Source organism: Bacillus sp. AL-1R, assembly GCF_052180195.1.
Lineage (GTDB): Bacteria > Bacillota > Bacilli > Bacillales > Bacillaceae_G > Gottfriedia.
In genome coordinates, this window is the sequence record NZ_CP197469.1 from 576,714 (window position 1) to 634,384 (window position 57,671).

Sequence of the window (57,671 nt, forward strand, 5' to 3'; positions counted from 1 at the left end):
GATGATGTAGGTGGACGTTATTCTGTATTAACTGCAGTAGGTTTATTACCGATTGCTGCAGCGGGTATTGATATTGAACAAATGATGAAGGGTGCACAAGATGCGTATAAAGAATACAACTCTTCAGAATTAGAAGATAATCAAGCGTACCAATATGCAGTTGTTCGAAATGTTCTATATAACAAAGGTAAAACGATAGAGATGCTTGTTAACTACGAACCATCATTACAATATTTTGGAGAATGGTGGAAACAATTATTTGGTGAGAGTGAAGGGAAAGATCAAAAAGGTATCTATCCTTCTTCAGCAAACTTCTCAACGGATTTACATTCACTTGGACAATATGTTCAAGAAGGACGACGTGATTTATTTGAAACAGTTTTATCTGTTGAAAATCCTCGTCATGAATTAACAATCGAACTTGAGGATAATGATTCTGATGGATTAAATTATCTTGCTGGAAAAACTGTCGATTTTGTTAATAAAAAAGCTTTCGAAGGTACGATATTAGCTCATGCTGACGGTGGAGTACCAAATCTAATTGTTTCATTACCTAAATTAGATGAGTATACTTTCGGTTATACAGTATACTTCTTTGAATTAGCTTGTGCGATGAGTGGATATTTACTAGGAGTAAATCCTTTTGATCAACCAGGTGTTGAAGCATACAAGAAAAACATGTTTGCATTATTAGGAAAACCAGGATTTGAAGAACTAAAAATGCAATTAGAAGAACGTTTAAAATAATAGTAAGGCAAAAGGACCGTTGTTAAATTTACTTTAACAACGGTTTTTTTATTGAAATTAAAATTATAATTCATGTTTTTACTTAATAAGAAAATACTATTGAAAAAGGAGGAGGTAAGTATGTATCCTTTAAAATCAAAATTAGAGAATGCAATATTTCCGCTTAATGAAATTGAGGGGAAATTAAAAAATCATGGATTTGTAATTGGAGCTAACTGGGAATATGATCATGGAAGTTTTGATTTATTAATGAGAGATGATGACGGGTATCAATATTTAAGATTACCTTTTAATGTTACTTCAGGTTCTTTAGATATGGATGGGGCTGTTATACAATTTGAGACACCCTTTTTATTAACTCATATTTATAATGAGGGGCTAGATGATAATGTTGGGATAGAGGGAAATTTAACTGGATCATTAAACCAGTTCCAAGAACCAATTGAGAAAGATGCAAAAGTTCCTAGAAAATATCAAATAAAAGGGTTTGAAATTCTGAAGATAATTGAAGATGAACTTTTGTAAAATAAAAGGAGCCAAATCTTTTGAATTGGCTCTTTTTTGATATCAATTATTAAGTCAGTAAAATAAGAAAATCATCTATTGTAATCTTAATATTTTTATCGGGTCTGATGATTGTTTGGTTATCACGAATGATTCCAATAATCATTTTATCGTTGTTTAATTCTTCAACTACAAGATTGAAATAAAATTTTCCAACCATTTTTTGTTCGACTTCCAATATTTTTACTGTAAAGTTTTCTAATTGATTTGTTAACTTAAGCACAACATCTGAGTATCCTCTATGCATAACCGAACCTGACATTACAAAGGATGTTAATAAATTTGCTTCAATTACTTCATTGGCACCGGCTCTTTTTGCGTTAATTACTTGATTTTTCGTTAAGATTTCTGCGATACAGTTAATTGATTGGTTAAGACCTTTTGTAGCGATGATTGTTAAGATTGTTTGCATATCTGCATCTTGCTCATTTTTATTTTGATCAGCTGTAATTAAGATTGTATTCGCAAATTTTATATTCGCTTTTTCTAAAACTGAGTCACTGGATGCAGAGCCTTTTATAAAGTGTACCTTTTCTAAATCGGGAGGTAATAATTTTAAGGTTTCATCAATTAATACAATATAGACTTGATTAGAAGATGCACGTAGTTGTTTAATAACATTTTTAACTCGTTCATTCCACCCTACTATTATAATATGGTTCTTTTTCGTAAATGTTAGTATTCCTCTGTAATCTGCGTCTTGGTTTCTAAAAGTTTGTGCCGCGAATGAAATCATATAATAAGAACCAAATCCAGTACCAAGTAAAATTAATATAACGGCAAAAAAACGTCCAACTGGAGATAGAGGCACGTAATCACCATAACCTACTGTAAATGTAGTTACAATTGACCACCACATACCATCCCAAACTGTAGGAAAAGTAAATGGCTCTGCGAAGTGGATGATTGTTCCGAAAATAGCTATTAACGATAATAATATTAAAGTAATTTTTAAAAGTGTATAGGATTTAAAATACATAGGTTGGTTACGAAATATTTTCAAGTCTATACCTCCATTACAATTTCGTAACACTTATTTTTACCAATAAGTAATAACTTATCACTACTATATACTTTCTATTTCAACTCCACGGATGTTTTCTATTTGTTCGATATCATAATAAATTTCAGTTGTTCTTCGTTTATTAAACACTAATAATTTCATTTGGACATAATGTTCATCATTAATTAGTCCTTTTATTTTTATATTCTTAACTGTAATATCTTGAGCGGTTATTTGGTCAATGACTATATTTATATTTTCTCTTCCTATTACTGTTAGCTTCAAACTTATATCTCTTTCTTTTAATCTTTTAGGGCCAAGTTTGTTAATTAAGTAAGGAATTAATTCAACACTTATAATTAATAAGCCTACTCCCGCCAGAGCCTCGACGTAAAAGCCAGCCCCAACAATTATTCCGATACCCGATGCGCCCCAAATCATCGCAGCCGTTGTTAATCCTGCTATTGTATCATTACCTCTTCGGAGAATAACACCAGCCCCAACGAATCCGATTCCTGATACTATTTGGGCCGGTAATCGTAAAGGATCCATTGTTATATTTAAATAATCACTTCCACGAAATGAATAAGCTGAACTAATCGAAACAATTGTTAATAGGCAACTCATAATTGAAATAACAAGGCAAGTCTTTAATCCAAGAGGTTTTCTTTTTAACTCTCTTTCTAGACCGATAACGGAACCTAACATTGCTGATACTAGTAATTTTATGAGGATATCTGGTTGAAGATCCATTTTCTAAACCCCTTTTCTATGTAGTTTATGGCTAATTCGACATTGCATATTACACTTCCTCCGTACTATAAATAATTTTTTTAAGATTTTATAAAAAAAAATGAAAAAAGGGCTTGTCATAAACTAAATCGAGTGTTATATTTATATACGTCGCCAAGATGGTTCGACAAAAAACGAAATAACGTTTTAAAAAAATAAAAAAAATGTTGACTCGCTTTTAAAGAGATGTTAATATGAAAAAGTCGCAAATGACGCGACGATGTGAACTTTGAAAACTAAACAAAACATGAAGTAAACGTCAATTATTAGTTTTTTGAGCAATACAAGATTTAAACTTAACTTTTATGGAGAGTTTGATCCTGGCTCAGGACGAACGCTGGCGGCGTGCCTAATACATGCAAGTCGAGCGGACTAATGGGAGCTTGCTCCCGTTAGTTAGCGGCGGACGGGTGAGTAACACGTGGGCAACCTACCTGTAAGACTGGGATAACTTCGGGAAACCGGAGCTAATACCGGATGACATTAAGGAACTCCTGTTCCTTAATTGAAAGATGGCTTTTAGCTATCACTTACAGATGGGCCCGCGGCGCATTAGCTAGTTGGTGAGGTAACGGCTCACCAAGGCGACGATGCGTAGCCGACCTGAGAGGGTGATCGGCCACACTGGGACTGAGACACGGCCCAGACTCCTACGGGAGGCAGCAGTAGGGAATCTTCCGCAATGGACGAAAGTCTGACGGAGCAACGCCGCGTGAGCGATGAAGGCCTTCGGGTCGTAAAGCTCTGTTGTTAGGGAAGAACAAGTGCTAGTTGAATAAGCTGGCACCTTGACGGTACCTAACCAGAAAGCCACGGCTAACTACGTGCCAGCAGCCGCGGTAATACGTAGGTGGCAAGCGTTGTCCGGAATTATTGGGCGTAAAGCGCGCGCAGGCGGTTTCTTAAGTCTGATGTGAAAGCCCCCGGCTCAACCGGGGAGGGTCATTGGAAACTGGGAAACTTGAGTGCAGAAGAGGAAAGTGGAATTCCAAGTGTAGCGGTGAAATGCGTAGAGATTTGGAGGAACACCAGTGGCGAAGGCGACTTTCTGGTCTGTAACTGACGCTGAGGCGCGAAAGCGTGGGGAGCAAACAGGATTAGATACCCTGGTAGTCCACGCCGTAAACGATGAGTGCTAAGTGTTAGAGGGTTTCCGCCCTTTAGTGCTGAAGTTAACGCATTAAGCACTCCGCCTGGGGAGTACGGTCGCAAGACTGAAACTCAAAGGAATTGACGGGGGCCCGCACAAGTGGTGGAGCATGTGGTTTAATTCGAAGCAACGCGAAGAACCTTACCAGGTCTTGACATCCTCTGACAACCCTAGAGATAGGGCTTTCCCTTCGGGGACAGAGTGACAGGTGGTGCATGGTTGTCGTCAGCTCGTGTCGTGAGATGTTGGGTTAAGTCCCGCAACGAGCGCAACCCTTGATCTTAGTTGCCAGCATTTAGTTGGGCACTCTAAGGTGACTGCCGGTGACAAACCGGAGGAAGGTGGGGATGACGTCAAATCATCATGCCCCTTATGACCTGGGCTACACACGTGCTACAATGGATAGTACAAAGGGTTGCAAGACCGCGAGGTGGAGCTAATCCCATAAAACTATTCTCAGTTCGGATTGTAGGCTGCAACTCGCCTACATGAAGCCGGAATCACTAGTAATCGCGGATCAGCATGCCGCGGTGAATACGTTCCCGGGCCTTGTACACACCGCCCGTCACACCACGAGAGTTTGTAACACCCGAAGTCGGTGGGGTAACCTTTTAGGGGCCAGCCGCCTAAGGTGGGACAGATGATTGGGGTGAAGTCGTAACAAGGTAGCCGTATCGGAAGGTGCGGCTGGATCACCTCCTTTCTATGGAGACATCATGAACCGATGGTTCATGTATGAAATGTTTCTTCATTGTTTTGTTTAGTTTTGAGAGTTCACTCTCAACATTTGTACCTTGAAAACTAGATAATGTCATTCATTAAACTGCGTAAGTTTAATTCAATTAGTTTTAAAATTAGTTAAGTTAGAAAGGGCGCACGGTGGATGCCTTGGCACTAGGAGTCGATGAAGGACGGGACTAACACCGATATGCTTCGGGGAGCTGTAAGTAAGCTTTGATCCGGAGATTTCCGAATGGGGGAACCTACTACTCGTAATGGAGTAGTATCTTTACCTGAATACATAGGGTACTGAGGACAGACCCAGGGAACTGAAACATCTAAGTACCTGGAGGAATAGAAAGCAATAGCGATTTCCCAAGTAGCGGCGAGCGAAAAGGAAGATAGCCCAAACCAAGAGGCTTGCCTCTTGGGGTTGTAGGACACTCTATACGGAGTTACAAAGGAACGGGGTAAATGAAGCGACCTGGAAAGGTCCGTCGAAGAAGGTAAAAACCCTGTAGTTGAAACCTCGTTCCCTCTTGAGTGGATCCTGAGTACGGCGGAACACGTGAAATTCCGTCGGAATCTGGGAGGACCATCTCCCAAGGCTAAATACTACCTAGTGACCGATAGTGAACCAGTACCGTGAGGGAAAGGTGAAAAGCACCCCGGAAGGGGAGTGAAAGAGAACCTGAAACCGTGTGCTTACAAATAGTCAGAGCTCGTTAACGAGTGATGGCGTGCCTTTTGTAGAATGAACCGGCGAGTTACGATCCCGTGCAAGGTTAAGTTGAAGAGACGGAGCCGCAGCGAAAGCGAGTCTGAATAGGGCGATTTAGTACGTGGTCGTAGACCCGAAACCGAGTGATCTACCCATGTCCAGGATGAAGTTCAGGTAACACTGAATGGAGGTCCGAACCCACGCACGTTGAAAAGTGCGGGGATGAGGTGTGGGTAGCGGAGAAATTCCAATCGAACTCGGAGATAGCTGGTTCTCCCCGAAATAGCTTTAGGGCTAGCCTTATGTGTTAGAGTCTTGGAGGTAGAGCACTGATTGGACTAGGGGCCCCCAACGGGTTACCGAATTCAGTCAAACTCCGAATGCCAATGACTTATCCATAGGAGTCAGACTACGAGTGATAAGATCCGTGGTCAAGAGGGAAACAGCCCAGACCGCCAGCTAAGGTCCCAAAGTATACGTTAAGTGGAAAAGGATGTGGAGTTGCTTAGACAACCAGGATGTTGGCTTAGAAGCAGCCACCATTTAAAGAGTGCGTAATAGCTCACTGGTCGAGTGACTCTGCGCCGAAAATGTAACGGGGCTAAACGTATCACCGAAGCTGCGGATTGATACCATATGGTATCAGTGGTAGGGGAGCGTTCTAAGGGCGTTGAAGCTAGATCGTAAGGACTGGTGGAGCGCTTAGAAGTGAGAATGCCGGTATGAGTAGCGAAAGACGGGTGAGAATCCCGTCCACCGTATGCCTAAGGTTTCCTGGGGAAGGCTCGTCCTCCCAGGGTTAGTCAGGACCTAAGCCGAGGCCGACAGGCGTAGGCGATGGACAACAGGTTGATATTCCTGTACCACCTCATTTCCGTTTGAGCGATGGAGGGACGCAGAAAGATAGGGTAAGCGCGCTGCTGGATATGCGCGTCCAAGCAATTAGGCTGATGTGTAGGCAAATCCGCACATCATAAGGCTGAGTTGTGATGGCGAGGGAAATATAGTACCGAAGTTCCTGATTCTACGCTGCCAAGAAAAGCTTCTAGCGAGGAAATAGGTGCCTGTACCGCAAACCGACACAGGTAGGCGAGGAGAGAATCCTAAGGTGAGCGAGAGAACTATGGTTAAGGAACTCGGCAAAATGACCCCGTAACTTCGGGAGAAGGGGTGCTCTTTTGGGTGTATGCCCGGGAGAGCCGCAGTGAAAAGGCCCAAGCGACTGTTTAGCAAAAACACAGGTCTCTGCGAAGCCGCAAGGCGAAGTATAGGGGCTGACGCCTGCCCGGTGCTGGAAGGTTAAGAGGAGGGGTTATCCCTTACGGGAGAAGCTCTGAATTGAAGCCCCAGTAAACGGCGGCCGTAACTATAACGGTCCTAAGGTAGCGAAATTCCTTGTCGGGTAAGTTCCGACCCGCACGAAAGGCGTAACGATTTGGGCACTGTCTCAACCATAGACTCGGTGAAATTATAGTACCTGTGAAGATGCAGGTTACCCGCGACAGGACGGAAAGACCCCGTGGAGCTTTACTGCAGCTTGATATTGAATTTTGGTACAGCTTGTACAGGATAGGTAGGAGCCTGAGAAGCCGGAGCGCTAGCTTCGGTGGAGGCGTCGGTGGGATACTACCCTGGCTGTATTGAAATTCTAACCTAGAGCCGTGATCCGGCTCGGAGACAGTGTCAGGTGGGCAGTTTGACTGGGGCGGTCGCCTCCTAAAGAGTAACGGAGGCGCCCAAAGGTTCCCTCAGAATGGTTGGAAATCATTCGAAGAGTGTAAAGGCATAAGGGAGCTTGACTGCGAGACCTACAAGTCGAGCAGGGACGAAAGTCGGGCTTAGTGATCCGGTGGTTCCGCATGGAAGGGCCATCGCTCAACGGATAAAAGCTACCCCGGGGATAACAGGCTTATCTCCCCCAAGAGTCCACATCGACGGGGAGGTTTGGCACCTCGATGTCGGCTCATCGCATCCTGGGGCTGTAGTCGGTCCCAAGGGTTGGGCTGTTCGCCCATTAAAGCGGTACGCGAGCTGGGTTCAGAACGTCGTGAGACAGTTCGGTCCCTATCCGTCGTGGGCGCAGGAAATTTGAGAGGAGCTGTCCTTAGTACGAGAGGACCGGGATGGACACACCGCTGGTGTACCAGTTGTTCTGCCAAGAGCATGGCTGGGTAGCTATGTGTGGAAGGGATAAGTGCTGAAAGCATCTAAGCATGAAGCCCCCCTCAAGATGAGATTTCCCATAGCGTTAAGCTAGTAAGACCCCTGAGAGACGATCAGGTTGATAGGTCAGAGGTGGAAGCGTGGTGACACGTGGAGCTGACTGATACTAATCGGTCGAGGACTTAACTAACAAGTTTGATGATGACATTATCTAGTTTTGAAGGTGCAAAAAACATTATAAAAAACTTCAAAAAAGTCATTGACTTTTAAGTGAAATTTGATATAATAGTTATTGTCCTTAAGAAATTGAATCAAGTGATGATAGCGAAGAGGTCACACCCGTTCCCATACCGAACACGGCAGTTAAGCTCTTCAGCGTCGATGGTAGTTGGGGGTTTCCCCCTGTGAGAGTAGAACGTCGCTTGGTTTATCATTATTCCGCAGTAGCTCAGTGGTAGAGCACTCGGCTGTTAACCGAGTGGTCGTAGGTTCGAATCCTACCTGCGGAGCCATTTTGGAGAGCTGTCCGAGTGGCCGAAGGAGCACGATTGGAAATCGTGTAGGCGGGTAACCCTGTCTCAAGGGTTCAAATCCCTTGCTCTCCGCCACATATTTACAGCACTATTGTACTGGCCCGTTGGTCAAGCGGTTAAGACACCGCCCTTTCACGGCGGTAACACGGGTTCGAGTCCCGTACGGGTCACCATTTTATTACGGAGGATTAGCTCAGCTGGGAGAGCACCTGCCTTACAAGCAGGGGGTCGGCGGTTCGAGCCCGTCATCCTCCACCATTTAATTAACAAAATAACTTTCATGGAACTATATTAAATAGTATCCACATTATCGCGGGGTGGAGCACGAACGAATATGCTTCGAAGAAATTACTTCAGCATACCAATCGAGCTGCTACTTGCAAAATCATCCTGAGATTGGGATGGTCTTAACAAAATAACTTTCATGGAACTATAAAAAATAGTATCCACATTATCGCGGGGTGGAGCAGTCTGGTAGCTCGTCGGGCTCATAACCCGAAGGTCGCAGGTTCAAATCCTGTCCCCGCAACCAAATGGTCCCGTGGTGTAGCGGTTAACATGCCTGCCTGTCACGCAGGAGATCGCCGGTTCGATCCCGGTCGGGACCGCCATTTAAGATGGCTCGGTAGCTCAGTCGGTAGAGCAGAGGACTGAAAATCCTCGTGTCGGCGGTTCGATTCCGTCCCGAGCCACCATCTTGAAAAATATGGCAACAAATAAATTTTAATACGCCGACTTAGCTCAATTGGTAGAGCACGAACGAATAAACTTCGTAGCAAGACCTCAGCGTACTTGTCGAGCAACATCTTGAAATTCTTACTGAGACAAGGACGACTAAGAAACGAACTAAATATGGCAATAAATAAATTAATACGCCGACTTAGCTCAATTGGTAGAGCAACTGACTTGTAATCAGTAGGTTGGGGGTTCAAGTCCTCTAGTCGGCACTCTTTAACCGGAGGGGTAGCGAAGTGGCTAAACGCGGCGGACTGTAAATCCGCTCCCTGTGGGTTCGGCGGTTCGAATCCGTCCCCCTCCACCATTTATAGGGGCATAGTTTAACGGTAGAATAGAGGTCTCCAAAACCTTTGGTGTGGGTTCGATTCCTACTGCCCCTGCCAATTAAATAAAATAATGGCGATCGTGGCGAAGTGGTTAACGCATCGGATTGTGGTTCCGACACTCGTGGGTTCGATTCCCATCGGTCGCCCCATATAATTTATAACGATTGCTCAAGTGAGTAATATAATTTATAATAAATTGAATATAGTATATAAAGTTCTTAATTAATGGGCTATAGCCAAGCGGTAAGGCAACGGATTTTGATTCCGTCATGCCCTGGTTCGAATCCAGGTAGCCCAGCCATTTATGCGGAAGTAGTTCAGTGGTAGAATACAACCTTGCCAAGGTTGGGGTCGCGGGTTCGAGCCCCGTCTTCCGCTCCAAATTACGGCGGTATAGCCAAGTGGTAAGGCAGAGGTCTGCAAAACCTTTATCATCGGTTCAAATCCGGTTACCGCCTTTTAGATTTTACCCCACGCCGGGGTGGTGGAATTGGCAGACACACAGGACTTAAAATCCTGCGGTTGGTGACAACCGTGCCGGTTCGAGTCCGGCCCTCGGCATCAAAAAAACCTCTTACTTTGTAAGAGGTTTTTAATTTCAGATTTGATTGGACAATTTGTCTTTCATATATTATAATTATTGTATAACTTTGGCGGTGTGGTGGAATGGCAGACACGCCTGACTCAAAATCAGGTATCTTCACGGATGTGCAGGTTCAAGTCCTGTCACCGCTATATAAATGCTAACAAAAAAAGCTTTGCACTAATTGTGCAAAGCTTTTTTTGTTTTTCTTGCACATGGCAAAATATCTCCAAATAATGTTGTCAGCTGATAAGAAACCTTTAGTGACAATGACAGAAATTGATATTAAACATTTTATATTGATCCTATGCAAGAAAGCGGATTGTAAACAACGTGCATTAACACGAGATTGCTAGCTAGTAAAAGAAGTCATGCGTTGCGATGATTTACTAGTACGCAAAGGAATTTACCAGTAGATAGTAAATCGTTCTACAAGGAATTTTTTTGAATTTTCAAACCAACTCTTTACAATATTAATGTTAAAATTATTATGAGTATGTAGACAAAAGGAGTGAGTTGCAATAAATAAATATTTGAAAATTGGTTTGTTGTTTGTAGGTTTGATTGCTGTTTCATTTTTATCTTGGAAAATAGTTAAAATTATTGTTTTTAAAAATGAATATCATGTTGCAAATATAAAATATGACAAAGAAAAGATTCCTCCAGCTTCAAAGGAAGGAGCAGATATTGCAAGAACACACGATATATTAAATAATTTAACTGGTTGGTTAAATTATCAACAATTCAAAAATCCAAACTCTCCAGCTTGGGAAGATAAAAAATCTGAATTGGAATCTATTCTCACATATTTTGAAAAAATACTTAGCAATGTAGATGAAAATAGCGATTTGCACGATGATTTAGATTTAGCTAACAAGTTAATGAAATTGGCAATTGATCAAAAAGACATGAAAGCTTTGTTGTATACTCATCGAATAATGCACGATTTAGACAACAAGATTAATCATACCCAAGGAAGAATTGTTGTTTTCAATAGCGCAAAAGCTGGAAATGGAAATGCAGAAAAAGTGGATGATTATATGGCTTATTTAAAAAATCAGAGATAGCTTAATGGCTGTCTTTTTCTTTTGTCCTAAAACACAGATTTTACTGCATTATTCTTGGAACTTTAATTGATTCTTCATCAGCATTAAATAATTGTCATATAGAGCTATTAACATCCACATAAAGAAAGGCAGCGAACATCTATATAGTCGCTGCCTTCTTTATGTGGATATTAGCAATCCTAACATTACATTTTTACATACTTACGTTTTTGCTTAAGCCAATCAAATTGTTTTGGATTTCTTTTATTTGCTAAAGTAACTACAAGACCAGTTGTTGCTATTAATAGGCTTGCAGCAGCTACTTTAATCGTAAATTGTTTTGCATCTTTTAATTTCTCATTATTGTATCGATCAAGTTCTTTAAGTGTATCTTGTGTAAGATCAATTCTGTCGTTTGTTTCTTCAATCAAACTACAGACACCCTCAAAACTTTCGACTAAAGGATTCTTTTCTTCTTTTACCAAAGGATTTGTCATAATTACTCTCCTCCTAAATTTATCCTATAAAGAAGAATTCTATGAGAAAATTCATTATACCTTTATTCAAATTTCTACAAATCTTTCAATAGCCTCTGCTGTTAGCTACTTATACTCTTCATCTGTTATTTTATATGGCTTTTAACAATTTCAATTCTCGATTTTTTCTTAAATTATGATAACATTTTCGACAAAATATGATTTTATTCTTGAATATGTGACATATTTATGATAAATTTAATTACAAGTTCATTAAAACCTACTAAATACTTATTTCATTTGTATTAGTAGTTTAGCACTTATAACTTGATAACAACGCAGTGTATTGATTCATTTGAGAACGATACATTGCGTTTTTTTATATTAAAAAGTCTATTATTACAGGCTTTTGTGTCATAATTAGATAATGAAATAATTTTCTGACTAGAATAGGAAATATAATTAACAGGCAGTTAGGTGATTCTTGTGAATATGAAAGAATTTCAAAAAGAATTAATTTTATATAGTAAAGAAATTGGAATAGATAAGATTGGATTTACGACTGTTGATCCCTTTTTAACATTAAAAAATCGATTATATAAGCAGCAAGAATTAAATTATCAATCGGGTTTTGAGACAAAGGATATTGAACGAAGAGTAGATGCGAAAAAAATAATGACTGAAGCAAATTCAATTATTGCAATTGCTCTAGCTTATCCATCTAAATTAAAAAATCCTCCTAAAAGTAAAAAGGGATCTACAAGGGGAATCTTTTGTAGGGCCTCATGGGGGGAAGATTATCATGTAGTTGTAAAAAAGAAATTACTTCAGCTTGAGTCTTTTATTTTATTACATTATCCGAATGCAAAGGTTCAATCGATGGTCGATACTGGTGAGCTAGTAGATCGAGCAGTGGCTGAAAGAGCGGGGATCGGATGGAGTGCTAAAAATTGTTCAATTATTACGCCAGAATTCGGTTCTTATGTATATTTAGGCGAAATGATTACCTCACTACCTTTTGAACCTGATTCACCTATTGAAGAGCAGTGTGGAGAATGTACAAAATGCCTTGATGTTTGTCCGACAAGTGCGATTGTTTCTCCAGGTCAATTAAATGCTAAAAATTGTATTGCTTTTTTAACCCAATCAAAAGAAATGATACCTGTTGAGTTTCGAAAAGAGCTGGGAAATCGCATATATGGATGCGATACATGTCAGACAGTTTGTCCTAAAAATAAAGGAATTAATTTTACTCATCATACTGAGATGGAAGCTGATCCGGAAACAGTAAAACCTTTATTACGTTCTGTATTAAAAGTAAGTAACAGAGAGTTTAAAAATCAGTTTGGCAAAATGTCTGGGTCATGGAGAGGAAAGAACCCAATTCAACGAAATGCCATTATTGCTTTAGCACATTTTAAAGATGAATCGGCATTAGATGATTTAAAGGAATTAGCGAAAAAAGATGCTAGACCGGTAATACGAGGTACAGCAATTTGGGCTATTTTTGAGATTGAAGGAAAGAACAGTACTCCATTTATTGAAAGTTGTTTACAAAAAGAGCAAGACGAGATTGTATTAAATGAAATTAATGCTGTTCTGTCAAAGTAATCGATAATGAGTGGTATAATCTCTTATTTTTCAACATCGTATAGAATAAGAATATATGTTGAAAAGGGGGATTATCTTGTTTAATCGTGAACTTTTAGAGTGTTATTTAAAAGAACGATTACAACTTTATTTTGGTGAAGGACATCGAAGTCATCCTATTCAAGAAATAGAATACCAGGCAATCAAGCGGAAAGTTGAATTATATAATAAGCGTAATATTTCATTAGTAAAAGTATATGGTAATCTTGATGTAAACAATATTTGGACTGATAAGGATGTAACGTATATAAATTATACATTCCATACGCGATATTTTTTAAAGCAAAAAGATTTATATTTTGAAGAGGATCAACATGAGAGACAGATCGCGATTAAAAAAGATGAAATCTTATATGACATTGCATTCCCAATTGATAATCAAGTTGAGAATTTTGAACTAGAAGAAGACGATTTAGATGAAAGTGAAATATTAGAACGAAATAACAGATATAACCGATTTAATGCTGTTAAATATGCTGAAACCTGGTGGGATGGTCATAATAAAGAATATCCATTGTATGCAAATGATTGTACAAATTTTATATCTCAATGTTTGAGGGCTGGAGGCGTTCGAATGGTTGGAATGCCAAAACCCGGGACAGGGTGGTGGTATAAAAATCATTCTAATAGTAGTTATAGTTGGAGAGTTGCTCACGCATTAAGAAGATTTTTACCTACGTCTAAAACTGGAATTATAGCACAAGAGGTGCCTTCTCCAAAAGATCTATCATTGGGGGATATTATTTTATATGATTTCGAAGGTGATGGAGTATGGAATCATTGTACGATCGTTGTTGCTAAGGATGAAAATGGTGAACCGTTAGTGAATGCACATACTGTAAATAGCCGTAAAAGATATTGGTCATATTATGATTCTTCTGCTTTTACGGAGAACATTAAGTATAAGTTTTTTCACTTCGTTGATGGCTTTTCTAACCCTCAAATGGAATAATACCTTACGAATGACGAATTTGGTATAATATAAAGCATTGAAACAATATAGAGGTGAAAAAGATGGGAATACACGTTGTATTATATCAACCACAAATTCCAGCAAATACAGGAAATATTGCACGTACTTGTGCAGGAACAGATACAAGTTTGCATTTAATCCGTCCGTTAGGTTTTTCAACTGATGATAAAATGTTAAAAAGAGCTGGTCTTGATTATTGGGAGCATGTAGACATACATTATCATGATTCTTTGGACGATTTATTTGATAAGTATAAGGACGGGAAATTTTATTTTATTACTAAATTTGGAGAAAAAACATATTCAAACTTTGACTATTCAAATTTAGATGAAGAGATTTTCTTTGTATTTGGTAGAGAAACAACAGGACTTCCGAAAGAGTTAATAGCCAAAAACATGGAAACTTGTTTACGTATACCAATGACAGATCATATTAGGTCTCTAAATTTATCAAATACAGCTGCAATTTTAATTTACGAAGCTTTACGTCAGCAAGATTTCCGTGAGTTATTAAAAGTAAAGGATTATTCTAAATAAATCACCAGAAATGGTGATTCAGACTGTTGACAAACGCTCGCTTTCTTCGTTGCTTCGCCTGTCTGCGGTGCTCATTACCGTTTAGGGTAACTCCGCTCCTCACCAGGCTTCGCGCCTCGAAAGACAAACGCTTGCAATCAGTCTGAATTTCAACTTTTTAGTACTTTGTCTACACACTGAGTCACCAGAAATGGTGATTTTTTTGTTTAATCTAAGAGTTTATCAAATAGCACAAATAAAAAGATGCTTCCATTAAAACGGTCTCAAAGAATCCGTGACTAGAAGCATCTTTTGCGTAATATTATCTGTTTTTCAGTCCAGGTTTGTCATTATAGCCGCCTGTGAAAATTGCTGCTAAGAATGATGCTGTTACTAATAAAATTAATGCTAGTCTCATCAGTATGTATCCTCCCAATTGAAAAATTCCCAACACCCTAAACCTTATTATACAAAAAAATCATAGAAATATGAAAGTAAAATTATGAGAATCGGATTTCGATAAAATATATTTTCCTACTCAAAGATATAGCATGAGTACGGACATCCTTGCATATCCTTTAATAATCTCTCTTACAGATGAGAAGAAGGAGGTACTTGTCCATGGATATTTTAAAGAAACTTGAGCAGCATCGGGACATGGAACAAAGATTGAAATGGGAAGGCACTTTTGCTGAGTATCTTGAAATGTTAAAAGAGGAGCCATGGGTTGCACAAACTGCACATTCTAGGATTTATAATATGATTAAAGACGCAGGTATTGAAGAAGTGAATGGCAAAAGAACCTACAGTTTCTTTAATAACAACCTATATGGATTAGAAGAAGCATTAGAGAGACTCGTGGAAGAATATTTCCATCCTGCTGCCAAGAGATTAGATGTAAAAAAACGTATTTTATTGTTAATGGGTCCTGTAAGTGGTGGTAAATCTACTTTAGTAACAATGTTAAAGAGAGGCTTAGAAAATTATTCAAGAACTGATCAAGGTGCAATTTATGCTATTAAAGGATGCCCAATGCATGAAGATCCATTGCATTTAATTCCTAACCATTTAAGAGATGATTTTTTCAAAGAATATGGAGTTCGAATTGAAGGAAATCTTTCACCTTTAAATTTAATGAGACTTGAACAAGAGTTTGGCGGAAGAATAGAAGATGTTATAGTAGAAAGAATATTTTTATCAGAGGATCGTCGAGTTGGTATTGGTACTTTTAGCCCGTCTGATCCAAAATCTCAAGATATTGCTGATTTAACAGGAAGTATTGATTTTTCAACAATTGCTCAATTTGGATCAGAATCAGACCCACGTGCCTACCGGTTTGATGGAGAGTTGAATAAAGCAAATCGCGGAATGATGGAATTCCAAGAGATGTTAAAATGTGATGAAAAGTTTTTATGGCACTTATTATCCCTGACACAGGAAGGAAACTTTAAGGCAGGGCGTTTTGCATTGATTTCAGCGGATGAATTAATCATTGCTCATACGAATGAAACAGAATACAGATCCTTTATTAATAATAAGAAGAATGAAGCACTTCATTCTCGGATTATCGTAATGCCAATTCCATATAACTTAAGAGTTAGTGAAGAAGAGAGAATCTATCAAAAAATGATCTCCGAGAGTGATGTTTCAAATGTTCATATTGCTCCACATACTTTACGTGTTGCAGCTATGTTTACAATTCTTACTCGTTTAAAAGAACCAAAACGAGGTGATATTGATTTAGTTAAGAAGATGCGTCTATATGACGGTGAAATGGTAGAGGGCTATAACACTGTTGATTTAGAGGAGCTGAAAAAAGAATATTTAGATGAAGGTATGCATGGTATCGATCCACGTTATGTCATTAACCGTATTTCATCTACAATTATTCGAAAAGAAATTCCTTCAATTAATGCTTTGGATGTATTACGCTCATTAAAAGATGGTTTAGATCAACATCCATCTATTTCTAATGAAGATCGTGAGCGTTATATGAATTTTATCTCGATCGCTAGAAAAGAATACGATGATATTGCAAAACAAGAAGTACAAAAAGCTTTTGTTTATTCATATGAAGAGTCTGCAAAAACACTGATGGATAATTATCTTGATAATGTAGAAGCATATTGCAATAAGAATAAGCTTCGCGATCCTTTAACAGGTGAAGAGATGAATCCAGATGAGAAATTGATGCGTTCGATAGAAGAACAAATTGGTATTTCTGAGAATGCGAAGAAAGCTTTCCGTGAAGAGATATTAATTAGAATCTCAGCATATGCAAGAAAAGGCAAACGTTTTGATTACAATTCACATGAAAGATTAAAAGAAGCTATCCAAAAGAAACTTTTTTCGGATTTGAAGGATGTTGTGAAGATTACGACGTCCACAAAAACTCCTGACGAGCGTCAACTAAAGAAAATCAATGACGTGGTCAGCAGATTAGTTGATGAATATGGTTATAACTCAACATCAGCAAATGAATTATTACGCTACGTAGGCTCTTTACTTAACCGATAAATAGTTTAAGCGGCTATCGATTAGATAGCCGTTTTCTTTTGCAATTAATAATGTTTATCCTATAATGATGATAATGATTAAAAAGAAGGGCGAGGTCGTGTAGATGAAAAGAATTCAAATTGCTGAAAACCTTGATTTTTCACAAATAATCCACGGATTATGGCGTTTAGCCGAATGGAAAATGACAACAGAACAATTAGTCAATTTTATAGAAGAATGTATTGATTTAGGCATTACAACATTTGATCATGCCGATATTTACGGTGGTTATACTTGTGAAGAAATTTTTGGAAGAGCTTTAGCGTTAAAACCAGAGCTTCGTGAAAAAATCCAAATCGTTACAAAATGTGGAATAAAGTTAAAATCATCAAAGTTTCCTGAACTTAAAATGAATCATTATGATACTAGTAAAGAGCATATTCTAATGAGTGTTAATAGTTCTTTGGAAAATCTACAAACAGATTATATCGATATACTTTTAATACATAGACCGAATCCTTTTATGAATCCAAAGGAAATCGCAGAGGCGTTTAATCAACTTCATTCGGAAGGGAAAGTACGCCACTTTGGAGTATCAAACTTTTTACCGTCTCAATTTAATGCATTACAAGCTTATCTAAATATGCCTTTAGTAACAAATCAAATTGAAGTTTCACCAATGCAATTAGAACATTTTGAAAAAGGAACAATAGATTTATTACTAGAAAAAGATATTGCTCCAATGATCTGGTCCCCATTAGCAGGCGGACAAATTTTTACTAGTCAGTCTGAAACAGCGGCACGAGTTCGAGCAATGCTAGAGGAGATTTCTAGTGAAATTGGTGCAAATTCAATCGACGAAGTAATGTACGCATGGTTATTAGCTCATCCTGCTAAAATGATGCCAATCGTAGGGTCTGGTAAAATTGAGCGCGTTAAAACAGCAGTTGAGTCTACCAAGTTAAGAATGTCAGCGGAACAATGGCTACGAATTTACGTAGCTGGAATGGGTCATAATTTACCATAATTAAAAATAAGTGGAGACTATTTACTAGTTTCCACTTATTTTTCGTTCTTTTTTTAGTATTTTTACATATAGTTAAAGGCAAAAGTTTATTTGAATTTTTATATAAATATATTTATTTTTAAGGACTCGTCCAATTTTCTGAAAAAATGGGTGTAAAATTTAGAAGAAACATTGTCAATTATTGTGTCCTTCTGCATATGATAGAGTAATCCATAAAAAAGGGTAGAAAATCACCTACCGAATTAGTTTATGCTAACTGGTATTACTGTGTGACGATTTTTTTAATTTTTACAATAAATCATAATAGGTAAGGGAGGGAAAGAAAATGAGTAATGAAAATATCGAACAAAAGCATAATTTTACCATTTCACAGGAAGACTGGACCCTCCATCGTAAAGGACACGACGACCAACAGCGCCACCAAGAGAAGGTACAAGAGGCGATTAAAAAGAATTTAGCAGATTTGATCACAGAAGAAAGCATCATCATGTCAAACGGGCGCGATGTAGTAAAAATCCCAATTCGGTCACTAGATGAGTATAAGATTAGATACAACTACGATAAAAATAAACACGTTGGTCAGGGTACTGGAGACAGTAAAGTTGGCGATGTAGTGGCAAGAGATGGTTCACAAGGTGGCCAGCCGCAAAAAGGTGCTGGTAAAGGGCAAGGAGCAGGTAAAGAATCAGGTGAAGATTATTATGAGGCAGAGGTTTCACTAATGGAATTAGAGGAAGCTCTTTTTAGTCAGTTAGAATTACCTGATTTAAAACGAAAAGAACAAGATTTAAATACTGTAGAAAACATCGAATTTAATGACATTAGAAAAACTGGGTTAATGGGTAACATTGATAAAAAACGTACGATGATGTCAGCGTTTAAACGCAACGCTATGAGTGGTACGCCATCATTTTATCCAATATCTCCAGAAGACTTAAAATTCCGTACATGGAATGAAATAAGAAAACCGGAGTCAAAAGCCGTCGTACTTGCAATGATGGATACAAGCGGAAGTATGGGCTTATGGGAAAAGTATATGGCAAGAAGCTTCTTCTTTTGGATGACTAGATTTTTAAGAACTAAATATGAATCAGTTGATATCGAATTTATTGCACATCATACGGAAGCAAAAGTAGTTACAGAAGAAGAATTCTTCACAAAAGGAGAAAGCGGAGGAACGATCTGTTCATCAGCATATCGCAAAGCTTTAGAAGTAATTGAATTCAAATATTCTCCTGAAAGATATAATATCTATCCATTCCACTTCTCTGATGGGGATAATTTAACATCTGATAATGCTCGCTGCGTAAAATTAGTTCAAGAATTAATGAAAGTGAGCAATATGTTCGGATATGGAGAAGTGAACCAATACAACCGTCACTCTACTCTAATGTCCGCATATAAAAATATTAATGATGAAAAATTCCGCTATTATATCCTTAAACAAAAATCAGATGTATTCCATTCAATGAAGAGCTTCTTTAAACAGGAGCATGAGAAAGCAGCGAAATAATCGCTTGATAATTGGCTTTAATGAAGTGTGAGTTGAATAGTAAGTGAAACCAGAAAAGCCCGGAAGAGGGTTTTTCTGGTTTTTTGTTGTAAATGGTTAGAAATAATCATTAGCTAGAAAGTAGTCTAATTCAACATAATGGCGGTATAGATGAAGAAGGAATTCTAAATATAATTAGATTTTAATAGCCTAAACAAATAAATTATTAAGTAAAATATGATTCTTGAAAATGGTAAGTTTATTAAAATTTACAATAGAGAGTATCAAGTAGTAATTTATTTAAATATATTCGGGAAAACTTATTAGACCTATTATTTTTAATGAAATTTTCATGGTATTTTCATAAAACTGATTTATATTTTAGATAGATGTTTTTGGATGGAGGAGGATTAATACTAAAATTCACATCAGCTTCACTAAAAATTTTAAAATAATATGGAAGTAATACTTTTAAAGGAGATTTTAGATTGGAAAAAAATAATTTTGAAATGATCAAAAATCAAACTTTTTTAAAATCCTATATATCAAATCCAATCGAAAGAAAAAGAATCGTGTTAACACTTTTTATTGGTGGAGGTCTATTTTTATTAGGTATTCTATATATTTCAATGCATTATCAACATTGGCAAACTACAAATATGCATACCTATAAGGATTTATTTAAGGAAATTGGATCAATTGCAAGAATTGGGTTCTTTATTGTATTATCTATTTTTCCTGTGTTTTATTTAATTAAACTAAAATATACTAAGGACATTGCATTTGGACAAATTAAATTAAAAACTATTTTGCAATTTATTGGAAAAATTCTAAGACAATGGCACGTACCAATCGCATTAATTTCGACTGGTATTGTTTTATTACATGGCTATTTAGCAATATTAAAAGGATTTGAACTAAATTTCACTTACTTTTCTGGTTTAATTTCTATTATCATTTTGTTCATTTTAATGTTTATGGGATTAAAACGATATAAAAAGAAAGATAATAAATGGCATTTGAAAATGGCTATCTGTTTTCTTATCTTATTTATGCTTCACGCTACATTCGCATAATACAAAAGCGTAGAAATTAAGAATAAAAATTTATAGCAAACAAAGTAGTACAATTCAATATTGAAATGCGCTACTTTTCTTTTTTTTATAATTTAAGTTCCAACAATCATTACCATGTTTCAATATGTAGATGAGGATAGTTAAGATAAATGAGCTTATGGACGTTTCTTATTTTTGTTATAGTTTTTTATATTAATAATTAATTAAATATAGCTTATTCTTGGTCCATTGGAGAAGTAATATTATCTTTATAAGTATCAATGTAAATATTCCCATTTGCGGCAAGCACAGCATACACTACATCCTTGATTTTTAGTTTGCGCTTTTTAAGTTCACGTTGTAACCATAACTCCGACTGATTGTTTTGTCTTAGATTTTCTGTCATAATTTCCCCATCCATAATCAGCTCAATAGGGAGTTTACTTTCTGGTGTTGTTGGTATATTTAAATCTTGTTTTGTTACACTGCGATATTGAGGTTTTTGCAAAACAGATACCTTACCGTTTGTTTCAACTACAACATAAAGAACTTCTTCTATGTTGAAAATATTTTTTTCTCTTAATTGTTGATTTAAATAGTCTAGAGAATAACGCATTTTTCTCATGTTGGCTTCCAAAATCTTTCCATTTTCAACAATTACTGTTGGATTTCCAGCAAATAAATTTCTTCCAATTCGACTTTTCATGGAAATATAGCTAACAATTATAATGATAGATACTAAAATTACAAAAGCGATAACTGAATGATGAATTTTTATATTTAAATTAAATGCTAAGTTGGCAATAATACCTCCAATAGAAATAGCACCTATAAAATCAAAGGTATTCATTTCAGCAATAATTTGTTTTCCTAAAAGTTTGGCACCAATGAACAAAATCAAAAATGCTAGCATTGTCCTCATAATAATCTCGTAATGTTGCGGCATAAGCAGTTAGCCCCTTTAGATCAATTAATTTAATTGTATTTTTCTATATAGGGATAATTTGTAACATTGAAATGAAATTTATTAAATAAATATACTTAAATTCTTTAAACTTTAATTTAAGTACATTTACTTAACATTGCACATAGGATAATTTTATATGCTGGGAAGGGATTGAGAAAAATGTATTATGTTCCAAATTTGTACCCATATCAATATCATTATCCTTATTATCATAATGTACCAATGAATAACTATGGCAGACAGTCTTATTACTGGACTTACCCTGTTGAAGTAGAATATGCAAATAGATTTGGTTCTTTTCACGCTTCTAATAATGATGTCAGAGTTTTGTTAAAAGATTATGGAGCAGAACCGTTTGTAGTTAATATAAATGGGGCTACTAAACAAAACAGTACGTACCGAACTGCTTTATGGACTGGAACTCATTTGCAGGTAACATTAATGAGTCTCAAAGTTGGAGAAGATATTGGTTTAGAAATGCACCCAAATGTAGATCAATTCTTGCGCGTTGAACAAGGTCAAGGTATTGTCCAAATGGGTAAGAGTAAAGATAATTTAAATTTTATAAGAAATATCAATGAAGATACTGCAATAATGGTACCCGCAGGGACATGGCATAATGTAATGAATACAAGTAATATTCCACTAAAATTGTACTCAATATATGCACCTCCTAACCATCCTTTTGGAACTGTTCATATTACAAAGGCAGATGCGATGGCTGCGGAAAGAAGAAATAATCATGGCAATGAATAAACAATTGTTTTGGAAGGACTCCAGATGAATGAACTATTAAAGTGTTAAAATTAGTTATTCCTATAAGGATGCCACCTATTCCACTAATCAAACCAATAAAATGACTTACTTTAGATAAGAGGCAATTATATTGCTTCCTTTTTTTATGAAAAAAAAAGAAGCTCAGAGAGCTTCTTTAGGACATAAATGAAATTATCACTTTTTGAGGTACATCATTTTTATTATCATTTTTATGTATTACTCGTTCACAGGAAGGCATTATAAAAGAAAAATCTACTACTTGTTTAGGGATGATTCCTTTTTGCTTTATGTTTTCAAATACTTTTTGCATAGTATCTTCTATTTTTAGGATTTTGTTTGAGCCTTCTTTCTTAAAACATTCCACACAGGTTTCGATAATATTATTATGAAGATGTTCTTGTGAAAAAACCATCTTGGCATTAGCAAGATCTTCAACTTCATGGTTTTCTAACTCAATTATAGTTGTAATATTCATGAATTGCTAACCTCCAATCATTATTAACAACATTATAAATAATTTCCCGAAAAGAAATATCTGAAAACGATCTTATTCAAAAATTGTTCAAAAATTTATGACAATTTTGTGTCAAACGAAATTCAATATTTTTGCAAAAAATGGAAAAGTTATTTATAATATTAGATGATATAATAGACGATATATTAATGTTTTTTATGGAGGAGTCTGTCACTAAGGGATTACTATGCCTTGGGGACAGGCTTTTTTGTTTTGATTTGGAGTTGCCAAAAGATTATTAAGTTTTGGGGGAGAAAGATATGGAATTTTTAGAACATGGATATAATTGGAGATATTATGCAACCATTGTAGTCTTTTTACTTGCATATGCTTTTATTATTACTGAAAAAATGAATAGAGCGTTAATTGCATTATTAGGGGCAGGGATCATAGTTGGTATTGGCGCTGTTGATATGCATTCGGCATTAACGACTCATATTGAATGGGAAACGATTATGCTTTTAATTGGCATGATGATCATAGTTTATATAACAAGTAAGTCTGGATTATTTGAATATATAGCTATAAAGACTGCTAAATTCTCAAAAGGTAAACCAATACAAATACTAATTTCATTATCATTATTAACAGCAATTTGTTCAGCGTTTCTTGATAATGTAACAACGATCTTGTTAATTGTTCCAATTACATTATCGATAACAAAGATTTTAAAAGTTGATCCAAGACCATTTTTAATTCTTGAAGTGATTTATTCCAATATTGGAGGGACAGCGACATTGATCGGTGATCCACCTAATATTATGATCGGCTCAGCTAATAAACATTTAACGTTTAATTCTTTTTTAATGAATTTAGCACCTATTATTGCAATAATTGTTATAGCTACAACAATCATTATTTATTTTATTTATCGAAAAAGGCTAGTAACAACATCAGAGCAAATTAAAAAATTGATGTCAATCAATGAAAAAGACTATATAAAAGATAAGACTCTATTAATAAAATCACTCGTTGTTCTAGGAATTACTTTATTAGGATTCATTCTTCACTCAATTTTACATTTGGATGCAGCTCTTGTCGCTATGTTAGGCGCAACAATATTAATGATTATTGGTGTGAAAGAACGTGATCTAGAGGAGATATTTGCGAATATAGAATGGGTCACTATTTTTTTCTTTGCAGGTTTATTTGTACTTGTAGGTGGGCTAGTAGATATTGGTTTAATCGGTACATTAGCTAAAAAAGTATTAGAATTAACAGACGGTAATATTCAGATAGCGGCACCTTTAATATTATGGGTTTCAGGAATTGCTTCAGCTGTAATCGATAATATACCTTTTGTTGCAACTATGATACCTTTGATTCAAGATTTAACTGTAGGAATGGGGCTTTCACCGGATGCTCCACAAGTTGAAGTGTTATGGTGGTCTCTTGCATTAGGTGCCTGTCTTGGCGGAAATGGAACATTGATCGGAGCTTCTGCGAATGTTGTAGCAGCGGGAATAGCATCAAGAGAAGGGCATAAGTTTGGATATTGGGATTTCTTGAAGATTGGACTTCCGATTACATTATTCTCACTTCTCTTATCTAACCTCTATTTATATGTTAAATTTCTAATATAACTCTATGAATTTTTATAACTGTTTTAGTTAAAAAGGCAAACTTTTATTAGTTTGTCTTTTTTATACTGATTTCAATTTTTTTTGAATTAGATATATTATTTCAACTAGAATGCTAATGTAGACTGGTGCTTTTAAATCGCATTATAATAGTTTGAATTTTTTTAATAGTATTACTTTTGTGGAAAAATTGTAATTTTCAGGTTATTATAATAAAATAACTTTATGTAGAAGTGAGAAATCGTGTCTACGTAATTTTGGGTTTATTCTCTTAATGGGAATGTTATCCATTAATAGTTTTTCTACATCATTGTAAAACGGAGGAATGTCATGGATACGCAAGTACTTATATCGATTTCTATTTACTTTATTTTTATGTTAGCTATTGGGGTATACGCTTATAAAAAATCAACTAATAGTCTTTCCGAGTATATGCTAGGTGACCGTGGACTTGGACCAGCAGTTACTGCACTTTCAGCTGGGGCAGCTGATATGAGTGGGTGGATGTTGATGGGATTACCTGGAGCAATGTATGCGACTGGGATTTCTTCTGTATGGATTGCTATTGGTCTTACGGTTGGGGCATATTTAAACTATTTACTTTTAGCTCCTAGATTAAGAGTTTTTACAGAGGTTGCAGACAATTCAATTACAATCCCAAATTACTTTGAAAAAAGGTTCCAAGATACAAGTAGAATATTGAGAATCGCATCAGCAATTGTTATTATTATTTTCTTCACATTGTATTGCTCAGCTGGACTTGTATCTGGAGGTACATTATTTGAATCCGCTTTCGGCATCGATTATAAAATTGGGCTATTTGTTACAGCAGGTGTTGTAATAGCTTATACATTATTCGGTGGATTCTTGGCTGTTAGTTTAACAGATTTTGTACAAGGCTTAATTATGTTTATCGCGCTTATAATGGTTCCTTTGGTGGCATTTACAAATATTGGTGGTGTAAAGCCAGTGTTTGATGAGATACAACATATTGATCCGAAATTATTAAATATCTTCACTGGAACTTCAGTTGTTGGAATTGTTTCATTACTTGCTTGGGGTTTAGGATATTTTGGACAACCACATATTATTGTACGTTTTATGGCAATTTCAACTGTAAAAGAATTAAAACCAGCTCGACGAATTGGTATGAGTTGGATGCTTTTTACAATCGTAGGTGCGGCACTTACAGGACTTGTAGGAATCGCTTATATATCTGTTAACAATTTAACGTTAAAAGATCCGGAAACAATCTTTATCTTTTTCGCGAATACTTTATTTCATCCTTTAATTACAGGTTTCTTGTTATCTGCTATTTTGGCAGCAATTATGAGTACGATTTCTTCACAGCTTTTAGTAACATCAAGTGCATTAACGGAAGATTTATATCGAATTTTTGGTAAAAAAGACATTACGGAAAAAGAGCTTGTACGTGTTGGACGTTTATCTGTTTTAATCGTTGCAATTGTATCGCTTCTATTGTCATTACAACCAAATGATACGATTCTAAACCTTGTAGGTAATGCTTGGGCAGGCTTTGGGGCTGCATTTGGACCAGCAATATTACTAAGTTTATTCTGGAAACGAATGACTCGTTGGGGAGCACTTGCAGGTATGGTTGTAGGAGCATTAACGGTTATTATTTGGATTAGTGTAGATGTTATTAAACAAACGATTAATTTATACGAAATGGTACCAGGCTTCTTCTTTAGCTTAGTAGCTGTTATCGTAGTTAGTTTGATAACTACAAATAACAATCGAAAAATAGAAGAACAATATGAAGAAATGGAAAAAAGACTAGCTTAGAAAAAATACGATCATTCTATGTAAATGTAGAAGGATTGATTTGTAGAAAATATTTGATTTCTTTCAAGAAGATGAAATGAAGTCAATGGAAGCAAGCAAAACCAAAAAAGCCCGATAAAGGGCTTTTTTGGTCAGAGTGTTGAAATATATTGTAGTCAATACGAACATTAATTGAATTTCATGAAAAAAATAGTATATTTATTATTTTTTGTCATCTTAATAATAAAACAATGGTATTGGTTGGAATTTTTTAACTAACTGCCAAAAATTAAAAATATCTTTTCTTTTAGAATCTGTATTTGTAAAGTTGTATAAGTCGTCACCACTAGTTTCAATTTGGTGTTGAAAAATAAGTGTAATTCATTCGTTCAATTGAGTATTCTAATGTTTTAAGATTATTATTATCTATAAAGAAATTGATTGGAACGAAAGGTTGCCAGGCTCCTATGGGAGATGCGGGAAGGCTGAGACCCCACAGGCGCACGCCGAGGAGGCTAAAGAATCTCGCCCCATGGAAAGCTAGCAACCTGTAGTGGAAATCACTGAGGCACAACTTACTTATCAAAGTTTAATTGACAAATTCTTTTTTCAATAGCGTGACCAAAAGAGCCCGATAAAGGGCTTTTTTGGTTTTTAATGTCTATAAATGATTGCTAAACTTTACTTGTTTTAATGTCATAAAATAATTCCACTTGTATACATAATCACTTTTGTATTGACCTCAAAGGGAACTTTTGAATAGTCCTTTTCCCAATTGATCTTCTTCCATGTATCCGGATGATAAGCCATTAAATATCTGCCAATCCCTATTGCATCACAATTTGTTTCTTGAAGAATGCTAAATACTTCTTTAAACTCCTTTTCCATATTTTTAGCAATTTTATTTTCTATTTCCATTTTCTTGATGTTACTTGCTAAATCTGTTCCAGTATATTCAGTTAAATCAATCTTTAATTTTAAATCAATCTTTACTTTAGGGCGGTTTCCATTGATGATTTCGAGGTTTCTTTTTATACTTTTAACTTTAAATGAAACAAACTCATTATTTTTTCCTAATGGTTCCGTTAAGCTCATCGAATTACTTTTTTTGTCTTTCAGTAATAATAATAATTTTGACTGTTTATTATTTAGTACTTTACCAGTAAATCGATTATTTTCAAAAAGTGCCACACCTTTAATTTTAATTGTTTCGTCTTCTGTTTTTTCTAAATAAGGTAGGACTAAATCAGCACCTGGATCATCCATTTTTTTATAAACAGTTTCTTGTGTCTCTTTTGGGATAACAGAAATATGTTCAGCAGCTTCAAGCATTTCTGAAAGTGATTCACTAATAAAAATATCTTTATATGTTTTCATTTCAATGATGCTAGATGCCTTTCCTTTTACAATTGCAACTCTTGAAGTTAAAGTACTTCTAATAAATCGGAAATAATTATCAAAATAAGGATATAAATTATTTTTTGCAAGATCTTCTCCTAGAAGCATAACTAGTAGTTTATTAGATGAAAAATTACCAGGTATTTGATAATCAATATTGTTACGTATATCTCTTACAGATACCCCCTTTTCACTGACCATATAATTGATATTTTCAGTTTGGTCACCTTTCGAAATGCTAGTTCTGATGCTTACTGTTCCCTTAACCTTCCCTTTTGGAAGTTGGTCAAATCCGACGCCCAGTACTAGTGCTGAGTCTTTTAGTGAGTGCTGGTCCCAGCATCCTGTTAATAAAAAGATTAATAAAAAAGGAATATAATGGATTTTTTTCATGACAATTTAACTTCCTTACTTTTTATCTTAAAGAGAAGTGAGATACATAAGATCAACGTTGGAATGAAAAGGATAAAAATAAAACTAGAAATAGATAACGTTTTTATTAGCAGATCAATAAAACCAGTTGATGAAGGTACAAAATTTCCAATTAGAAATACAATGATGCAAATAGTAATAGTAGAAAATGTACTAAGTCTGTTCCCTCTTTTTATTAGATTTGAAATACCGATATTGGCCAAATTTAAATATGACACATAAGAAGAGGCAATGATGACAAACCAAACTGATAGAAATAGTAAATCAAGTCGCTCTAGTTCTTTGAAAAAAGTTAAAGTTTTAAAGATATAAATTGTCGGTTCGGGAATTAACTGTAATTCTTTTTTGCTAAAAAATATGAAACATAACACAACAGTAAATAGATTAATTAGTGTAATAACTAGTATAGAAAAAATAGAGCTTTTTATTTTTTTTCTATGTGAACCTTTAACAAATGGGTAGACAACTAAGAGGCACTCAAAACCATGTAGGAAATAATAAGACATATAACTTCCTTTCAATATATGGGAAAAATTAACTTGAGCAACTGGTAGTAAAAGCTTCCAGTCCACCTGTTGAAATGCTTCGATACTAAAAATAAAAATGACTAAAAATGTCCAAAAAGATAATTGGAAAAATCGTGTCATTGTTCGAATATTTTCTTTCCCTAAATAGATTCCAATAATTAATAAAAGGAGTAAAATGCCCCAAGTTGGTGAGTTTGGAAAAACCCATTTGCTAAAAACAAATAGATAAGATTGATTAATTAAATAAGCTACAAAAATAAAATATAAAATATAACAGATTTTTAGTATTCCACCGAACCATTTTCCGAAAAAAAACGTACAAATTTCAAAAATGGTTAAATTAGGGAACCGCTTAAGTAAAAAAGAATATAGGACGATAGTACATACAGAAAATAGGCAAGAAAATAATAAAGAAATCCATCCATCATGACCACTTTCTTTATATAAATACATTGGTAACGTTAATGTAGCGACATTTAATTGGACGATCACCATATAAAAAAATAATTGAAAGGATGAAATGGTCTCATTTTGCTTAATTATCATTTTTTCCACCCTTTCATGTTTTTTGACTGAATCGTATCTACAGGCAATGCGTTTGTAGGCCGTGTCTTCATTTTCCAATTAGGTACTCTAATTAAAGTATCTTTTAAATCTTTAATTCGAATGGGTGCAAGTGGTGAAAAATAGGGAGTACCGAATGATTCGAGCTTAACAATATGAATAAAAATAAGCATTAAACCGAATATGATTCCTACAAAACCATAAATTGATGCCAAAATAATCATTGGAAAACTGAGTATTCTAAGTGAAAAGCTCATTTCGTTTGTAGGAACAACAAATGAAGCAACTGCTGTAATCGCAAGTACGACAGTCATTGTATTCGATACTAAATTTGCTTCTACAATAGCTGTACCAATCACAAGCCCTCCGACAATACCAATAGTTTGTGCAACTGGACTAGGTAATCGAATTGACGCTTCTCTTAATAGTTCCAAAACTACTTGCATTATTAGAGCCTCGACAAATGGAGAAAAGGGCACATATTCAATACTGTTTTGAATGGTAGACACTAATTCATATGGGAGAACTTCATAACTAAATGAAACGATCGCAATATATACTGCAGGTAAAGTTATGCAAAGAAAAAAACAAAATAGTCTAATGAGTTTTAAGAAGGTCCCAATTAAAACTCTACCATTATAGTCATCGGGAGTTTGGAAAAACGTAAAAAAAGAAGCAGGCATAATTGATACCGTTGGACTTCCTTCAACTATTACGCCAATTTTCCCATCAAATAAATTAGAAATAACCCGGTCAGGTCGCTCCGTTTCTAGAATTTGTGGAAATGGTGAAATCGAGCTATCCTCAATAAATTCTTCTAACTTGCCAGTTGTTAAGTTATTTTTAAGTTGAATAGATTTGACACGGACTTTAACCATTTCTAGAATATCCTTATTTACGATATTATCTAAATATAAAATGCCAACATTTGTACTAGGATCTCCAATTGGTAAAACCTCTATTTTAAAGTCAGAGCTTCTAATTCTACTTCTTAGAAAATTGATATTTTTATTAAGGCTCTCAACAAAACCGTCATGAGAACCTGAAACAACTTTTTCATTTGTAGGCTCACTTGTCGATCGCACTTCGAATAAAACAGTATCTACAATAAAGGCTTCATTAGAACCATCAACTAACAATACCGTATTACCATTCGTAATTGCTTCTTGTATTTCATTTAAAGAATTAGTTGCTGAAATAGTTGAAACTGGAAGATCCGTCATGATATTTCCATGTTTTATATTTAAAAGTACCTCAATGATTTTTTCATTAATAATGTCTTTATTTGAAATGGTATCAATAAAAGCAATACAAAGTGGTCTATCATTGAAAGTAATCTTTCTTGTTTTAAAATCAAATACATTTACAAACTCTTCTTTTAATTTTTCTAAATTACTATTAATGTCTTTAGAAATTGTCATTATTTGTTCGGTTTTCAATAATATTCCACCTCCTGCCGTATATTGTTTGTAAAATAGAAAAACATATTCATTGGTCAGATTAGGAAATTGAATGATTATAATATGGAAAAGGGCTAACTCTTAGGTCCAGATTAACTGACTTGTGAGTTAGCTCTATTCTTAATTAAACCGGTAGAGAAAACTAATCTTTACTGAAAAAGCAAAACGAGGCTAGAAATTAGATGATGTTTCATATTGTGTTCGTGGAACAAATGGTCAACTGTACTTTGATTTGGACAAAGATCAGATTCATTCACCTATTGATATTGAACCTTCTTCCTAAAAGGGGCTTTGTCAATTGCAATGGCACTAACTTTGCCAGCCGAATTTCCATATAGAGAAAACATCTTGTTAATTGTTTATGCAAATGTAGTGTTTTCATTACTGGTTCAAGGTTTGAGTATCCCACGATTAATAGTGTATATAAAAAATAAAGAAAAAGTCAGAAAGTAATGAACAAAAAGATATTTTGATAAATAATAAACTAAAATAGATCATTATAAAAAGACTTAAAAGTTGTTAACTGTTTTTTACAGGAATACAACGGTTAAGTCTTTTTTTGTATACGCTTAATGCTGAAAGGGTCCAAATTATGACTTCAATTATTCCAATTATGGCTTTCACTTTTAATTTTGTTCTTACTATATTCTTACATAAAAGAAAGGATAATACGTAAAAGTGGATTCTTCATTCCATACCGAATTATAATTAAAAATTATGAAAACGCTGGAATATAAAAGATTTTGTGATTTTTAATCTTAGAAAAGTAATAAAATATACAATTTATAGGATTATTAATAAATTAGTAGTATTTGTTAACCTTTGTCGATAAATATAACATAAATAACAGATTTTTTAGAAATATATATACAATCAACTTTCCATATAATCAATTTAGGATGGGAATTTAATACTGGGAGTGAGAAATTTATAATACTTCTTTGACTTAAAAGAGTTGAAAATGGCGAGTTCTTATAATATAGTTCGATCGGAGGATATGAAAGTGTATTTGTTCTTTTATCCTGTATTACTATTGTTGTTATTTATTTCATCAATTTTCATCATTCTAATGCTATTAAAATGATGAGATAAAAATGGTTTATTTATATTTTTTTAATAAACAAATAGAAAAAGTCTTAATATATATGTTTTATTAACCCTCTTAAAGGTATATTAGTACATTTTTAAATGTTTTTCGTGAGAAACGGCAATCAACTGTTGGACAGCGATTGGCGTTTTTATTTCTGTTAAAAATGAAAGTTTTCCAGTAGTTTTATATAGTTTCCTCGTAACTATTTGTTGAATTTTATCGATTAATATATGGTAGGTTGAATGATATTGTCAGAATACCAAATGAATCAATTCTCATTATAATGTGATTATAATTTAGTGGAAAATCATATAAGTAAATTTTTTTCATTAGGGTTTTTAAGGCTATCCTTCTAAGTTAGAGTTTCTTGGAATCTAATTCTAACTTGGAGTTAACATATATTAATATAATAATTTAGAAGATTTAGAGGGGAGATTTTAAAGTTTATGAGAAATAGCAAGAAAGTTCCATTTCGAGTCATTACACTAACAACATTAGCTGCAATGTTTTTAACTACGCCCGGTTATGCGCAAATTACGAAAGATAATCAACCTACTAATTCAAACGCTGATGCAAATGTACAAGGTGCGTTAAAAAATTATATAGCTGATCTAAACAAAGAATCGGCTAAGTATTCTGAAAAATCAGTCTATGGTAATGTGGGCGAAAATAGTACAAAAGTATATGCACCTAATGAAAAAGTACGTGTCATTGTTGAAGTTCAGGAACCAGAACAAGCTATACAATCAAAGGCAAAGGTAAGTAAAAAAGCTTTAATGAAACAAAGGCAAGATGATGTTGTTTCCAAAATGACAAAAAAGAAGTTGAATCCGAAAGTTAGACATCGTTTTTATGAAGGATTTAATGGATTTAGCTTAGACACAGATTTTAAAAATATAAAAGATTTACAGTCAACTCCAGGGGTTACAAATGTACATATTGCACGAACTTATGAACAATCAATGAAAACGAGTAAAGAGTTAGTACAAGCACAAAGTGTATGGGAAAAATACGGATATGAAGGTGAAGGATTAGTTGTTGGTGTAGTCGATTCAGGTATAGACTATACACATAAAGATATGACGATTACGGACAAAGGAAAACAGAAAGAGAAGTTGACGGAAAGTAATATCCAAAGTAAATTTTCGGAAACTTCTGTTAATGAACAGTGGTATAGTGATAAGGTTCCAACTGGATATGATTGGGCTGATAATGACACAGATGTTATACCACGTGGCAAATACGCAAATCCTCATGGTACACATGTATCAGGAACAATCGGTGCGAATGGGGATGAAGAGAATGATGGTGTATTAGGAATTGCACCAGGTGTACAGCTGTTAGCTGAAAAAGTTTTCTCAGACAACGGCAGTGGAGGAGCATACGAAGATGATATTATTGCAGGGATTAACCATGCTGTTGAAATGGGAGCAGATGTCATTAATATGAGTCTTGGAACTGATTTGGGATTCGTTGGCGAAGATAAAGATCCAATCCAAAAAGCAATACGTGAAGCGACAGAACACGGAACACTAGTTGTAGTTGCAGGTGGAAACGCAGCGTATAGTACGAAGAATAGTATTATGACAGCTTCTGCCCAACCGTATGCAGACAATCCTGATATCGGGACAGTAGGAGAGCCAGGTGTAAGTCCTTTTGCTTTGTCTGTAGCTTCCTATGAAAATACTAATTATGAATTAAGTACATTGGGGGAAGAAAATGGTTTACAACTTCCTTATCAAGATCAATCTCAATATAATTTCAAACTTTCTAGAGTACTTTCTCCTAATGAAAGCTATGAATTAGTTTATGTTGGTGAAGGATTTAAAGATGAGCATTATGCTGGCAAAGATGTTAATGGTAAAATTGTAGTTTTTAGACCGAATACATCCTATTCAACTTATGCTTCAATGCAATCTCAAGCTAAAAAGCGAGGGGCAAAGGCTGTCATTTTAGTTCCTGCTACTAATATGACTGATTATCCATACGTAAATTTCGGTAGTAATCTTACCCCAGCAGCTACAACAAGTAAAGCAGTGGGAAATGCTTTAATTGATAAGCTAAACAGCGGACAAGTTGTCAAAATGAAAGTAACAAAAGGAACGTGGATAGATAATCCTACGCGAGATACGATGTCTTATTTCTCTTCTTATGGTGCTCCAACTACTTTGGACTTTAAACCTGAAATTTCTGCACCAGGTGGGAAAATCTATTCTACTACTCCTGAAAACGCATATGAAGTAATGAGCGGTACTTCAATGGCGACACCACACGTTGCAGGTGGTGCTGCATTAATACTACAATCGTTGTATGAAAAAGGATTAACTCATTCAGAAGATACAGCATTAAAAGCAAAAATTGCTTTAATGAATACGGCTAAAGTAGTAATGGATCCTAAAACAAATAACGAGATTCCATATTCTCCTCGTATTCAGGGATCTGGATTAATGCAAATTCAAAATGCAATAAATACTCCTGTTATCGTAACAAGAAAAAATACGCCACTTGAGCAAGCGGGGGCTGTTGCATTAAAAGAAATTAAAAATGACAGAGCCATCTTCAATTTAAATGTAGAGTCACTTGAAGTAAAGGACGCAAAAAAAGAGTATGAATACACTGTTAATGTGGACCTACTAACAGATGGAATTGATACAAAGCAATTTGACTTTGATGGCGATGGAAATTTAGAATCAAAAGATTATTTATCATTAAAAAGTACTCCTGTTGAAGGTGCTTCGATCTATGTAAATGGTGAGAAACTGACTAGTGCAGAAGGTTCAACAATCAAAATTAAAGCAGGTCAAAAGAAAAATCTAAATGTAGAGATTCGGTTACCAAGAACATTAAGAAAAAATGAATTTGTTGAAGGATTTATAAGACTTGTACCAACAGGAAAAAGTGATACAGCTGTTCCATTAACAGTTCCTTATATGGGCTTTAATGGAAAGTGGGATTCTCTTAATAATATTGATCCAGTAGCTTGGGATCGAAAAGATGCATTTTTAGGCTATACTGCACTTTGGAATGACGAGGGCGCAACGGTTCCTATGGGATATGATACAAAAACAGGTAAATTTAATATGGACGCTATCGCTACCTCTCCAAATTCAATCCTTAAAGGGGTATTCCCAACATTTACTGCATTTAGAAACTTAGCAAAAGCGGAAATGTATATTGAGAATAAACAAGGCAAGATGATTAAATATCTTGGTGACTTTAGTGAATATAATAATGGTATTCCTATGCCAATTCACAAGAATATTCTCTCTGCAAGTAGGATGTATATGGGATATAACTGGGATACGAAAGATCAAAACGGTAAGACGGTAAGTGATGATACGTATAACATTGTCATCAAAACAACATTAGACTACCCAGGTGCGAAACCGCAGAAAGTAAAGCTTCCGGTTAAAGTGGACTCAGTTGGACCAAAAGTATCGAATGTTCAAGTGACACCAAAAGATGGTCAATATGAAATTTCATTCGATGCAGTTGATAGTCGCTCAGGGTATAAGGGAGCGATTCTTTGGTATAATGGCATACAAAAATCTACAAAAGTAGGAGAAACTTCCGTTTTAGTAAATGAAGAACCAAAAAGTGTTGTTGTGATGGGGATCGATAATGCAATGAATATAAGTTATAAAGTATGGGGTGATCCTTCATATATTAAATACAGTATGCTTGTACCTGTATTTAGTGTCAGTCCAAACACAAATATCAGTGTAAGCAAACCAGCTCCAATAAATGGTTTTGCCCAAACACGTGTAAATTGGACGGTTTACGTAAAAGACGCTAGTGGTAACGTTATAGAAAGTATGCAAGTGAATAATGAACATGAACTTCATACTAAATGGACACCAGATGCAAAATTACCTAGCGGAACCTATTATATTTCTGCTGATGCAGTTGATAAAGAAGGTTTTAAAGTAACAACAAAGGTAGTTCCGGTTACTGTTGTTAAATAATTGAAAGAAGGGGAGCCACGCTATATGGCTCCCCTCAGACTGTTGACAAACGCTCGCTTTCTTCGTTACTGCGCCAGTCTGCGGTACTCATTACCTTTTAGGGTAACTCCGCTCCTCATCTGGCTTCGCGACTCGAAAGACAAACGCTTGCAATCAGTCTGAAAATCAAACTTTTAGGACCTTGTCTACACACTGGGGGGAGCCATGAACCCCTTTTTAATTGTTTTGATTTTATTAAATCGAATCATTTTGAACCATAATTTGTCACTAGCAATGAAACTATACTAATCTATTTGTATTTTATTGTTAGATTTTATCGAATTTTATTCAATAGATTGAATGAATTTGTCAAAATAACAATCGTATCAATTGTCATTATAATGTAATTATATTTTTAAGAAAATTCAAAATAGTATACAAGAAGGGATTGAATAGATTGAAAAAAAATATAAAGACACAGTCATTGGCTAAAGCGAAACGAACTGCGGCTGTTGTGTTGAGTACTGGTCTTTTGCTTGGACCAGTCGCTAACTTAAATTACACTTCTGTTGTGCATGCACAAACAAATACAAAGGCAGAAAGTATTTTAGCAAAGTTAACTAAAGAGCAGCGTGAAGCATTACAGAACTTAGATCAGCATCAATTAAAAACCGGATTACAACTATCACGAGATATTGATTTGTCAAGTGATAAAGATGTAAATGTAATCGTAGAATTAAATGAACTTCCAGCGAAAACGGCACAAATAGCTAAAGCAATTAAAGGAGAAAGCATTTCTCTTACACAAGCAAATGAGAATGTAGAAAAATCTCAAGTTCAGTTTAAAAAAGATTTGCAATCAAAACTAAAAAAGATCAAATCAGGTAAGGATGCGTATGGTGTAAAACATACTTATAAAAATACCTTGAATGGTGTCGCATTAACATTGCCAGCAAATCAAGTGAAATCATTGTTAAATTCTAAGGTAGTAAAAGCAGTTTATAGTGATTACACAGTGCACGTAGAACCACCGGCTCAAACACAGACAGAGGAAGCAAAAGAACAAACAAAAGTTGACAGTATACCTTTTTTAAATCTTGATAAACTTCATGACGAAGGGTACACAGGTAAAGGGGTAAAGGTTGGGGTTATTGATACAGGTATCGACTATAATCATCCAGATTTAAAGCATGGGTATAAAGGTGGATATGACTTTGTAGATAATGATAATAACCCGATGGAAACAACTTATGATGACTGGAAAAAGTCGAAAAAAGCAGAGTATCTAAATGGAAGTGCTTATTATACAGATCATGGTACACATGTATCTGGAACGATTGCAGGTCGAGCAGAAAATAATTCAGATTATAAAGTAATAGGAGTGGCTCCGGAATCTGATTTATACGTTTATCGTGTTTTAGGACCATACGGAAGCGGAACAACGGCGGCGATCCTTGCAGGGATCGATAAAGCTGTTCAAGATGGAATGGATGTTATTAATTTATCTTTAGGTGCTTCCATCAATGATCCGTTATACGCTACAAGTATAGCGATTGATAATGCGGTGTTAAGTGGCGTAACAGCAGTTGTTGCAGCTGGTAATTCGGGAGATGCACTGAATACGTTAGGATCTCCAGGAGCTGCGGCGTTAGCGCTAACAGTAGGAGCAAGTTCTGTTCCTAGTAAGGTCACAAGCTTTGAGAGTCAATTTGCATCTGGTATTAATAAAGTTGGTGTGACAATGCAGCTAATGTCAAAGAAATGGACGGATGACTTCAGCAGTATGACTAGTAAATCTTTTGACATAGTAAATGTAGGTTTAGGTGGTCCAAATGATTACACAGGCAAAGATGTGAATTGTAAAATCGCTTTTATCCAGCGAGGTACATATGCATTAATTGAGAAAATGGAATATGCGAGAGATCATGGGGCAGCGGGTGTAATCATTTATAACTCGAATCCAGACGAAGGTCAGATTCCGATATTCTTAGGAGAAAGCAACGACAATATCCCAACTTTTTCAATGACAAATAAAGATGGGCAAGCTGTAAATAATCTGTTTTCAAGTGGTGTACCAAGTGTGACATTCGGTACAAAAAGTGAAAAAGAACTTTCAGGTGATGATTTGGCAAGTTTTAGCTCTAGAGGACCATCTGGAACTTTATATGATATTAAGCCAGAGGTAACGGCACCAGGCGTAGATGTATTATCAACTGTTCCTTCGTATATTGCAAATAAAGAAGATACAACAGACTATTCTTCAGCTTACTTACGAATGTCTGGTACTTCGATGGCATCTCCACATGTGGCAGGAGTTGCAGCGCTATTGCTGCAAGCTCACCCGGACTATACGCCTGGAGATATAAAGACTGTTCTGATGAATACAGCGGATCCACTAAAAAATCCATACAGTGTATTTGAAGTCGGAGCGGGCAGAATTGATCCAATGCAAGCGATTCATTCCAATACGATCATTAGTGTGCTAGATAAAACGCCTTACATTGAAAATGGGGAAGAAAAAATCATTCCAGAACAAACAGGCGGTCTAAGTTACGGCTTCGTCCCAGTTTCGTCAGATAAGGATTACTCGAAGACTACGAAACTATCATTTGAAAATAGTAGTGATAAAGATAAAAAATATGAGTTATCCGTTGAATACAATATAGGTGCAAAAGGTTCTTTGGATGCGAATAAAAATGGCGTAACTGTAAAAGTACCAAATACAATTACTGTTAAGAAAAACAGTACAAAACAACTTTCTGCGACTTTAGCTATTCCGAAAACGGCAGAAAAAGGTATTTACGAAGGATATATTACGATTAAAGAGAAGAACAATCCGGAAGAAAGCTACCGTATTCCATTTGGAGTAAAGGCTACTGATGAAGGCTTAGCATATTTTGATGTATATACAAAGAGCATTTCAACGGACCGCGTCATAAATTTATTCAGCCGTAAAGATACTGATTTAGATTTTAGATTAAACACGTCCATGCAAACGTTAGACTGGGTATTAGTCGATCCGAAAACGCATAAAGATCTCGGACTGATTACTTCAGTTAACGGTTCAGGTGCAGCAGTTGACACAGATTACACAATGGACAGTGCTTTTTACGGTAGATATTTCCCATTCACTGGAGATGAAAAAAATCCAATTGGTTATGTTTCTGAAAAAGCGCCAGATGGTATTTACGATATTAAAATGATTGGAACAAATAAAGACGGCAAACAATTCGTGAAAACTTCAAAAGTAAGCATTGATAACAATGAACCTACAATTAAATTCGATGATACAAATGCGCTGCCAAAAGGCGATACACAAATTGTAGAATTAGCGGAAGGGCAAGATAAAGTTACCCTTTCCGGAACGTTACTAGATCCTGAAATTAGTAAAACGCAAGAAGCAGGCATGCCTCTTACTCAAGCGAAAAATAAATTGTTTTATGGCCCGGGTTCATCAAATGCATATTCCTTGAGTGTAGACGAGAATGGAAAATTTAGTACAGAAGTTAGTGTGACTGGAATGATTAATCCAATCCAATATGTCGGTGCCGATTATGCAGGAAATACGACATTACCTAAAATGGTCTATTACATGAAGAAAGGCGCAACTTATATTTATGCAAAACCAAATAAAGAAATAATGGAATATGGTGACAAAATTACCTATACGTTCTACGCACATAATTTGCGAAAAGCTAATAAGCTTAACTTCAGATTGGACTATGTAGCAAAATATTTTGATAGTGTTGAATTTAAAAAAGCACAAAGTTTACCAGAAGGATCAGAACTGACAACTACTGTTACGGGTACAACTAGTAAAGGAACGATAGTGAATATCAATGTACCAGGAGAAGGCATTGCTGGAGATGTGGCTTTGTTTGATTTAGACATTGATACAAATGCAAATGAATTCCTTAATCCATTTGCACAAATTCTTAATTTTTCAACTGTCCAAGTAAATAGTGAAAGTACAAATAGACTATCGATTATTATGGGAACAGTACCGATGTATTCTATTTACTCTACAGCAACAGCTAAACTAAATGGTGTTGGCTTATATAATGCTGCAGGTAAGTTCAACAGTACGATTGATTATACGACAATAGGGGCCACTATGAAGGTAAAAGGCACAAATGGTGTCATCTACGACGGGACGATTGAAAAAAATGGAAATGTAACATTTAAAGGACTTCCGGCATCTGTACAAAAATATACAGTAATTATGGATATTCCTGGACATTTTACGACGTATACTCCATTGGAAATCGGACGTACTGATTGGGGAATTAATATTGGAGAAGCAAATCCATCCTATCCAACAATTGGAGCGAAGCCAGGCGATATTAATAAGGATAATGTCATAGATGTGATGGATGCGATCTACATACAAACATATTGGGGAACAAATAAGCGAAGTGCTGATATTAATTTTGACGGAATTGTAGATGGAAAAGACTTAGCGTTTGTTGAAAACAACTACTTAATACAAAATCCGTTTGTTACAGTATCATCAAAGCCAGTTAAGAAGTTTAAAGGAAGTACATTGGAATCTATTAAGAGTGATTTAGGTTTTTAATAGATTTTCATATCCTATCATCTAAGCAGAATATAGGAAGATTCTAGTTCTCCCCATAATAGACAGTTGGAACTTATTGAACTGTTTATTATGGAGGAGATTTGCTTGTCTAATAGAGTAGGAGAATAGAAAGTAACATAAAAAAGGGAAAGAAATTTATACTGTAATTAGTATATTAAAAAAATAAAAAACCTGCATATAGTGAAGGTCGATAAGGTTTTGTTTTTGTTTACATTATAGTATAGGGATGTTGTAAGTAAAAAATCATTAGTAAAGTGGTTGTTGACTATGACATGGGGGAAATCCATTAATATCTTGAATCATATAGAAATCATACTGTTTTAAAGCGAATTGTGATTGATACATATACTCGTATACGAGAAGCTTCGAACCTGATACACCGCACAATACTCCTGATGTACCTTGCCCATTAGTAAACGAAACGCCAATTGGCTGGCCAATTAAATATCTAATTTTTTGATGCCAAGGCATTATAATCACTCCCTTCAAATCATTATATTAATTTGAAAAGGTTGCGGTGCATGTGTAAATTGGATTAAAGGGATTAAGAATTAAAAAATTCAAAATTGATATTTTTTATTGAAATAGAAATTGCATCAACTCTTAATATAATAAAGTTATGAAACACAAATGTGTAAAGTTGAAATATAGGTTTAAGAAAAATAGTTTAGGAGGAACGATATGAATATTGAACAATTAAATCATTTTAGTGAAGTAATAAAAATTGGTTCCTTTAAGCTTGCAGCGCAAAAATTTTCTGTTAGTGAATCTGTCATGAAAGAATCGGTGCATAGTCTAGAAAAAGAAATAACTATAAAGCTGATTGAGTGTGATGAAAATTTTAATGTGGTTCCTACATTTGAAGGATTAAAAATTAGTTCATTTGTTAAAGAAGTTTTGTTGAAGTTTCATGAATTGGAAGAAGTAGCTAATTTGATTAGAAAAAGTTCTATTGAAAATTGTAATGTAATGTACGACTTAAGTTTACTGTAAAGGTACTTAGCTAATATAAAACTAATCGTGTTTAAAAGCTCTTCATTTTGAAGAGCTTTTTTTATGTTACTAATAAGTAGTCGTTGTTATCTATTTAATTTTCTTATTCAAAAATATATTTTTAGTATAACTCTAGCAAGCTCTGATTTACTTTATTTTAGAAATCAGAGCTAATTCTTCGTGGAGAACACGTTTCCCATAGAAAGTAGTTAATTATAAAAAAATCAAAATTTATAGTTTTTTTCAAAATTCAAATTAAATCAACCTTCAATATAATGTAAATATCGACAGAAAGGGGGACAGTTTAGATTTTGTTAAGAAGGATGGGTCTTCTCTTATTATCCTTGTGTATAGATAGAGTATTAACAAACTAAGCTGAACGATTACAACTCATAGTTAAACTTACTTTTTATTAATGGGGATTAGTTGTTGAGGTACAAGTGAAGTGCTATTTAATAAGTAGTTCAAATATTTCTAAAAATCATTTTAGTTGCATTTGCAAAAAGACCAAATCACTCAACTATTTGGTCTTTTAGATTATTTTTTTAGTTCAGATAAAAATTGCTAATTCTCTATACTAGCCTGAATATATTTTATAAAAATTTTTGAAATTTTTGTAAAAGGTTTATTTTTAAGGCAAACGCTCCAAAGTTCGTCACTAATATAAGCAGGAGATTTTAAAGGAATAGTCTTTATTTTTCCAGTTAAAGTATCAGGATGATTTTTTAATGTTATATTACGGCAAAAAGTAACTCCTAAACCATTCTTTACAGCATCTCTAATACTATCTGTGTTATTCGAAATAAATTGTACATTCATATTTTTAACAATTTTACGTGTGTGCTCAACAAATTCATTACTATTATAGATGATAAATTTTTCATTAATTAGATCTTCTGGGGAAATCTCATCAAAATGAAATAATGGAGATTGTTCACCTACGAGAACACAATATTTGGTCGTTGTTAGATGTTTGTAAAGCAAATCTTTTTCTTCACTTAGTGAACTTTCTTCAGAAAATAAGATCGCAATATCAGGTTGAAGAATTGAGAGGTTATTTAAAATCTGACCAGGATCACATTCATAAACATGAACATCAATATTTGGAAAATCATTTTTGAAATGAATGATTGATTCATTAACTAAATAAACTAACCCTGGAACAGTTGCAATTTTTAGTTGAGTCTGAGTTTCATTCTTTTGAATTGCAATTTTTTCCTCCATAATCTCATATTCATATAATACTTTTTGTGCCTGATTAATAACTTCAATTCCGGCTTCGGTAGGTACTGTCTTCATCTTTAAACGGATGAATAGCTTCAAATTTAATTTCTTTTCTAATTCCTTTAGAGCTTGACTTACAGCAGAAGGTGATATATGTAAGTTTTTAGCTGCTTTTGTAATCGATTCTTCTTTTGAAATTTCAACTATATATTTTAAATGTTCAATATTCATTTCGTACCTCCTATAAGCGTTATCGAAGTATATATTGATTATACTGTATGTTTTTAAATAGCTTAAATTATAAGAAATTATTTTTATACTGGTAATATTGACCATTATTTGTATGTAGAATAACACTATTTATTATTTAAAAATAATTAATGTTATTAAGCAATCCTTAATGGGTTGTAAACTAAAATGCGTTTTACAGATACTAGTTTAGTAACTAAAATATAGTGTATACAACAAGAAGGATTACTAACTTTTAATTTCTGAAATTTTAGAATAAAGGAGAAAAAGTTGAAATTGTTGATCTTTTACACTGATTAAATTGAGTATTTTTTTTTTGATAGTATCGGAAAAATAATTAGTCTCAATTAATTAGTTAAATTAGAGTTCGTCAAGTACGAAACAAGGAGAGCCAGTCATTATAGATGAGTTAAATGAAATAATCTTAACCTTAAATGGCTAGACAGCATCTTAGAACTACAATTTATTTCATTCAAATAAACAATAATTTAGATGCTGTAAGCCATAAATAAAATGGTTTATGGCATTTTTACTTTTTTAATTAGAGAGATAAAAAACATTATTATGGTGGGGTGTAACATGAATGATTTTCTACTTTACGAGTTTAAAAAGCTGATGAAGAAAAATAAATGGAATCTTAAAGAGCTAGCAATAAAATCTGATATCCATTATAGCGATATGAGTAGAATATTTAATAATAAAAAGGCACTATCTTTACATTATTTGGACGCTATAACTGAGGCGTTTAATCTACCTACAGGAACATTTTATAAAGGATATGTCAATCTATGCTTCAATGAAAGAAATCTATTAGATAAAAGAAGAAGTGACGCTTTTATTTATGAATGTGCAAAAAAAGGTTTTAAATCTGAATTAACCTTCATCTTATCAGTCATGATTGAAGAAAAGTCAAAAGCTAACCGTTCAAAATACTTCCAAAATCTATTCCGTATTGCTGAAAAGCTATTTTTAGAAGGGAAAGAACAAGAATCTTTACCTTTATACGAACTAATTATTGAGCATATGCCTAATTCAGCAACCGAAGAAGTAGCTATTAGTTATTTTCGAAAATTTTATATGACGCGTTTAACGAATGAAGGGAGTTTAGTTTTAGTTCGAATTATCGAGTATATTTCATATATGCCACCAAAATTTCAGGAACTAACAATCCTATGGATTACTGCTACTTACTATATGTTAAAAGATTGGGATGAGGTCTTACATTATGCAAAAAGGTTAGAAAAAATGGCGAAAATTAAGGAGCATGTAGGGCGTGCATTAATGTATCAAGCATTTGCGTTGACAAGACTAGATGGCAAATTAGAAGAGGTATTAAATTTAATTGGAAAATATGAAAAAATAAATGCTTATTATGCAGATATTGCAGTAGGGAATCGATATGTCGCTCACATCGATTTTGGAAATCTATATGTTGTTGATTCATACTATAAATGGTTACGTGATCGTGATGATTTCTATGTAGGAATTCCAAGAATTTTGGAAAGCTACGTTAAATTAGGTAGATTAGAAGAGGCTGAGAAATTTATTGCAAAGTATAATGATCAAATCATTGAACTACGGAACTCTTCTGATTTATTTAAGCAGCATCTTTATTTGGATTATTGTTATGCGTTCGGTTTGTTAAAATGCGAAACAAATAATATAAACAAAGGATTAGATGAAATATTAAACGTGGCATTAAAGGTAAAAAACTCTGAAATTCACGAAAGGTTTCAAAAATGTCTTATTGCAATTTGGCATTATCGAGAGTTTTTAAGCAAAGAATTGGAAGAAAAATATATTCGTATTTTAAGTTGAAAAAATATGTGAATAGGCAGGCTCTGGTATTTAAACCAGGGTCTTTTTGATTAATTGAAAAGAGGATCATATAGAACTTGCTAAAAATCATAAGAAATCCAATAGTAAAATTAAAAAGAGATTGTCAAAAAATTGACTTTTAGCAACACTATTTTTTTGAGCATAAAAAATAAGAAAAACGTTCTCTTGGGAATAGTTAAGTCACCACAACAAAATGACCGAGAAAGGAACGATTTTTTCTTTTGTATAAACTGTGTAAAATGAACCAACTAACTCTTCCGATTGACATAGAAGTTATCATTCCAAAAAAACATCTAGCCCGTTTAATTGACACTGAGGTCGATAAAATGGATCGTAATTTCTTCCTTTTTTCATTTTTTTCATTCAGGTAGAAGCAGTCCGCCGTATTACAAAAGAATGATGTGAAATAGATGATTAAAATTTCATTATAACTGGAAAAAATAGGGATAAAAGATATGTTTTCCTTCACTAAACGACAAGTATGATTCTGAGAAGCGACAAATAGTTAGTTGCTAGTTGGTAAATTAAACGATGAAAGTGATCCAATTTCACGTAATGTAAGGTATTCGTAGGATAATAGTTTAATTTAAAATTTAAGTTTAAAAAAATATTTCAGTCTAATTTTGTATAAAAATGTCGAAGGAAAAACAAAAATTGATAGTTTTTGTCAAAATGTCGAAACTGTAAACTTTCCGTATAATCAAAATAGATAGAAAATATAAAAATGGGGGAGACAACAGGATGAAGCGTTTAATCAAAAGTACTGCAGTTTTAACATTGAGTACTGGGGTGTTACTGAATGCATTTCCAATAACACATCATCAGTCGATTGCAAAGGCTGCAACACAATCATCAATCGAAGAAGTACTATCAAAGCTTACTACAGAACAACGTGAAGCTTTACAAAAAATAGAGGTGACTAGTCAAGAAGGATTACAGTTACCTACTTCAGTTGATTTAAATAGTACTAAAAATTTATCAGTTATTGTTGAATTAAAAGACAAGCCAGCAAAAGTAGCTGTGATTGAAGAGGCTGCAAAAGGCAATAGTTTAGCACTTGAAGATGCAAAACAAAAAGCGAATAAAGCGCAAGATACATTTAAAAATGATTTACAAACAATTTATAAAGATGATTTAAAGGATAATAAGAACCTTTATAAAATCAAACGAACATACAAAAACACGCTAAATGGTGTTGCGATCGACTTGCCGGCTAATAAAGTTAAGTCATTATTAAACTCAAAAACTGTTAAAGCAGTATGGCCAAACAATGTTATTCAAGTAGAACCAGAAAAAATAAAAAGTGTTGTTAATTCAACACAGAAAATGGAAACAGAAGTGTTCCCAGGCGTGAGCAAATTACATGCTGAAGGATACACAGGTAAGGGCATTAAAGTAGGGGTTATTGATACAGGGATTGATTATAATCATCCAGATTTAACGGATGCATATAAAGGGTATCGTGCTCAAACAGGCGTTGATCCTAAAACAATTGATCCTAGTTCAGTAAAAGGTTGGGACTTCGTTGATAATGATGCAGATCCAATGGAAACGACTTATGCTGATTGGAAAAAATCAGGGTTAGCAGAAAAGGACCCTCTTACTGGTTCAACCTTCTATACAGAACATGGAACACATGTATCCGGAATTATTGCTGGTCGTGGTAAAAATAATACTGATTATGCAGTAACAGGTGTAGCACCAGATGCTGATTTGTATGTCTATCGTGTATTAGGAAAATTTGGATCTGGTTCAACTGAAGCTGTTTTAGGCGGTGTTGACAAGGCTATATCTGATGGTATGGACGTCATCAATTTATCACTTGGATCGAATATTAATGATCCAGAAAATGTTGAGAGTCTTGCGTTAATTAATGCAGTCCTATCGGGTGTAACGGCTGTTGTATCAGCAGGTAACTCAGGAAGTGGTATGGATACGTTAGGATCACCTGGAGCATCAGCGTTGGCTATTACAGTTGGTGCCAATGATACGAAGACTGTGATTGAAACATCAAAAGGTACGCTACATGGAGCAGAAGATGCAACTGCTGATTTAAAATTATTTGGTAAAGGATTTGCAGATAATGTAGCAAGCTTAAAAGGTAAAAATCTACCAATCGTTTTAGTACCGAGTGTAGGTGCAGATTCTGATTATAAAAATATCGATGTGAATGGAAAGATTGCATTAGTCAATCGTGGGGATATTTCACTTGACGAGAAAATAAAAAATGCGCAAAAACATGGCGCAACAGCAGTTATCTTGATGAATAATGTACCTGTTGAAGGTTTTGTTCCATCGTACTTAGGAATGGGTTATGGATTTATTCCTGCATTCTCGATGTCATATGAGCAAGGGAAAGCATTAGTGGCAAAACTTGGTACAGGCAATTCAACCTTCACATTTGATGAAATCGGACAAGTAACGGATGAAGGTAGTAAATTAGCAGCATTCAGTTCACGTGGCCCTTCTCGTATCAATTATGATATTAAACCTGAAGTAACTGCACCGGGCGTTGCCGTATTCTCAACTGTACCTTCTTATATGCATGGTGCGGATCAAATTGGAAAATATGACTATGCTTATGAGAATTTATCAGGTACATCAATGGCATCACCGAACGTAGCGGGTGTTGCAGCATTATTAAAACAAGCAAATCCAAACTTAACACCAGCACAAATTAAAGAAACATTAATGAATACTGCAGATCCACTAAATGGAGACTATAGCGTATTTGAATCTGGTGCAGGACAAGTTGATCCTTATGAAGCAATCCATTCAAAAACAAGAATTGAAGTAGTGGATGAAACAAAGGGAACATACGATAAAAAAGGCAATTTAACAACAGTAAAAGATTTAACAGGTGCACTTTCATTTGGTTCACATGCTCCAGAAGGAAAAAATATTAGTGATCAACGCACCCTAATCATTTATAACAATAGCAATCAAGCAAAAACATATGATGTGACTGTTTCGTTCCAAAAAGACCGTCGAGGTTCATTAGATGCGGACGATAATGGTGTAATGGTTGTGACGGATAAGTCCATCAAAGTTGGGGCGAATTCGAAAAAGAAATCAACTGTCGCAATTACCGTTCCAAAATCAGCAAAATTAGGCTTTTACGAAGGATTTGTAACATATATAAATCATAATAATCCAGAAGAAACATTCCAAGTCCCATTTGGAATTAAAACGGTGGAAGATGGAATAAATCCAGTAACGATGAGTCCACAAGCATTTACGCAAGTATTTGATGCAGCTTATGCCGGTCAGTTAGTTTATACAAATGCACAATTTAGCCTGAAATCAAACTTAAGTACAATTGATGTGATCCTAGAAGATGGGAAAACAGGAAAAGAATTAGGCTATGTAGGTACTTTAGATGGCTTAAGAATGAAGGAAAATACTGATTTATCAGCAAGAGTATTTAATGGATTTTATTATAAACCGACTGGTAATGATGAGCACCCATTTGCGTATGAAGCTGATTTGGCAAAACCAGGGTATTATAAGATCAAGTTAATTGGCAAAAATGACGCTGGGAAAACATTTACGCAAGAAGCTCCATTCTACTTTGATAATACAGCACCAAAAATGACAATTAACAGTCCGGATGTTGTTGAGTATAAAAATGGTCAAACAAGCGTTACAATCACTGGTTCAGTTTACGATAAAGAAACAGAAGAAATGCAAAAACTTGGAATGAACTTTAACCAAGGTAGTACAAAAGTTTATTATCAAGATTATATAAACGGTGGAAGAGCCGTGTCAGTACCTGTAAATTCAGACGGAACATTTACAGCGACAATTCCAACAAATGCAACAAAACCGATGGAACTAGTATTCTATGCAATGGATGCAGCATCAAATAAAACATTTAAAGAAGGTAGAGAGATTTTTGTTACGCGTGATGACGTAATGTATGGATTTATGCAACCTGAAACACGAACAGGAAAAATGGGTGAAACAGCACATGCGACTTTATTATTAAATAAAGCAAATAATGTTAAACAAGTAGAATATAAATTCTCGTATTATTCAAATATTGGAACACTGAATGTTACTCCTGATCCAAGTGTAGCTGATAAAGTAGATATTTCTGTCGTAAATACTGCGGTAGCTACTACTCAAAATACAGCGACGATCACAATTAAAACAAAAGATGGCGTATCTCCTTTATCAGGTGATTTAAAACTTGCAGATTTAGCGTTTAAAATGACGACTAACTATTCTGCTTCTGCTGTTATGTGGGCCGGGTCATTGAATACAACAGTAACGGATATTAATAATACGACAAATACTGTTGTAGGCGGAAATCCTAGTATTTTATATTTAGAACCAACTACTTCTTTACTTGATGGATCTCTGTTGGCAGAGTCATTCTTAGCCCCAGATGGAGGTTTACTTGGTTCGTTTGATTATTCTAAACTGGGTGCAAAAGTTAAAGCAACGGCTGGTAATGGTAAAGTGTACGAAGGAGTTATTAAAACCAGTGGTATTTATCAAGTACCAAATTTACCATTAAATGATGATAAGTATGAACTTGAAGTAAATATTCCTGGATATTTTACACAACATAAAGACTTTACAATTGGATTCCATGATGAAGATGGAAAAGTGATGTATCAACATTATAATTTGAGATTAAATCCAGCAATCGCAGGTGATGTAAATAAAGATGATGTTATCGATGTGATGGATGCACTTTACTTAGAAACTTACTGGGATACAAATAAACGGGATGCAGATATTAACTATGATGGTGTAGTAGATGAAAAAGATTTCGCATACGTAGAACAAAACTACTTAATGCAAAATCCAACAATCAATTATGCGCCATCACCTAAAAAGAAATATAAATCCCAAACGATAGAAAGCGTAAAGAGTTCACTAGGAATTAAATAAGAGTAAAAAAGCAAAGGCTTCCTCACTAATATAGAGGGAGCCTTTATTTTTTATAAGTTTCGTAACATATCACATATGGAATAGATAAAGATACAAACCTACTATGTTATTCAATTCTGAAGTGACTACTTTGAGAAGTATATTTGAAAATTATAACGATTCCATTTTTTTAATAGTGATTGGGATATGTAGAAAAATAGATTTTACTTCAAACTAGTTGAATCGTAGTGTAAGAATGTTTTGAATTGTCGAAATGTATCGATAAAAAAGATGGGATTGATTATTTTTGTCAAAATCTGCAAACTGCAAATTCTCCGTATAATCATTTTGAAAGAGAAAAAATTAAAATGGGGGAGACAACAGATGAAGCGTTTAATCAAAAGTACAGCAGTTTTGACGTTAAGTACTGGGGTATTATTCAATGCATTTCCAGTAACTCATCATCAGCCAATTGTAAAGGCTGCAGCACAATCTTCAATAGAAGAAGTGTTAGCAAAGCTGACGCCGGAACAACGTCAGGCTTTAAAGAAATTAGAGGTTACTAGTCAAGAAGGATTACAGCTACCTTCTTCAGTCGATTTACAGAGTTCTAAAAATCTATCAGTAATCGTTGAATTTAAGGAGCAGCCTGCAAAAGTAGCCGTATTAGAAGAAGCTGTAGATGGTAACAGCTTATCTCTTGACGATGCAGAGCAAAATGCAGCCGATGCTCAAGAAACGTTTAAAACTGATTTGCAAGCAATTTTTAAAGATGATTTAAAAGAAAATAAGAATCTTTATAAAATTAAACGTACTTACAAAAATACATTAAATGGAGTGGCGATTGACTTACCAGCTAACAAAGTTAATTCTCTACTAAACTCTAAGGTTGTTAAAGCAGTATGGCCAAATAATAAGATTCAAGTTGAGCCACCACAAGCAACAAAAGGAACGAATGATACGAAAGATACGACAAAAAAAATGGAAACAGAAGTATTCCCTGGTGTTAGCAAATTGCACGCAGAAGGATACACAGGTAAAGGTGTTAAAGTTGGGGTAATTGATACAGGTATTGATTATAATCACCCAGATTTAACGGATGCATATAAAGGGTATCGCGCTCAGTCTGGTGTTGATCCAAAATCAATTAGCCCTAGCTCAGTAAAGGGTTGGGACTTTGTAGACAATGATGCAGACCCAATGGAAACAACTTATGATGATTGGAAAAAATCAGGCTTAGGAGAAAAGGATCCATTAACAGGATCAACTTTCTACACGGAGCATGGAACACATGTATCTGGAATTATCGCTGGTCGTGGTAAAAACAATACAGATTATGCGGTAACAGGTGTTGCTCCAGAAGCAGATTTATATGTATACCGTGTGTTAGGAAAATTTGGTTCAGGTAACACTGAAGCTGTTTTAGGCGGTATTGATAAGGCGATCTCTGATGGCATGGATGTGATTAATCTATCACTTGGTGCAAGTGTAAATGATCCGCTAAATGTTGAAAGTCTTGCGGTGAATAATGCAGTATTATCTGGTGTAACGGCGGTTGTATCAGCTGGTAACTCAGGTAGTAACATGTATACGTTAGGTGCACCTGGAGCAGGAGCATTAGGCATAACAGTTGGAGCAAATGATACAAAGACGGAAGTTGCCACATCAAAAGGGACATTACATGGAACGTCTGATGTTGCTGCTAATTTAAAATTATTAGGTAAAGGCCTAAACGATAATGTTGATAGTTTAAAAGGTAAAAATTTACCAATCGTTTTAGTACCGAATTACGGTGCAGATACTGATTATAAAAATATCGATGTGACAGGTAAGATTGTACTCGTAAAACGAGGATTAAATGCACTGATTGATAAAATTACCATTGCGCAAAAACATGGTGCAGCAGCAGTCCTAATGGTTAACAATATAGCTGGAGAAGGTTATATTCCATCGTACTTAGGTGGAGGTTATGGAATGATTCCTACTTTCTCAATGTCATATGAGCAAGGCAATGACTTAATTGCTAAACTTGGTACAGGTACGCCAACGTTCTCATTTGACGAAGTAGGAAAATTAACGGATGAAGGCGGTAAATTAGCATCATTCAGTTCACGTGGTCCAGCTCGTATCACATATGATATTAAGCCTGAAGTAACAGCTCCAGGTGTAGCGGTATTCTCAACAGTACCATCCTATATGCACGGTGCAGATCAAATTGGTAAATATGATTATGCATATGACAACTTATCAGGTACATCAATGGCATCACCAAATGTAGCTGGTGTAGCAGCCTTACTAAAACAAGTAAATCCAAACATAACTCCAGCCGAAATTAAAGAAACATTAATGAATACAGCTGACCCATTAAATGGGGATTATAGTGTATTTGAATCGGGTGCAGGACAAGTTGATCCTTATGAAGCAATTCATTCACATACGAGAATTGAAGTAGTAGATGAAACGAAGGGTTCTGTCGATAAAAAAGGAAATTTTAAAACAGTAAAAGATTTAACTGGAGCACTTGCATTTGGTGTGTTTGCACCAGCTGGTCAAAATTTAAGTGACCAACGTTCAGTCAATATTTATAACAATAGTAATAAAGCAAAAACATATGATGTGAAAGTAAGCTATCAAGCTGACCGTCGTGGTTCATTAAATGCTGATGACAATGGTGTAATGGTTGTAACAGATAAGTCAATTAAAGTTGGTGCAAATGCGAAAAAGAAATCAACTGTCGCAATTACAGTACCAAAATCAGCAAAATTAGGGATTTATGAAGGTTTTGTAACGTATACAAATCATGATAATCCAGAAGAAACATTCCAAGTACCTTTCGCGATTAAAACAGTCGAAGAAGGAATCAATCCGATTTCGTTTACGCCACAAGCAATTACGCAAGTATTTGATTATGCGATTCCTGGTCAATTAGTGTACACAAATGCATTAATGAGTCTTAAATCACATATGCGTACATTCGACGCTGTTCTTGAAGATGGTAAGACTGGTAAAGAGTTAGGTTATATCGGTACAATGGATGGACTAGGAATGAATGAAAATATTACCTATACAGTAAATAATGTATTCAATGGTCAATACTATAAGCCAACAGGTAATGATGATCAACCATTCGAGTACATTTCAGATATGGCGAAACCAGGTTATTACAAGATTAAAATAATTGGTACAAATGATGCGGGAAAAACTTTTTCTCAAGAAGCACCAATTTATTTTGATAACACGGCTCCTAAATTAAAAGTAAATTCACCAGATATTGTTGAATATAAAAACGGTCAATCTAGCGTCACATTCACTGGTTCTGTTTATGATAAAGAGACAGAAGAAATGCAAAAGCTTGGCATGAACTATAACCAAGGTAGTACTAAAGTGTATTATAAAGATACTTTAGGTGGACGAGATACAGCAGTACCAGTAAATGCTGATGGTACATTCTCTGTAACAATTCCAACAACAACAAGAGCGATGGAACTTAATTTCTATGCGGTTGATGCGGCAACGAATAAAACATTTGTCGGTGCTAAAAATGTCTTTGTCACACGTGATGACGTAACGTATGGGTATTTAAACCCTCAAGATCGTACAGCAAAAATGGGTCAAACAACTCATGCGACTATCATGCTAAATAAAGCAAAAGATGTAAAACAAGTGGTTTATAAATTTTATCATTATGCAAACGTTGCAAATATGAATATTACACTAGATCCTAGTGTGGCTGACAAGGTAGACATGATAGTATCGGATAATCCAGTTGCTGCAGGAGCAGCTAATTATGTTACGACGGTTACAATCAAAACAAAAGATGGAGTAGTTCCATTATCAGGTGATTTAAAACTTGCGGATGCAGCGTTTAAGATGAGTAATGAGTACACAGCTTATCCTGTCATGTATGAAGGATTAAGTGGATTATTTAGTGTGTCGGTTATAGATAGTAATAACGCGACAACGGCTGTTCAGGCTGGAAATCCAGTCATAGCATTCATGGATCCAACATATTCGTTACTTCGTGGTAACAAATATGCAGAAGCTTTCTTGGCTCCAAATGGTCAACCACTAGGTTCAACTACGCTTGATTATTCTAAGCTGGGAATAAAAATAACAGCAACAGGTTCAGATGGCACTGTGTACGAGGGGAAAAACGATTCTTACTCAACATTCCAAATTCCAAACTTACCATTAACGGATGATGAGTTTGAGCTAAAAATGGATATCCCAGGACATTTTACGGTCCACAAAAACTTTACAATTGGATTCCATGATGAAGATGGCAATGTGATTCATCAAAACCTTTACCTATATGGATTACAACCAGCTTATGCAGGTGATGTAAATAAAGATGATGTCATCGACGTAAAGGACGCACTTTTCTTACAAACTTACTGGGGAACAAATAAACGTGCTGCAGATATTAACTTTGACGGTGTAGTTGATGAAAAAGATATGGCATTTGTAGAGGAAAACTACTTAATGCAAAATCCAACAATTAACTATGCACCAACACCTAAAAAGAAATATAAATCACAGACATTAGAAAGTGTTAAGAGTGCGTTAGGAATAAATTAATAGAAGTAAGACATTAATCGGCTCCGATATGATATCGGAGTCTTTTTTTTATTTCATTATTAAAATAATTTGAAAACGATGCTTTTTTGCAAAAATAAAATCTTGTCACTTTACCATATAATAGAAAGTAGAAATTTTATCGGAAACCATTTTTATGGAGTTTAATATGAAAGTTGTATTACCTGGTTTAATTTTAATTTTTGTTACTGCAATTACTGTTTATTTTACTATCAGATTTACGAATACCAAGTATGAAAAGATGATCACAATGTTGGGGACATCTTTTTTAGCTATTATGACAATTGTCTTTATTACTGAGACTGTATTTTATTATAAGGTCTAATAAAACAAAGGTATAAGTCAATATCATTAAAAAATACATATACAAAATCGGTTGATCGATTGTCAATCTAAAAAGTGATTATCCGTTTATATGTTGAATAACACTGTAATGATTACGGATAAACTTAATTTTATTGAATAATAGGAGGGAAGGACGTGGACCAAAATAATGCAACTCATGTAGGTGAAAACGAGATTGTCATCACTCGCATATTTGATGCTCCTCGTGAACCAGTGTTTGAAGTTTGGACGAATGAGGAGCACTTATCAAAGTGGTGGGGTCCTAATGGATTTACGTCGACTTTTCAAAAGTTTGAGATGAAACCAGGGGGGATATGGGAGTTTATCATGCACAGCCCTGATGGTGTTGATTTTCCAAACACTAACATCATAGTCGAAGTCGTTCTACATGAAAGAATCGTCATTAAACATGATGTATTTCTACATTTTCTCGCAACAGCAATCTTTGAGGAACTTGATGGTATGACCAAACATACATATCGTTCAAGATTTGATGAAGAGGTTACTGTATTTGATAAGGTAAAAACATATGCTGTTCCAGGAGCTGAACAGACTATGGACCGCCTTGAAAAAAATTTGGTAAGTATGTCTTAATGACGTACAACCGTTTTACAACAAATAATGTAATATATACTGAGTTAGACAATGGACTAAATGATAGATGAAAAGATAAGTAAGTGAATAGAAGGGAATATCTCGATGACGGGGTAATTCTGTTTTTTTTGTTTTTATAAATGTTCACTGTACATTTAAAAGTGGTAGAAAAGACCATCTCCAACTATTGCCATTCAAGTTGAAAGAAGGTATTTTAAATTATTTAACGAACTCCCAATAATAACCTATACAAAGATTGGGTGGTAATGATAGTAAAGCAAAATGAAATTTATAGTAGTGAGCAAAGTAAAGATAGTATAATTGAGCAACTTAGGAACGCCGGTTGCGTTTTTGCAGAAGAAGAGGCTCAGCTTCTTATTTCAGAAGCTGAAACTTTGAAAGAACTTTTAACAATGGTAAATCTTCGAGTAACTGGCTCACCGTTAGAATACATCCTAGGTTGGGCGGAGTTTTATGGTAATAGGATTGAAGTAGTCCCAGGTGTCTTCGTTCCTCGCCGTCGGACGGAGTTTCTTACTCAAAAGGCTATTGACTTATCTGTTCCTGGTGTCAAAGTGGTTGATCTTTGTTGTGGTACTGGTGCAGTGGGTGTAGCGATTGCCAAGGCAGTGGGGTTGGTTTCGTTGTATGTGGTCGATATTGATCCTATTGCAGTCCAGTGTGCCAAGTGCAATGTTTCTAAACTAGGTGGTCTAGTATATGAAGGTGACCTTTATAATCCATTGCCACCTCAATTACTTGGGAATGTTGATATTATAGTGGCGAACGCACCATATGTCCCAACTGAGGCAATAAAGTCTCTCCCTCAGGAGGCACGTCTTTATGAGCCAAACCTGGCACTGGATGGTGGTAAGGATGGAAATGATATTCATCGAAAGGTAGCAGAAAATGCGTCTTTCTGGTTAGCTTCAGGGGGGCATTTATTAATAGAGACGAGCAAAATTCAGGCTCCTCAAACAGTTAAAATTTTTTCTCAATATGGCTTAATAGCCAGGTTAATACATAATAATGAATTGGATGCCACAGTTGTAATTGGTACAAAACCCTCATTATAGAATGAATTAAAAAACAACCAGTGTAGCCTGTTTGGGTTACTCTGGTTGTTTTTAGTAGCAAACTTTATTTTTTGTTCGACTTTTTTGCTAAATTCTGTAGTTCACTTTGTGGCTCAGTTGAAAATTCAACGTCTTTTCCGTATCCTTGTGGATTAACACTTGGAGCTTTTTGTCCTCTTCCAGATGATTTTTTACTCATGTGCTTCACCTCCATGGATAGTGTTTCTCAAAGAGGGTAGATTTATGAGTAAAAGTCGTCTAGTACATCTATATAGAAAGATTTTTCTCATTTTCAAAGTTAGAAGGGGTACGAGTGTTAGATGATACCCTGTCTAAAAATTTTTTTGTAAGTGGCATAAAGTAATTAAGTACTAACCCACCAAAACAAACGGTTAGGATTGTACCAATGCCGATTGGTCCATTTGAAATGAATGCAGCAATTAGGAAAATAAGATAAATGACTGTTTTTGAAAAAAAGATCGTTGTTCTAGTTAATTCTTGTAGGATTAATGTTAATCGGTCCACTGGAATTGGTGCAAAGTTTGTGTGTAAATAGGTGGCCGTTCCGAGTCCAGAAATAACTAAACCGAAACTATAACAAGCTGTTTTGCTATACCAAATTTCAGGTGTTAGTATATTGTGTAATAAATAAAGCCATATATCAATACCGAACCCCGTAATAAAGGCAGTTACTAATCCTAACAATTCAGGTCTTTGTCTTTTTAATAAAGAATTTATACAGATTAGTAGTAAAGCAATGATTATTTCCCAACTTCCTACAGTTAGCCCGACATTTTTGGATAGGCCAACTAAAAGCGCATCAAAAGGTGAAGTACCAAGGTTAGATTGTATATTGATTGAAATACCTAAGGTTAGTATTAAGATTCCTAATACGTAAAAAACATATTTCGTTTTAATTAATGACTTTATCATTTCATTATTTCTTTTAACATTAGAATATGAGGGATTCCATCTTCTATAAAGACATCAGAGGAAGTACGATAGCCGAGTTTTTTGTAAAAACCTTCTGCATGTGTTTGACCATGTAATTTTACTTGTGAAGCTCCATGTTCTTCTGCGATTTCTTCTAGAGCTTTAATAATGCTTTTGCCGAGACCATATTTTCGGAAAGACTCAAGGACGCAGATTCTTTCTAATTTACCGACACCATCCACAAACCTAATTCTTCCTGTTCCGGCCGGTTGTTCATTGTAATGAACTAATATGTGTTCGCAATCACTACTTAATTTATCGTATTGATCAAATTCATCTTCTAAAGGTACACCTTGTTCTTTCACAAATATATCTTTCCTTATTGCAAATGCTATTTTTAGTTGTTCTTCATTCGTTATCTTTTTTGTATTCACCATTTTTATCAGTCCCTTTTTTAATTGATTTTATCGTTTTGTTGCAAATGCAACAAAAATAAGTTAAATTCAATATATATCAGTTTTATTGCATTTACAACA

At 34.8% G+C, this 57,671-nt stretch carries 34 protein-coding genes, 16 tRNA genes and 3 rRNA genes (1 of these 53 only partly in view); 40 read left to right on the forward strand and 13 right to left on the reverse strand.

Going from position 1 to position 57,671, the window contains the following annotated elements:
* Positions 1-747, forward strand: partial view of a glucose-6-phosphate isomerase gene (locus tag ACSBO6_RS02750; RefSeq protein ID WP_098845097.1) — the 3' portion only. Its footprint begins 606 nt before the window's first position; only the last 747 of its 1,353 coding nucleotides appear in the window; its start codon lies off the left edge, out of view; the stop codon is at positions 745-747.
* A gap of 120 nt (positions 748-867) precedes the next feature.
* Entirely contained in the window at positions 868-1,272 is a 405-nt protein-coding gene (locus tag ACSBO6_RS02755) for a YugN-like family protein (protein ID WP_098845096.1), read from the forward strand.
* A gap of 49 nt (positions 1,273-1,321) precedes the next feature.
* On the opposite strand, the gene ACSBO6_RS02760 is transcribed toward ACSBO6_RS02755, so the two are convergent.
* Positions 1,322-2,314 (reverse strand): potassium channel family protein, encoded by a 993-nt coding sequence (locus ACSBO6_RS02760; protein ID WP_098845095.1) that lies wholly within the window; start codon positions 2,312-2,314, stop codon positions 1,322-1,324.
* 63 nt (positions 2,315-2,377) lie between these two features.
* Entirely contained in the window at positions 2,378-3,067 is a 690-nt protein-coding gene (locus tag ACSBO6_RS02765; RefSeq protein ID WP_098845094.1) for an MgtC/SapB family protein, read from the reverse strand.
* Between the two features lie 341 nt (positions 3,068-3,408).
* Here ACSBO6_RS02765 and ACSBO6_RS02770 point away from each other — a divergent pair.
* From ACSBO6_RS02770 to ACSBO6_RS02865, 20 genes are all read left to right on the forward strand, one after another.
* Positions 3,409-4,959 (forward strand): 16S ribosomal RNA (locus tag ACSBO6_RS02770).
* 153 nt (positions 4,960-5,112) lie between these two features.
* A 23S ribosomal RNA gene (locus tag ACSBO6_RS02775) occupies positions 5,113-8,050 on the forward strand.
* Between the two features lie 121 nt (positions 8,051-8,171).
* Positions 8,172-8,287, forward strand: a 5S ribosomal RNA gene (gene rrf, locus ACSBO6_RS02780).
* The 16S, 23S and 5S rRNA genes sit together here with 16 tRNA genes alongside, the layout of an rRNA operon.
* Before the next feature lie 10 nt (positions 8,288-8,297).
* Positions 8,298-8,372, forward strand: a tRNA-Asn gene (locus tag ACSBO6_RS02785).
* Between the two features lie 4 nt (positions 8,373-8,376).
* Positions 8,377-8,468: transfer RNA gene (locus ACSBO6_RS02790), tRNA-Ser, on the forward strand.
* Between the two features lie 23 nt (positions 8,469-8,491).
* A tRNA-Glu gene (locus ACSBO6_RS02795) sits at positions 8,492-8,566 on the forward strand.
* Between the two features lie 9 nt (positions 8,567-8,575).
* A tRNA-Val gene (locus ACSBO6_RS02800) sits at positions 8,576-8,651 on the forward strand.
* 197 nt (positions 8,652-8,848) lie between these two features.
* Positions 8,849-8,925, forward strand: a tRNA-Met gene (locus ACSBO6_RS02805).
* 3 nt (positions 8,926-8,928) lie between these two features.
* A tRNA-Asp gene (locus ACSBO6_RS02810) sits at positions 8,929-9,004 on the forward strand.
* Positions 9,005-9,012: 8 nt separating this feature from the next.
* Positions 9,013-9,088, forward strand: a tRNA-Phe gene (locus tag ACSBO6_RS02815).
* A gap of 179 nt (positions 9,089-9,267) precedes the next feature.
* Positions 9,268-9,340, forward strand: a tRNA-Thr gene (locus ACSBO6_RS02820).
* A gap of 10 nt (positions 9,341-9,350) precedes the next feature.
* Positions 9,351-9,435: transfer RNA gene (locus ACSBO6_RS02825), tRNA-Tyr, on the forward strand.
* A gap of 5 nt (positions 9,436-9,440) precedes the next feature.
* Positions 9,441-9,514, forward strand: a tRNA-Trp gene (locus ACSBO6_RS02830).
* 16 nt (positions 9,515-9,530) lie between these two features.
* A tRNA-His gene (locus ACSBO6_RS02835) sits at positions 9,531-9,606 on the forward strand.
* A 77-nt stretch (positions 9,607-9,683) separates the two neighbouring features.
* Positions 9,684-9,758 (forward strand) — tRNA-Gln (locus tag ACSBO6_RS02840).
* Positions 9,759-9,763: 5 nt separating this feature from the next.
* A tRNA-Gly gene (locus tag ACSBO6_RS02845) sits at positions 9,764-9,838 on the forward strand.
* A 6-nt stretch (positions 9,839-9,844) separates the two neighbouring features.
* A tRNA-Cys gene (locus tag ACSBO6_RS02850) sits at positions 9,845-9,915 on the forward strand.
* 17 nt (positions 9,916-9,932) lie between these two features.
* Positions 9,933-10,018, forward strand: a tRNA-Leu gene (locus ACSBO6_RS02855).
* A 91-nt stretch (positions 10,019-10,109) separates the two neighbouring features.
* Positions 10,110-10,192: transfer RNA gene (locus ACSBO6_RS02860), tRNA-Leu, on the forward strand.
* 381 nt (positions 10,193-10,573) lie between these two features.
* Positions 10,574-11,107 carry a hypothetical protein gene (locus ACSBO6_RS02865; RefSeq protein ID WP_098847076.1) on the forward strand — a complete coding sequence of 178 codons (534 nt, stop codon included), beginning with the start codon at positions 10,574-10,576 and terminating at the stop codon, positions 11,105-11,107.
* Positions 11,108-11,292: 185 nt separating this feature from the next.
* On the opposite strand, the gene ACSBO6_RS02870 is transcribed toward ACSBO6_RS02865, so the two are convergent.
* Positions 11,293-11,583 (reverse strand): hypothetical protein, encoded by a 291-nt coding sequence (locus ACSBO6_RS02870; RefSeq protein ID WP_098847075.1) that lies wholly within the window; start codon positions 11,581-11,583, stop codon positions 11,293-11,295.
* 465 nt (positions 11,584-12,048) lie between these two features.
* On the opposite strand from ACSBO6_RS02870, the gene queG reads away from it, so the two are divergent.
* The 7 genes from queG (at position 12,049) to ACSBO6_RS02905 (ending at position 20,791) form a co-directional block, all read left to right on the forward strand.
* The gene (gene queG / locus ACSBO6_RS02875; protein WP_498844112.1) at positions 12,049-13,173 is read left to right on the forward strand and encodes a tRNA epoxyqueuosine(34) reductase QueG; all 1,125 of its coding nucleotides are present in this window, start codon (positions 12,049-12,051) and stop codon (positions 13,171-13,173) included.
* A gap of 76 nt (positions 13,174-13,249) precedes the next feature.
* On the forward strand, positions 13,250-14,164 hold the full coding sequence (locus tag ACSBO6_RS02880; RefSeq protein WP_498844113.1) for an amidase domain-containing protein: 915 nt from the start codon (positions 13,250-13,252) through the stop codon (positions 14,162-14,164).
* A gap of 62 nt (positions 14,165-14,226) precedes the next feature.
* Positions 14,227-14,721: a tRNA (uridine(34)/cytosine(34)/5-carboxymethylaminomethyluridine(34)-2'-O)-methyltransferase TrmL gene (gene trmL / locus ACSBO6_RS02885; RefSeq protein WP_098847072.1), complete on the forward strand. Its 495-nt coding sequence runs from the start codon at positions 14,227-14,229 to the stop codon at positions 14,719-14,721.
* 600 nt (positions 14,722-15,321) lie between these two features.
* A complete protein-coding gene (locus ACSBO6_RS02890) occupies positions 15,322-17,217 on the forward strand; it encodes a PrkA family serine protein kinase (protein ID WP_098847071.1) in 1,896 nt (631 codons plus the stop codon).
* Between the two features lie 103 nt (positions 17,218-17,320).
* On the forward strand, positions 17,321-18,223 hold the full coding sequence (locus tag ACSBO6_RS02895) for an aldo/keto reductase (protein WP_498844114.1): 903 nt from the start codon (positions 17,321-17,323) through the stop codon (positions 18,221-18,223).
* A gap of 325 nt (positions 18,224-18,548) precedes the next feature.
* Positions 18,549-19,736 (forward strand): sporulation protein YhbH, encoded by a 1,188-nt coding sequence (gene yhbH, locus ACSBO6_RS02900; RefSeq protein ID WP_098847069.1) that lies wholly within the window; start codon positions 18,549-18,551, stop codon positions 19,734-19,736.
* Between the two features lie 467 nt (positions 19,737-20,203).
* A complete protein-coding gene (locus ACSBO6_RS02905) occupies positions 20,204-20,791 on the forward strand; it encodes a hypothetical protein (protein WP_498844115.1) in 588 nt (195 codons plus the stop codon).
* 214 nt (positions 20,792-21,005) lie between these two features.
* Here ACSBO6_RS02905 and ACSBO6_RS02910 read toward each other — a convergent pair whose 3' ends face one another.
* Complete coding sequence (locus ACSBO6_RS02910; protein ID WP_498844116.1) at positions 21,006-21,716, reverse strand: DUF421 domain-containing protein; 711 nt, start codon at positions 21,714-21,716, stop codon at positions 21,006-21,008.
* A gap of 180 nt (positions 21,717-21,896) precedes the next feature.
* Here ACSBO6_RS02910 and ACSBO6_RS02915 point away from each other — a divergent pair, with 180 nt between their 5' ends.
* On the forward strand, positions 21,897-22,493 hold the full coding sequence (locus ACSBO6_RS02915; protein ID WP_098847068.1) for a cupin domain-containing protein: 597 nt from the start codon (positions 21,897-21,899) through the stop codon (positions 22,491-22,493).
* 175 nt (positions 22,494-22,668) lie between these two features.
* On the opposite strand, the gene ACSBO6_RS02920 is transcribed toward ACSBO6_RS02915, so the two are convergent.
* Positions 22,669-22,989: a hypothetical protein gene (locus tag ACSBO6_RS02920; RefSeq protein ID WP_098847067.1), complete on the reverse strand. Its 321-nt coding sequence runs from the start codon at positions 22,987-22,989 to the stop codon at positions 22,669-22,671.
* A 299-nt stretch (positions 22,990-23,288) separates the two neighbouring features.
* Here ACSBO6_RS02920 and ACSBO6_RS02925 point away from each other — a divergent pair, with 299 nt between their 5' ends.
* On the forward strand, positions 23,289-24,611 hold the full coding sequence (locus tag ACSBO6_RS02925; protein WP_498844117.1) for an ArsB/NhaD family transporter: 1,323 nt from the start codon (positions 23,289-23,291) through the stop codon (positions 24,609-24,611).
* Positions 24,612-24,938: 327 nt separating this feature from the next.
* Complete coding sequence (gene putP / locus ACSBO6_RS02930; protein ID WP_498844118.1) at positions 24,939-26,414, forward strand: sodium/proline symporter PutP; 1,476 nt, start codon at positions 24,939-24,941, stop codon at positions 26,412-26,414.
* Between the two features lie 675 nt (positions 26,415-27,089).
* Here the strand turns inward: putP and ACSBO6_RS02935 are convergent.
* The 3 genes from ACSBO6_RS02935 to ACSBO6_RS02945 are packed head-to-tail and all read right to left on the reverse strand — an operon-like array spanning position 27,090 to position 30,753.
* Positions 27,090-28,184, reverse strand: a complete 1,095-nt coding sequence (locus ACSBO6_RS02935) for a Ger(x)C family spore germination protein (protein WP_498844119.1) — start codon at positions 28,182-28,184, stop codon at positions 27,090-27,092.
* The gene (locus ACSBO6_RS02940) at positions 28,181-29,296 is read right to left on the reverse strand and encodes a GerAB/ArcD/ProY family transporter (protein ID WP_098848479.1); all 1,116 of its coding nucleotides are present in this window, start codon (positions 29,294-29,296) and stop codon (positions 28,181-28,183) included. The genes ACSBO6_RS02935 and ACSBO6_RS02940 overlap by 4 nt, the downstream gene beginning before the upstream one ends.
* A complete protein-coding gene (locus tag ACSBO6_RS02945) occupies positions 29,293-30,753 on the reverse strand; it encodes a spore germination protein (RefSeq protein ID WP_498844120.1) in 1,461 nt (486 codons plus the stop codon). The genes ACSBO6_RS02940 and ACSBO6_RS02945 overlap by 4 nt, the downstream gene beginning before the upstream one ends.
* A gap of 1,557 nt (positions 30,754-32,310) precedes the next feature.
* Between ACSBO6_RS02945 and ACSBO6_RS02950 the strand changes: the two genes are divergently transcribed.
* Positions 32,311-35,829 (forward strand): S8 family serine peptidase, encoded by a 3,519-nt coding sequence (locus tag ACSBO6_RS02950; RefSeq protein WP_498844121.1) that lies wholly within the window; start codon positions 32,311-32,313, stop codon positions 35,827-35,829.
* A 436-nt stretch (positions 35,830-36,265) separates the two neighbouring features.
* Positions 36,266-40,384 carry a S8 family serine peptidase gene (locus tag ACSBO6_RS02955; RefSeq protein WP_498844122.1) on the forward strand — a complete coding sequence of 1,373 codons (4,119 nt, stop codon included), beginning with the start codon at positions 36,266-36,268 and terminating at the stop codon, positions 40,382-40,384.
* A gap of 267 nt (positions 40,385-40,651) precedes the next feature.
* Here ACSBO6_RS02955 and ACSBO6_RS02960 read toward each other — a convergent pair whose 3' ends face one another.
* The gene (locus tag ACSBO6_RS02960) at positions 40,652-40,876 is read right to left on the reverse strand and encodes a hypothetical protein (RefSeq protein WP_098848483.1); all 225 of its coding nucleotides are present in this window, start codon (positions 40,874-40,876) and stop codon (positions 40,652-40,654) included.
* Positions 40,877-41,086: 210 nt separating this feature from the next.
* On the opposite strand from ACSBO6_RS02960, the gene ACSBO6_RS02965 reads away from it, so the two are divergent.
* The gene (locus tag ACSBO6_RS02965) at positions 41,087-41,398 is read left to right on the forward strand and encodes a LysR family transcriptional regulator (protein WP_098848484.1); all 312 of its coding nucleotides are present in this window, start codon (positions 41,087-41,089) and stop codon (positions 41,396-41,398) included.
* Between the two features lie 564 nt (positions 41,399-41,962).
* Here the strand turns inward: ACSBO6_RS02965 and ACSBO6_RS02970 are convergent.
* Positions 41,963-42,853 (reverse strand): LysR family transcriptional regulator, encoded by an 891-nt coding sequence (locus tag ACSBO6_RS02970; RefSeq protein ID WP_180233026.1) that lies wholly within the window; start codon positions 42,851-42,853, stop codon positions 41,963-41,965.
* Positions 42,854-43,450: 597 nt separating this feature from the next.
* Here ACSBO6_RS02970 and ACSBO6_RS02975 point away from each other — a divergent pair.
* From ACSBO6_RS02975 to ACSBO6_RS02995, 5 genes are all read left to right on the forward strand, one after another.
* Complete coding sequence (locus ACSBO6_RS02975) at positions 43,451-44,689, forward strand: helix-turn-helix domain-containing protein (protein WP_180233027.1); 1,239 nt, start codon at positions 43,451-43,453, stop codon at positions 44,687-44,689.
* A gap of 762 nt (positions 44,690-45,451) precedes the next feature.
* Positions 45,452-49,612 (forward strand): S8 family serine peptidase, encoded by a 4,161-nt coding sequence (locus tag ACSBO6_RS02980; protein WP_498844123.1) that lies wholly within the window; start codon positions 45,452-45,454, stop codon positions 49,610-49,612.
* Between the two features lie 363 nt (positions 49,613-49,975).
* Positions 49,976-54,169: a S8 family serine peptidase gene (locus ACSBO6_RS02985; RefSeq protein WP_498844124.1), complete on the forward strand. Its 4,194-nt coding sequence runs from the start codon at positions 49,976-49,978 to the stop codon at positions 54,167-54,169.
* 498 nt (positions 54,170-54,667) lie between these two features.
* Positions 54,668-55,126, forward strand: coding sequence for an SRPBCC family protein (locus ACSBO6_RS02990; RefSeq protein ID WP_498844125.1), 459 nt, complete (start codon positions 54,668-54,670; stop codon positions 55,124-55,126).
* A 266-nt stretch (positions 55,127-55,392) separates the two neighbouring features.
* On the forward strand, positions 55,393-56,202 hold the full coding sequence (locus tag ACSBO6_RS02995) for a putative protein N(5)-glutamine methyltransferase (protein ID WP_498844126.1): 810 nt from the start codon (positions 55,393-55,395) through the stop codon (positions 56,200-56,202).
* A gap of 64 nt (positions 56,203-56,266) precedes the next feature.
* On the opposite strand, the gene ACSBO6_RS03000 is transcribed toward ACSBO6_RS02995, so the two are convergent.
* The 3 genes from ACSBO6_RS03000 to ACSBO6_RS03010 all read right to left on the reverse strand — a co-directional run bounded on the left by ACSBO6_RS03000 (position 56,267) and on the right by ACSBO6_RS03010 (position 57,569).
* Complete coding sequence (locus ACSBO6_RS03000) at positions 56,267-56,401, reverse strand: hypothetical protein (RefSeq protein WP_056467807.1); 135 nt, start codon at positions 56,399-56,401, stop codon at positions 56,267-56,269.
* 68 nt (positions 56,402-56,469) lie between these two features.
* Positions 56,470-57,135, reverse strand: coding sequence for a YczE/YyaS/YitT family protein (locus ACSBO6_RS03005; protein ID WP_098848490.1), 666 nt, complete (start codon positions 57,133-57,135; stop codon positions 56,470-56,472).
* A complete protein-coding gene (locus ACSBO6_RS03010) occupies positions 57,132-57,569 on the reverse strand; it encodes a GNAT family N-acetyltransferase (RefSeq protein ID WP_483295217.1) in 438 nt (145 codons plus the stop codon). The genes ACSBO6_RS03005 and ACSBO6_RS03010 overlap by 4 nt, the downstream gene beginning before the upstream one ends.
* Between the last annotated feature and the right edge of the window lie 102 nt (positions 57,570-57,671).

What these genes read in the sequence shown, in the direction of transcription:
- ACSBO6_RS02895 (WP_498844114.1), top strand. Translation starts at nt 17,321, where the DNA reads ATGAAAAGAATTCAAATTGCTGAAAACCTTGATTTTTCACAAATAATC.
- ACSBO6_RS02915 (WP_098847068.1), top strand. Translation starts at nt 21,897, where the DNA reads ATGTATTATGTTCCAAATTTGTACCCATATCAATATCATTATCCTTAT.
- ACSBO6_RS02765 (WP_098845094.1), bottom strand. Translation starts at nt 3,067, where the DNA reads ATGGATCTTCAACCAGATATCCTCATAAAATTACTAGTATCAGCAATG.
- ACSBO6_RS02980 (WP_498844123.1), top strand. Translation starts at nt 45,452, where the DNA reads ATGAAGCGTTTAATCAAAAGTACTGCAGTTTTAACATTGAGTACTGGG.
- ACSBO6_RS02985 (WP_498844124.1), top strand. Translation starts at nt 49,976, where the DNA reads ATGAAGCGTTTAATCAAAAGTACAGCAGTTTTGACGTTAAGTACTGGG.
- ACSBO6_RS03000 (WP_056467807.1), bottom strand. Translation starts at nt 56,401, where the DNA reads ATGAGTAAAAAATCATCTGGAAGAGGACAAAAAGCTCCAAGTGTTAAT.
- trmL (WP_098847072.1), top strand. Translation starts at nt 14,227, where the DNA reads ATGGGAATACACGTTGTATTATATCAACCACAAATTCCAGCAAATACA.
- ACSBO6_RS02925 (WP_498844117.1), top strand. Translation starts at nt 23,289, where the DNA reads ATGGAATTTTTAGAACATGGATATAATTGGAGATATTATGCAACCATT.
- ACSBO6_RS02960 (WP_098848483.1), bottom strand. Translation starts at nt 40,876, where the DNA reads ATGCCTTGGCATCAAAAAATTAGATATTTAATTGGCCAGCCAATTGGC.
- ACSBO6_RS02890 (WP_098847071.1), top strand. Translation starts at nt 15,322, where the DNA reads ATGGATATTTTAAAGAAACTTGAGCAGCATCGGGACATGGAACAAAGA.
- ACSBO6_RS02970 (WP_180233026.1), bottom strand. Translation starts at nt 42,853, where the DNA reads ATGAATATTGAACATTTAAAATATATAGTTGAAATTTCAAAAGAAGAA.
- ACSBO6_RS02995 (WP_498844126.1), top strand. Translation starts at nt 55,393, where the DNA reads ATGATAGTAAAGCAAAATGAAATTTATAGTAGTGAGCAAAGTAAAGAT.
- ACSBO6_RS02965 (WP_098848484.1), top strand. Translation starts at nt 41,087, where the DNA reads ATGAATATTGAACAATTAAATCATTTTAGTGAAGTAATAAAAATTGGT.
- ACSBO6_RS02940 (WP_098848479.1), bottom strand. Translation starts at nt 29,296, where the DNA reads ATGATAATTAAGCAAAATGAGACCATTTCATCCTTTCAATTATTTTTT.
- ACSBO6_RS02910 (WP_498844116.1), bottom strand. Translation starts at nt 21,716, where the DNA reads ATGCCGCAACATTACGAGATTATTATGAGGACAATGCTAGCATTTTTG.
- yhbH (WP_098847069.1), top strand. Translation starts at nt 18,549, where the DNA reads ATGAGTAATGAAAATATCGAACAAAAGCATAATTTTACCATTTCACAG.
- ACSBO6_RS02755 (WP_098845096.1), top strand. Translation starts at nt 868, where the DNA reads ATGTATCCTTTAAAATCAAAATTAGAGAATGCAATATTTCCGCTTAAT.
- ACSBO6_RS02870 (WP_098847075.1), bottom strand. Translation starts at nt 11,583, where the DNA reads ATGACAAATCCTTTGGTAAAAGAAGAAAAGAATCCTTTAGTCGAAAGT.
- ACSBO6_RS02950 (WP_498844121.1), top strand. Translation starts at nt 32,311, where the DNA reads ATGAGAAATAGCAAGAAAGTTCCATTTCGAGTCATTACACTAACAACA.
- putP (WP_498844118.1), top strand. Translation starts at nt 24,939, where the DNA reads ATGGATACGCAAGTACTTATATCGATTTCTATTTACTTTATTTTTATG.
- ACSBO6_RS03005 (WP_098848490.1), bottom strand. Translation starts at nt 57,135, where the DNA reads ATGATAAAGTCATTAATTAAAACGAAATATGTTTTTTACGTATTAGGA.
- ACSBO6_RS02920 (WP_098847067.1), bottom strand. Translation starts at nt 22,989, where the DNA reads ATGAATATTACAACTATAATTGAGTTAGAAAACCATGAAGTTGAAGAT.
- ACSBO6_RS02935 (WP_498844119.1), bottom strand. Translation starts at nt 28,184, where the DNA reads ATGAAAAAAATCCATTATATTCCTTTTTTATTAATCTTTTTATTAACA.
- ACSBO6_RS02975 (WP_180233027.1), top strand. Translation starts at nt 43,451, where the DNA reads ATGAATGATTTTCTACTTTACGAGTTTAAAAAGCTGATGAAGAAAAAT.